Below are 57671 nucleotides of genomic sequence, written 5' to 3'. Positions count from 1 at the left end.
CTCCAGCTCTAAAGTTGCAAATAATCTTTGCAAGATGTCTGCAAAGTTTGCTTATTATGGCATATGTTTCTACAAGTTTTTTATAATTTCTTTTAATTGTCGCAGAAAGGGTACACCAAATTCGGCTTATATATTGTAAATTTTGCGACGAATTAGCAATGTTAAAAAATGACAAAATTTCTAGTAATTTAACGGAGCTTATTTTAAACCGAATTGACAAAAACAGTTCATGTATTTTGTGTAACGGGGGTATAAGCATCTTCAATCGTTAACATTTCATTCCAGCGTGTTAGGTAATTTTTTGAGCGATGACATTGTTTCATTTGCCAAGATGGATTACGTGAGTGATATCCAACTTGTAAATAGTGGCTACCAAAGCGCTTACGGACTGTACCTAAAGTTTCCATCAATTGTTGTCTTTGATGAATAAGTTCCAGAGGCTGCCATAAATCATCAATATGTTGCTGACGTGCGTGTAGAGCACAAAATAATACTCCAATTTTTATGTAACTTTTATTTTCTTTATATAAAACATCAATTTGCTGCATAGCTGCTTTAGTAAGTATGCATAAATCATCTGTTGCATAATGAAGACCAATTGCCTGAGATGTGGCTTTTTTATAGGGTGGTTTGTCGGTTTTTTCATAAAGCATAACTTGAACACAGGCACAAAGTTGTTCTTGTTTCATTAAACGGCGATGTGCCCGATTAAGGTGAAAGATAAGTGCTTGTTTAATAATCTCAATACTGGATAAAGCTTGAGCAAAACTTCGTGATGCTAAAATCCGTTTCGTTGGAATAGCTGGATCATCAAGTTGAATACAGGATTGGCCTTTTAGCTCACGAATAGTGCGTGCCATGACCACAGAAAATGCCTTTGCCATATGATGTTCATTGGCAAAAGTTAAGTCTAGGCATGTGTACACCTCATAACTTTGTAGCTGTTTGACTAATTGATAGCCGATTCCCCATACCTCTTTGACTGATGTCTGTTGCATGAGGTCTTCCATAATTAATGGATCTAAGGTGATGAAATTACATACTCCTTTAAAACTTTTAATTTTCTTAGCATAGTGATTGGCAAGTTTTGCTTGTGTCTTTGAATATCCAATTCCAATGCAACAAGGTAAGCCTAACCATTTTAGGAGAGTGCTTCTCACTTTGTTGCAGTAGTCAGAGATATCGATAGATTGGAGGTAAGGGGTGAGATGAATAAAGCATTCATCTATAGAGTAGGCTTCTAAATCATCTGGAGAGAAAAACTCACCGAGAACAGCAAAAAAACGGCGGGACATCTCGGCATATAAAGTGTAGTTGCTTGAATAGACTTGAACGCCTGCTTGTAAAGCATCTTTTTCAATTTGGAACCAAGGTACTCCCATTTTTATTCCTAAAAGTTTTGCCTCTTCACTACGTGAGACCACACATCCATCGTTATTAGATAAAACAACTACAGGTTTATCATTGAGTTTAGGGTTGAAAAGACGCTCACAGCTGACATAGCAATTATTAATATCAACCAGTGCATAAACTTCACGGTGTGAGATATCTTTCATGATTTCATTCCCTTACTCATTAACTGAAATCTGTATTTTGAATTTGTAACATAATCAAGTTAACAAAATTACGGGCTGATATCTAGGGGAGTTTCAGTTGTTCGTCGAAATTATAGATAGGAGATAAAATCTATGAAATGTCAGTTATTGATATGGAAATGTCTGAAAATGATAAGTTTTAATTGGTTATGATCGGAAACATAAGAGCTATATTTAATGGATGAGTTGAGTCTTTTAAATGTAGTAATGCGTATAACGCATTTGTCTTATGGGTCTTTCAAGCTGTCTTTTTTAATAAAGACAGCTTTTTTTTATAATGTGCTTAAGTATTTTTTAGAGTTTGGCTTGATTGTAGCAATCGAGATTAATGCATTGTGCACTCAGTTCTATGATTTGATCAGGGGCTAATTGGAGTTTTTCCCATTTTTGCATTTGCTGAAATAACCAATGGAAATCTTCAGGTTGGGGAGCCGCATTTTCTTTAACCAAGTGCTTTACAATATTTTGAATCATATAATATTTATCGACATGCACTTCTTCAGAACAGTGAAATCGGACAATCCCGAACTCGACCAATAACTTTAAGACAGGTGCAAAATCTTTTAAATTACTCAATTCTTTTTGAGCTTTCATAATTGCCGTTGTAAGGGCAACTAAGGTTTGAGGATGTTGTTCAGCCCATTCTTGAGTTACTACGAGAACTTTATCTGCCACATTGGGAATAATGTCTTGACTTGAGCAGACGATTTTACTTAAGCCTAAAAGTTCTCCTTGAGTATTCCAAGGCTCTCCCACACAAAAACCATCAATCACATGGTTATCTAAAGCTTCGACCATATACGGTGGCGGAAGTGCTTTGAGTTTGAGCGTTTGAGCTATTCTAGAGTCTGCCAAAGCAAGCCATTCTCTTAAACAATAATGATGGATTGAATGTTTAAATACATGGGCTAATGACAAAGCATTATCTTCTTTAATGTAGCTCGTCACTTTTTGGGCGGTAGTTTGTGCATTATCGTTTTCTTTAATAGCCAATTGATGAATTAATTTTTGGCTTAAGCTGATAAAAGCACGGTTTTTACTTAAAACGAGCGGGGTTTGCAGTGCAATACCAATTTGGTCTGCACCCATTGCTGCTGCAGGGAGCATCGCAGATAAACAATGTGCAGCATCTAATAAACCAAAAGCTAAACGGTCGCGTAGACTTGCCCATGATGCTTCTTTGACTAAAGTAACTTCTAAATCGACTTCTTCGAAGAAACCTTGCTGCTTTGCCCAAAGTAAAGCGATGCAATCAAGTAAAGGAATATAGCCGAGTTGCAATTGAGTCTTTTCTAATTTGCTCATTTATTCATCCTTTAGTTGATCATTTAGTAATTTTTGAGCGTCAAGTAAACGCCGTGCCATTTCTCCAATCGTTATACGGTGACTCATGGCATTTTTTCTGAGTAATTGAAAAGCTGTGTCTTCAGGTAAACCATGCAGTTGCATGAGTAGCACTTTGGCCTTTTCAACATCTTTACGGTCTGCCAGTTTGGTTTGAGCTTCTTTTAAGTCACCTTCGAGCTTTTTATGTTTTTTATATTGCTCAATTGAAATCTCTAAAATGGTATGTAAGCGGGCGGGGTCTATGCCATCTACAATATAAGCCGTTACGCCTGCATCTATAGCTTGTTTGATGGTGTCTTTATCTGAATTTTTAGTGAATAGAACAGTTGGTAGGTCATAGCTACTCACACAACTTTCAATAATGTCACGATGGGGATGATCCATATCGAGCAAGATGACATCGGCTTGTAAATCTTCAAGACGAAAAATATTTAAGTGGTCCAAAGTAAGGCAGGCAACCACTTCAAAGTCATTTTCAAGCAGACTATTTTTTATATAGTCGGCCCGCGCATGATCATCATCGATAAGAGCTATTTTGAGTTTTGGCATAAGTTCAGAAAATCAGGCTAAGAAAATGCGCCAATTCGACGCGTTTTTTGTTATCAATTTTTAAGCAAGATTAGTGCCATCCAAAATTAAACAAAAAATCAGGCATGAGTGGTCCTTTACTATGCTAATGCATTGTTTTGATCAATATTGGTGCAAAAAAGCGATTCATTTTGTGGCAAGACTTATTTTTGTTTAAACCATATAGACGAGCAGCAATAGTGCAGGGAAAATTAAATATTCTTTTTGGATAAAAATGGGTTTTGTATTAAGTATTTGAAAATAAAAATAAAAAATTATTAATATTAATTTTAAAAAGAATTGGCATGCAAAATGCTTAGTTAATTACAGGTCGAAGACGACCATAAGTTTTAAAGACGGCCAACGATGTCCGTTCTGATCGAATTTGTGAGTGCAACTGTACACACAGAAAATTTACGTTCAGTCGGAGTGAAGGTTATGTCTTTATTTTTATTGCATAAAAAAGTTACATCTGAATTAACTAATTTTTCAGTTTCAGCGATGCGAGCCTTCCGTATGAGGGGGCTCGCTTTTTTTATTTGTTTTTATGACTTTGCTATGCATAGGGTGTCGTCAACGAGTGGAAAAAATGGGTTCCAAGCAGCTATACGCTTTGTGATGTTGATACGTTTCTCGGTAGAGCACAAGGCAAAACAACAATGTCTATTTGAGAACGCAAGAACGCAGCTTAAAAGCAACGTGATTTGAGGAGAAACACTATGAAATTGGTAATGATTGGTCATGGTATGGTGGGCCACAAATTCATCGAAGCCATTTTAGAAAAAGCAGATGATGAATTGGAAATCACGATTCTTGCAGAAGAACCTCGTATCGCATATGACCGCGTACATTTGACTGAATACTTCTCAGGGAAATCGGCAAAAGATTTATCTTTAGCACGTTTTGATTTTGCTGATGCGTATGGCATTGACCTGCGTTTAAATACTAAAGCAGTGGCGATTGATACGACTGCACAAACCGTAACAACCAATCATGGTGATGTGATTAGCTATGACAAGTTGGTGCTGGCGACTGGTTCATATGCATTTGTTCCGCCAATTCCGGGTAATGACCGCGAGAACTGCTTTGTTTACCGTACCATTGAAGACCTAGATGCCATTCGTGCAGCAAGTTTAAAGGCTAAAACAGGCGTAGTAATTGGCGGGGGGTTACTTGGACTTGAGGCAGCCAAAGCATTACGTGATTTAGATTTAGAAACACACGTTGTTGAGTTTGCACCACGTTTAATGGCAGTTCAAATTGATGACTTAGGGGGCAAGGTTTTACGCCGTAAAATTGAAGATTTAGGTGTAAAAGTCCATACACAAAAAGCGACTCAGTCTATTGAGTCTGGGGTAAATACCACTCATGTGATGAAGTTTGCCGACGGTAGTGAACTCGAAACTGATGTGATCTTATTCTCTGCGGGGATCCGCCCACGGGATGAATTAGCGCGTAATAGCGGACTTGCGATTGGTGAGCGTGGCGGTATTGTAATTAATGATTATTGCCAAACATCGGATCAAAACATTTATGCCATTGGTGAATGTGCGCTTTGGCAAAATAAAATTTATGGCTTGGTTGCACCGGGCTATGACATGGCGCGTATTGCAGCAAAACACATTTTAGATGAAGAGTGCCACTGCTTCGCTGGCGCAGACATGAGCACCAAGTTGAAGTTGATGGGCGTTGATGTTGCTTCTGTTGGTGATGCACATGCTATGACCCCAGGTGCATTAAGCTATTTCTATGCAGATGAACATGCGCTGGTTTATAAAAAGATTGTTGTAAATGCCGACAAAACCAAATTGCTTGGCGCGGTTTTAGTGGGTGATGCCAAAGAATACAACGACCTTTTACAAATGATGTTGAATGGTCTGGCTTTACCGAAAGTGCCTGAAAGTTTAATCATGCCGGGTTTTGAGCAATCAGCAGCAAAATCTGGTGGTAGCGGAGTCGATTTGCTGCCAGACAGCGCGACTATTTGTTCATGTAACAACGTATCAAAAGCAGACATCTGCCAAGCAATTAGCGATGGTTCGACCTCTTTAGGTGCATTAAAGAAATGCACCAAAGCAGCAACAGCATGTGGTGGTTGTGCACCATTAGTGACTCAAGTATTGAAGTCAGAGTTACAACGTCAAGGTGTGACTGTTAACAATCACATTTGCGAACACTTTCCGTACTCGCGTCAAGAGTTGTATCACTTGGTTCGTGTCAATGAAATCAAGACATTTGATGATTTAATTCATCAACATGGTCATGGTTTAGGTTGTGATATTTGTAAACCGGCAGCAGCAAATATTTTGGCATCTTGCTGGAATGATTTCGTACTTAAGCCAAGTCATGCAGGTCTGCAAGACAGTAACGACTACTACCTAGGTAACATTCAAAAAGATGGCTCTTACTCAATTGTACCGCGTATGGCAGGCGGGGAAGTCACTCCGGATGGCTTAATTGCGATTGGCCAAATTGCGAAGAAATATAACTTATACACCAAAATTACTGGTGGTCAACGTGTTGATATGTTTGGCGCGCAAGTTCATGAACTTCCATTTATTTGGGAAGAGTTAAATGCTGCGGGCTTTGAGTCTGGTCATGCCTATGGTAAGTCGTTGCGTACAGTGAAATCTTGTGTAGGTAGCACTTGGTGCCGTTACGGGGTAGATAACTCGGTTGGTTTGGCGATTGAACTTGAAAACCGCTACAAAGGTTTGCGTTCACCACATAAATTGAAAATGGCAGTGTCTGGCTGTACACGTGAGTGTGCGGAAGCGCAAGGTAAAGATGTAGGCGTGATTGCCACTGAAAAGGGTTGGAACCTTTATGTATGTGGTAACGGTGGTATGAAACCGCGTCATGCAGAATTACTCGCATCTGACCTCGATAAAGAAACACTTATTCGTTATATCGACCGTTTCTTTATGTTCTACATTCAAACTGCAGACCGTTTACAACGTACCAGTGTATGGCGTGACAACATGGAAGGCGGTCTAGACTACCTTAAATCTGTGATCGTTGATGACTCTCTTGGTTTAGCTGCCGAGCTTGAGCGCCGTATGGAACACATTATTGGTACATATCAAGACGAATGGCGTACAGCTGTCGAAAACCCAGAAGTTCGTAAACGCTTCCAGACTTATATCAATGCAGGAGCAAATGAACAAGCTGATCCGCACATTCAATTTACAACTGAACGTGGTCAAATCCGCCCATTAACTGAAGCTGAACGTTCAGAAGACCGCATTCCAATGGTTGAAGCATAAAGGAGAACTTATATGAATATTGTACAAGACAAAAATATGCTTCCTGATGATCAATGGATTGACGTTTGTGCCCTCGATGATTTAACCCCAAACACGGGTGCAGGAGCGCTAGTGGGCGGCCAAACTGTAGCAATCTTCCGTGTGGGGCATGAAAAACGTGTTTATGTACTGAGCAATAAAGATCCGTTTAGCCAAGCGAATGTGATGAGTCGCGGGATTATTGGTGATTTACAAGGCGAACGCGTAGTTGCATCACCAATTTATAAACAACATTTCAGTTTAGCTACAGGCCGTTGTTTAGAAGATAAAGACCAAAAATTAGCGGTTTATCCGAGCAAAATTGTTGATGGCCGTGTTTGGGTCAACGCGGTGCCGCAAAAAACTTATATTACTAATACAGGTGTATCACAAGACAAACTTAGACTGGTGCTGATCGGAAATGGTTTGGCAGGGATGCGTTGTCTGGAAGATTTACTTGATATGGCACCAGACCGTTATGAAGTTACGGTGATTGGTGAAGAACCATGGGGTAACTATAACCGTATTATGTTGTCTCCGGTTTTATCGGGTGAAAAAACCATTGAAGACATTATGTTGCATCCACTGAAGTGGTACGACGATAAAGGCATTAAATTTATTGCTGGTGATAAAGCCGTAAAAATTGATCGTCCGCGTAAAGTGGTTTACACCGAAAAAGGCCAGACAGTTGATTATGACCGTTTGATTCTGGCAACAGGCTCGGCACCATTTATTCCACCAGTTCAAGGTGTTGACCTAAAAGGGGTGTTAACTTTCCGCGATATTTATGACGTTAACACCATGATTGAATACTGTGGTTCAAAAACTAATGCAGTCGTGATTGGTGGCGGTTTGCTGGGTTTAGAAGCTGCCTATGGTTTAAAGCAACGTGGTATGAATGTCACAGTTCTACATTTGATGGACCGTATTATGGAACGTCAACTTGATGGGCGTGCGAGTCAATTACTTCGTCATAGCATTGAGCAAAAAGGCATTCAAATCATTACCGAAGCCAATACAGAAGCGTTAATTGGTGATGAAAACGGTCATGTCAAACAAATCCGTTTGAAAGATGGCACAGTGTTAGATGCGGACCTTGTGGTGTTTGCTGTAGGTATCCGTCCGAATATTGCTTTGGCGCAAAGTGCAGGATTACGTTGTAACCGTGGTGTATTGGTGAATGACACCATGCAAACATTTGACCCAAGTATTTATGCCGTGGGTGAGTGTATCGAACACCGTGGTCAAACTTTCGGTTTGGTTGAACCACTGTGGGGCCAAGCTTTTATTTGCGCGACCCATTTAGCAGAGCACGGCAGCTTAACTTTTAAAGCACCAACCGTACCGACTCAGTTAAAGGTGAGTGGAGTCGATGTATTCTCTGCGGGCAATTTTGAACCGAAAGATGATTATGAAGACATTATTCTGAATGATGAAAAACGCCAGATTTATAAACGCATTATCATTCAAAACGATCGGGTAATCGGTGCAGTACTGTTCGGTGATACTGAAGATGGCATGTGGTATGCAGAGTTAATTGCAGATCAAACTCCTGTTTCTTCATTTAGAAATAAGCTGCTATTTGGTCGAGATTTTGCATTAAAAAATGCAGGCTAAATAGGGAAAGGAGCAGTTATGAATAGTATTCCAAGCGTTGAAATCGATAGCTCCGACCATGTTGCAAAAACAACTAAAACAACATGTCCATATTGCGGTGTAGGTTGTGGTGTTAGTGTAAACGTTCAACAAAAACCTCAAGGACCTGTGGTGCAAGTTGAGGGGGATGCTGAGCATCCTTCCAACTTTGGGCGCTTATGCATTAAAGGTAGCCGACTTGCGGATACTTTGGGGTTAGAAACACGTTTACTTCAACCGATGTTTGGTCGTAAGCCACATCGGACTGTAACGACATGGGATGCAGCAATCAATAAAATTGCCGATAAATTCCAGTCTTGTATCGATCAATATGGTCGTGACAGCATTGCATTTTATGTTTCAGGTCAGCTTTTGACTGAAGACTATTATGTGGTGAACAAGTTTGTAAAAGGCTATTTGGGCACTGCAAATATCGATACCAACTCACGGCTTTGTATGTCATCTGCGGTGGCAGGTCATAAACGTAGCTTTGGTGAAGACCTTGTGCCAGCAAGTTATGAAGATTTTGAACATGCAGATATGGTGGTTTTGGTTGGTTCCAATACCGCATGGTGCCATCCTGTGCTGTATCAGCGGATTATGCAGGCTAAAAGCCACAATCCAGATATGTTTGTTGTGGTGATTGACCCACGTTTTACCAGTACTTGTGAGCAAGCGGATTTACATTTACCGATTTTACCGGGCCAAGATGTCGCATTGTTTAACGGACTATTCCAATATTTATATCAAAATGGTCATGCCGATCAGGCTTTTGTAGATGCCTATACTGAAGGTTTGCAAGAGGTTTTGGCAAGCAGCGAGCCAGAAGCTAATGTGGAATATGTGGTAAAGCGTACAGGAATTGCACTCGATAAGATGCAACAGTTCTTTAAGAAATTTGCGCAGACTGAAAAGGTAATCACGCTATTTTCAATGGGTGTGAATCAATCAAGTCAGGGTGTGAATAAGGCCAACAGCATTATTAATTGCCACTTACTAACAGGTAAAATTGGAAAGCTCGGTGCTGCACCATTTTCAATGACAGGCCAGCCCAATGCTATGGGCGGTCGAGAAGTGGGTGGCTTAGCTAATATGTTGGCTGCCCATATGGATTTAGATAATCCCTTGCACCAAAAAGTAGTGCAAACCTTTTGGGACAGCCCATTTATTGCAACTCAAGCTGGCTTAAAAGCTGTTGATTTGTTCCGTGCTGTTGAAGCTGGAAAAATTAAAGCCATCTGGATTATGGCAACCAATCCGGTGGTAAGTTTACCAGATGCCGATCAGGTGAAACGTGCTTTAGAGAAATGCGAATTGGTTGTGGTGTCAGATATCTGTGCGGATACCGATACTACGGCTTACGCCGATATTTTGCTTCCAGCTTTAGGTTGGGGTGAAAAGGGCGGTACAGTAACCAACTCCGAGCGTCGTATTTCACGTCAACGTGCTTTTTTATCTGCGCCGGGTGAAGCCAAAGCGGATTGGTGGTCAGTGAGTCAAGTTGCGAAAAGATTAGGCTTTAAAGGTTTTGACTTTAATAGTGCTGTTGATATTTTTAATGAACATGCTGCTTTGTCAGCACAAGATAATGCGGACATTGAAGCACGTGAGCAAACTGATACGTTCCGTTATTTCAACTTAAAAGGTTTAATGAGCCTAAGTACTGCTGAGTACGACGCTCTACAACCAGTGCAATGGCCAGTATGGGATAAAAACCAAGACGCTAAAGCTGTTCAACAACTGTTTGGCAAGGGCCAGTTTAGTCACAAAAACACCAAGGCAAAACTAATTCCGACTGTTGCAACTAATCCGGTACATGCAATTTCAGAAGATTATCCGCTCATTTTGAACACGGGGCGTATTCGTGATCAATGGCATACCATGACCCGTACTGGTTTGTCGCCAAATTTAACTAGTCATCGTGCTGAACCATTCTGTGAGATTCATCCAAGTGATGCATTGAAGTTTGGTGTGCGTGATCAAGGCTTGGTAGAAGTTCGTTCGAAATGGGGCAGTTGTGTACTGCGCGTGACATTCTCATCAGGTGTCCGTCGTGGGCAAATTTTTGCACCGATTCACTGGACTGAACAGGTCGCATCCGACGCGCGTATTGGTAAAGTCGTGAATCCAGAAGTTGATGCAATTTCAGGTGAGCCCGAGTTCAAACATACGCCTGTAACCATTCAGCCGTTCTATACCACTTGGCAAGGCGTGCTCTATATTCGTGAAGGATACGATTCGCACATTCAAGAATCGCTACATCACTGTGCATGGTGGACTAAAGTCAAAATGGTGAAAACCAATCGCTATGAACTTGCAGACCGCCAAACTTTTCATGATACTCAAAAGAATCTGAAAAGCTTTTTGCCATTTGCTGATGAAACCTTTGAATGGTTAAGCATAGAAGATATTTCTTCACAACTGAGCCATAGTATTATTTTGAAAGATGGCATTGTAATTGCAAGTCTATATATTGCACCGCCAGATTTATTGCCAGACCGTGACTGGGTAGCAAGTCTGTTTAAACGAGAACGTTTGAGCGCCTTGCACCGTAAAGCTTTACTAGCAGGTATGCCAATGTCGGCTACCAATAATGATGGGCCTTTGGTGTGTAGTTGTTTTAAAGTAGGTAAGAATAAAATTATCGAAGCAATAAAAACACAAAACATTACCCATGAAAAACAGGTCACTGCTTGTTTAAAAGCTGGTGGCAATTGTGGATCATGTTTACCTGAAATCCGTGGCTTAATTAAAGCTTGCCAGCAAGAGGTAGAAGTGTGAATAAGGGATATCCCATAACTGATCTGGTCATTCTGGCGGGTGGACAAGCCCGCCGTATGAATGGTTTAAATAAGCTGTTGCAGCAATTCGATGGCGATACGCAACTTCTTAAGATTCATCAAAAGCTAAAATCTTCAGTATCTGAAATTTGGGTGAATAGTCATCGAGACTATTCAATCTATCAAAGTATTGTGCCTGATATTAAATGTTTTCAAGATGATGCTTCCGGTTTTTTCGGCCCGCTTATGGGGATGAAAAGTGCATGGTCACATGTAAAGGCAGATTATGTTTTGTTTATTCCTTGTGATGTGACCTACATACCCACGCAAGTCGTTGCGAAATTACACAGTGCACTTCGCAAAAATAAACAGGCTCAGGCAGCTTACGTTTCAATTAACGGAGATGCTTTATACCCATTTTGTTTGTTAAAACGTGAAAGTCTAGAGGTTTTAGAGCAGCAAATTGATAAGCAACAATTGAGTTTAAAAAATTGCTTTAAACTTTTACATGCACAAGTAGCCATTTTTCAAAAGCAGAACTTATTTTTCCATAGCATTAATTCTTTAGATGAACTTCAACAATACAAACAAATTAAAGCATTTAAAGAGATTTTTTCGATAAATTAGAACTTCAATCATATCGATTTAAAAATTACATTGATAATCTGAAATCATTTTTTAAATTTTGAGTTATTGACTGTTTAGAATTTAAGTTCTATTTTGGAACTTGTTGTTTTCATTCTAGCCAGATGTATAAAAATAAACGGAGCCAGAAAAATGATGGACGCAGCTGCAGCTCAGCAAAGTAAAACAGATGTGACCGCATGTATTTTATGTTCAAGAAACTGCGGTTTGAGCGTAGAAATTAAAGATAACCAATTTGTCAAAATTAAAGGTAATCCTGAGCATCCATTTTCTCAAGGTTACATTTGCCAAAAAGCCGCAAGATTACAGCATTATCAGAAACATGCAGACCGTTTGACCGCACCTTTAAAACGCCAACCAGATGGCTCGTTTCAAGAAATTAGTTGGGATGTGGCGATACAAGAAATTGCCAATCAATTGGTTCAGATTAGAGATAAATTTGGCGGCACTGCTTTTGCTTCGGTTGGGGGCGGTGGACAGGGTAACCACCTCGGTGCAGCTTATGGCCGACAACTTTTATTGGCTATGAAAAGTTATTATGCATATAACTCACTTGCCCAAGAAAAAACAGGTGATTTCTGGCTCAATGGCCGCCTGTTCGGTAGTCAGGCTTGCCATACTACAGAAGATGTTGAACATGCAGATTACGTACTTTTTATTGGAACGAACCCGTTTCAGGCACATGGTATTCCCAACGCACGAGACACGCTAAAACATATTAAGAAAGATCCGAATCGAACCATGGTGGTGTTCGACCCGCGTGTTACTGAAACGGCAAAACAAGCAGACATTCACGTGCAGCTAAAACCAGGAACAGATGCTTTTTTAATGTCGGCCATGATTGCAATCATTATTAAAGAAAAGCTTTATGATGCAGCGTTTATTGAGCAGCATACACATGGGTTTGAAGAAGTAAAAGCTGCATTTAACCATGTCCCGATTGAAGACTATATTGCTAAAGCTGATGTACCTGTCGATTTGATTTATCAGGTTGTTCGAGATTTTTCAAAGGCAAAAAGAGGCTGTGTACGTATCGATTTAGGTATTCAACATACTTTGAATACAACATTAAATGGTTATTTGGAAAAGCTTTTATACTTACTGACAGGGAACTTTGGAAAACAGGGTACCAATAATTTGCATACCATGTTTATTCCAATTTTGACCGATACGGATGAAAGAAAACCAAAATATCGACGTAGTGTTTATCATAAAATGTTCCCGATTTCCGGGTTTTTCCCGCCTAATATTTTACCCGATGAAATCCTAAAAGCAGGGGAAAAGCGAATTCGTGCTGTGTTTGTAGATAGTTGTAATCCACTATTAACTTACCCTGACACACCAGCTTTTGAGGAAGCCTTTAAAGCATTAGATTTGTTGGTGGTAGTTGATGTTGCCATGACGGAAACCGCGAGACTCGCCGACTATATTTTGCCTGCTCATACTCAGTTTGAAAAATGGGAATTTACTGGTTTTAACTTGGAATTTCCTAAGAATGGTTTTCACCTGCGTCATCCCGTATTGGCTGCTCAAGCAAACACTTTACCGGAAGCCGAAATTTATACTCGATTACTGGAAGCTATGAATGCTATTCCGAAGAATTTTCCAATTCTAGAAAAAATAGCTGCGGTCGACTCGAAAAAAACCGCCTACTTACCCTACTTGTCGGCGCTAGGACTTACCTTGGCACGCCATAAAAAATATATCCCTTTTGCTGCCTCTATCATTTATCGCACTCTTGGCAAACGACTTGGCAATTCTGCAGATTCAGTTGCTTTTTTATTGCCGCTATCTATTCAATATGCTGTATTACATACCAAAGCAGTACGCCGTGCAGGTTATAAAGGTAATCCGTTAACACAAGGTGTCAAACTATTTGAGCAGATATTAAAGCAACGTTCAGGTATGGTTTTATCGCAACATGAATATGACGAAGTCTGGAAACTGGTAGCTTATAAAGATAAGAAAATACGTCTTGTAATTCCCGAGATGTTAAGTGAACTCGCAAGATTGAAAAGCCATAACGTTAATGTTGAAGAGTTTCCTTTCATCCTTTTGTCAGGTGAACGCCGTAGTTACAATGCCAACCAAATTTACCGTGACCCTGCTTGGCGAAAAGTAGATGCAGAAGGTGCACTGCGTATTCATCCTGAAGATGCAAGACACTTAAATGTAGATGCAGGAGGGCAGCTTAAATGTATCTCAGCGCATGGAGAAATTCAGGTAGCTATTGAGTTGGATGATGGGATGAGAAGAGGTGTTGTATCACTTCCACATGGCTATGGTATGCGATTTCAAAATGGAGAACCGATTGGGCCACAATTAAACTTACTTATTTCTGCTGAACATTGTGATCCATTGTCGAAAACGCCATACCATAAATATGTACCCATCCGTTTAGAAAAGTGTTAGAAATAGAATCAAGTAAAACATAGATTTTACCGTGCTAACTCGAGATTTATTTTTAAATTATTCTTGAGACGGTGCGGTGAAAAACCTATAAAAAGTTAAATATTATGGAAGATAAGTAGAGCTGGAACAAATTTTGCATAAAAAGCAAAGCACTATTTAGGCGCAATTTTTTGTATTTGATTGTTCATAATCGGTGCTCGCAATATTTGAACTGTTCTCGATATGAGTGCAAATGATGAAACAATATCACTCTGAAACTGCGCCAAGCCTTCTGCAAGATCAATATGGGCGTATCAAGCGTAAGTTACGAATTTCTGTAACTGATCGCTGTAATTTTAAGTGTGTATATTGCATGCCTGAGCATCCAGAATGGTTAAATAAACAAGATTTGCTTAGTTTTGAAGCGCTCTTTCAATTTTGTCATTTTATGGTGCAGCAAGGTATCGAAAGTATTCGCATTACGGGTGGTGAACCATTAATGCGTCAAGGTATTGTTCATTTCATTCGAGATCTACAATCTTTAAAAAGTTTAGGTTTAAAACGTATATCGATGACTACCAATGGTCATTACCTTGCTAAACATGCCAAGCAGCTAAAAGATGCTGGATTAGATGATTTAAATATTAGTTTAGATAGTTTGGATCCTGTTCAGTTTAAAGAGTTGACCAAGAAAAAATTGGAGCCTGTTTTAGAGGGGATACAAGCTGCAAAAGAAGTAGGATTACCTTTTAAAATTAACTGCGTGTTAATGAAAGATAGAAATGATGATCAAATTTTACCTATGGTGAAATGGTCAATTGCTCATCATATTCCTTTGCGTTTTATCGAGTTTATGCCGCTTGATGGTGATGCACTTTGGTCAAATAAAGATGTGGTAAGTGAGGCTGAAATTTTACAGGTATTGCAACAGTATTATTCGGTACAAGTCATCGAGCAGCAACATGAGCCAGCGCGTCAATATCTAATTAACGGTAGCTACCATTTAGGAATTATTTCCACAATTACGCATTCATTTTGCCGCCAATGTGACCGTATACGGCTTACCGCAAAAGGCGAACTATATAACTGTTTATTTGCGCCGCAAGGCTTAAATATTAAGCCTCAGCTTCAAACGCTGGTAAGCAAACAACATACTCCAGAATATGGTGTGTATATCCAAAATTTAAAGAATTTGGTTCATCCTTATATCTGGCATAAAGCCAAAGGTTTCCATGCCTTACAACATCAACAAACCCGTAAAATCAGCATGCATATGCTTGGGGGATAAATGCAACAATCTATCCAAATTAAAGTCGAAGCATTTGGTGCAATTGAAAAATTGCTTCCTGAAAATCTTTTGCTAGTTTGTCCTAGCCATAGTCTGGTTAAAGATGTATTAGATGAAATTGTTTTATTGCATCCGGAATCTACAAAAGCCATGGAAAAATGTGCATGTGCGATTGGTGATAATGTTATAACCAGACAAACTGTCTTAAGTGAGCCATGCACTTTGGTTTTATTATCACCCGTTGCCGGAGGATGAGTCATGAAAGAGTTCGCAAGAATACAAGAGCAGGCTTTAAGCTTGGATACTTTTGATCCGATTCAATCTTTTCCGGAATGTGGCGGTATCGATATTTTTATGGGTACGGTTCGTAATCACCACGAAGGTAAAGCGGTAAAGGCGCTGAAATATACATCGTATAAACCGCTTGCAGAAAAAATGATACGTGAAATTGAACTAGAAATTGAGAAAAAGTATCAGGTATCTTATGTGCGAGTGGTTCATCGGATTGGATATTTAGATGTGGGCGAAACAGCAATCATTGCGATTGCGTATGCAGCCCATCGCCGTGAAGCTTTTCAGGCATGTGAGGAAGCGGTCGAACGGGTAAAGCATGAAGTACCTGTCTTTAAAGAAGAGTTTTTTACAGATGGCACAAGTCATTATGTAGAGGGCTGTTGTATTCGTAAGGATGCACCGCACGACCACAAACACCATCATCATGCCGGCCATGAGCACTCACACTGAAATATGTAATACTAGGATAAATAATGAAAAACGTAGGAATGAAGCCGGAAAGTTATCGTGTTGCCGAAGCACAAGCGATTTTATATGCACCACCGCACTGTATTGAATTATTAAGACAAGGAAACACGGAAAAAGGTGATGCATTAAAAACAGCACGTGTTGCAGGAATTTTGGCAGCAAAACGAACTGATGAGCTGATTCCACTATGTCATCCGCTACCGATTTATCGGGCAGATGTAGAATATGAATTGGAACATGACTTTGTAAAAATTATTGCTGTCGTTGAGACCATTGGACCAACTGGTGTAGAAATGGAAGCTTTAACGGCGGCAAGCCTTGCAGGTTTAACTATTTACGATATGTTAAAGCCTCATTGTGAACCAGAAGAACTCTGGATGGATCAATGTAAACTACTTAAGAAAAAAGGCGGAAAATCCCATTTTAAACGGGTATTGCGTCAGCCTGTTTCGGCTGCGGTTATTGTATTGTCAGATACTGTAGCATCGGGTAGAAAGCCAGATACGGCCGGAAAATCTGTAGTTGAAACTTTAACTGAAGCTGGATTTGATCCGATCCATTACCAAATTTTGCCTGATGAAGCAGATGATCTCAAAGAATTGGTCCTAGAACTCACCAAATCGTATGCTTGTATTATGACGGTGGGTGGAACAGGAATTGGTAAGCGTGATATTACGGTTGATACGCTAGAGCCTCTTTTAGAACGTAAATTAGATGGCTTAATGGAAGCTGCTCGCTCATTTGGACAAAAACGCACGCCATACGCTGCTATGTCACGCGGAGTAGCCGGGTTTATTGACCGTTCGTTAGTAGTGACGTTACCGGGAAGCCGTGGTGGAGCAAGCGAATCAATGGCCGCTATTTTACCCGCATTAGTCCATATTTTTGATGTTTGCCGTGATTTACCACATCCAGGAGGCTATGAATAATGTCCGGTTGTGGTGCTGAGCGTGGATTAATCAGTATAGATGAAGCGCTAGATTTAGTTATTAATAAGCCTAAAAACTTAAGCTCTATTCAAAAGACTCTAATAAATAGCCTAAGTAGTTATCTTGCCAAAGATATTTACTCTGAAATTAATTTACCAAGTTTTTCTCAAAGTGCGGTAGACGGTTATGCACTTTGTAGCCATGCAGAAGATTTAAATAATCAAAAGTTTCAAGTCACAGGTGAGATTCGTGCCGGAAGCGAGAGTCATGACATACTTGGTGAAGGTCAGGCGATTCGTATATTTACGGGCGGCAAAATTCCTGAAGGGACAACGCATGTAGCACGGCAAGAAATCGTATCGGTTATTTCGGCTCAAGAAATTTGTTTAACGGAGCATATACGCCCTCAAGCCGATATCCGCTTTACTGGTGAAGAAATCCAGCAAGGGCAGTTACTTGCTCAAGTAGGACAGTTTCTAAATATTGGAAGCTTGGCTGCTTTAAGTATGGCAGGTGTACAAGAACTTACTGTTTATCGTAGACCAAAAGTTGCAGTTTTAGTCACAGGTGATGAAGTTGCTCAAACGGCAAAAGATTTAATCGATGGAAAAGTCTTTGATGCAAATGGTCCATTACTAAAAGCTTGGTTTGAAGATTATGGTTTAGATGTTGAACTCATTCATGTGGCAGATGAAGCAGATCAGGTCACCCATTACTTTAACCAACTAAAAGACAGCTATGATGTTGTTATAACGACTGGCGGAGTTTCGGTAGGAGACTACGACTTTGTTCGGCCCTGTGCTTTCGAAGTTGGATTTGAACAAATCTTTTGGAAAGTTAAACAAAAACCGGGTAAACCTTTATTCTTTGCCGAATACCATAATTCACAAACCCACCATTCCTGTTATTTGTTAGGCTTACCGGGCAATCCGGCTGCGGTATATGTCGCAATGCAAGTTTATGGTAAATCTTTGCTTGATGCATTGCAGGGCAATAGACATGGACCAGAATGGTTTACTGCAATTTTAGAGCATGATTTAAAAGAAGATGCACGTGAGCGTTTTTTACGAATGTATGCTTACTTTGATGCAGGGCAACTTAAAGTAAAAAGTTTGGCCAAGCAGCAGTCCCATATGCTGAGTAACCTTATGCAAGCCAATAGTTTAGTCCGTATTCCTGCAAGTACAAAACTAGCATCAGGAACGGTGCTAAAGGGGATCTTTATTTCAAATTAACTTATAAATAAGCTGTATATAATTAATCCATACTGATGGATTAATTATATTTTATAACTATTTTTAGTGACTGTTATTTTAAAAAATAAGCTTTATAAATATACTAAAAACTTATTTCTAAGCTGAATATTGCATATAACATATTAAGTGGTTTAGGGTATAAATAATAAGGCAAGTAGGCTAGTTTTATATTGAGGAAAGCATAAAGATGAAATGGGATGACATCGGTGATCAGCCTTGTTCTGTTGCCCGTATGCTATCAGTGATTGGTGATCGATGGACGATGCTAATATTACGTAATGCTTTTATGGGAATTCGTCGTTTTGATGACTTTCAAAAATCATTAGGTGTCACTCGTCATGTCCTTTCTGATCGCTTAAAACGGTTGGTTGAATACGAAATTTTAGTGAAAGCGCCTTATTTTGACCGTCAGGAACGCTTTGAATATCGTCTCACAGATAAAGGCTTTGAGCTTTATCCAATTATCTTATCTATGGCGAACTGGGCAGATAAATGGATGGACCAAGGTTTAGGTAAACCTTTGGAATATCGACACAAAGCATGTGGACATAAGTTTGAACCTGTTATGGTGTGTTCAGTATGTCGTGAACCATTACATGCAAAACAAGTTCAGGTTTCGGCTGGGCCGGGCTATTTTGCTTATATGGAACAAAAGCAAAAACAGGCTTAAACTTGTTTCTCTAACGACTCTTGTAGAAGCGCTTCTGCAAGAGTCTTATAAATATAATCATGATTTGATTGTGTAATATTAAAACGGATAAATTGACCTGCCGATTGTGCTTGGCTAAAGGCATTACCCGGGGCGAGAATCACTTGCCGATTCAGGCAAAACTGAGCAATCTTCGCTGCATCTACACCTTCCGGTAGACGACACCACACAAAAATTCCGGCCTTGGGCTCAATCCACGGTTCTATCCTAATCGATTTAAGCTTCGCGATTGTCTCTTGCATGGCTTGAGCTAAACGAACTTTTAATAAATCTAGATGCTTACGGTATGAACCATCGGTTAAAGCTGTGTGTAAAATCTTGGCTGAGAGTCCATTGTGAGAAAAACTGGTGGCTATTTTTAAATCGGCAATCTGATCAATCCATTCTGGTTTCGCAATTATATAGCCGCAGCGAATAGAAGCAGAGAGCGTTTTAGAAAAACTTCCAATAAAAATCACGCGTGAAAGGTTGTCTAGGGCTGCAAGTCGTGGAGCGGGAGTATATTCAAAATCTGAGAAGATATCGTCTTCAATCACAATTAAATTAGACTGATCAATCAACTTTAATAATTGATGAGCTGTCGAGAGTGAGAGTGTTGCACCAGTTGGGTTGTGTATTCCGGAATTTGTAATATAAAGCCGAGGGTTATAGCTCTCGATAGCTTCTTTAAATGCCTCTAAGTCTGGGCCATTTGGAGTGTAGGGAATACCAACAACTTTAACTTGATGAACTTTAAGTAGAGCATGAAAGTTAAAGTAGCAAGGGTCATCAATTAGAACTACATCATCTGGTTTAAGTAAAAAACGACAAACCAGATCAATAGCTTGAGTTCCTGAATCGGTTAGAAGGACTTGATTAAAGTTTGCCTCTATACCTTTACTTTGTGCCCGTCTAGCCAGTAGATCTCTTAATGCGGGCAGCCCCAACGGTGAAGAATAACCCAATAAACTATCGTCTTCGCTACGTGTGGCTGATCTTAATGCTTTGCGGATACTTTCAAGTGGCATCCAATCATTTGGTAACCAACCACAACCGGGTTTAAACGCATTAGGTTCTGCTTCTAAAGACTGGCGTGAAATCCATAACGGATCTATAGAGCGATCTAATTTGGGTCCTAATTCACTTAAGGCTAAAGGTGCAAGTGGTGCCACGACATAAAAGCCGGAACCACTACGTGATTCAATTTTACCTAGGGCAATTAATCGCTCATAAGCTTCGACAATAGTAGAAACAGAAAAACCTAAATCTTTGGCTAGTTTACGTACAGAGGGAAGTCGGGTTCCTGGAGTTAAAGAGCGATTCTTAATTTGTTGTTCAATCTGTGAAATAACAAGTTCGATTTTTGTTTTGGTCTGGTTCACATTATTTATCTCTAACTGTACTGTTTGCTTATACATAACAGTTTTTTAAAATTGTACTGCTTTGTATCTGGTTTTGACACCATATCACAGCTTAAATTCTTCGTATAGTTGCGGAGAATAATATGCAAAAGTTTATGAACGGTTGGGTGAATGGTTTTATTGGGGTTGCAATTTTTGCCGGTTCATTACCGGCTACCCGTATTGCGGTAACAGGTTTTGAGCCTGGTTTTCTAACAGCAGCAAGAGCTGTCATTGCAGGAGTTTTGGGTTTAATTCTTATCTTTTTGCTTAAGGAAAAAAAGCCTGCTAAACAAGATTGGTGGCCACTCGCTATTGTGGCTTTAGGCGTTGTAGTTGGTTTTCCCTTATTTACTGCGCTTGCTCTACAGTATATGAACGCAGCCCACTCGATTGTCTTTGTTAGCCTTCTACCGCTCGCTACTGCCATATTTGCAGTAGTGAGAGGTGGAGAAAAACCAAATTTATTTTTTTGGATATTTGCAATTTTAGGCAGTTTGGTTGTTTTTACCTATATGTTTTTCTTATCGGGTGAAGCTTCTTTTGGCATCGGCGATTTATACATGCTTATTGCAATTATTTTGTGTGGATTTGGCTATGCAGAAGGCGGAGTACTTTCGAAAAAAATAGGTGGATGGCAGGTGATTTGTTGGGCGCTTATTTTAGCTTTGCCGATTATGCTGCTTGCTACTCTTTTTTATATGCCCGTTTCCTTTCAAGATGTATCTACATCAGCGGTAGCAGGGCTGGTTTACGTATCTTTATTTAGTATGCTCATCGGGTTCTTTTTTTGGTACAAAGGACTTGCACAAGGCGGTATTGCTGCAATTAGCCAGCTACAGCTTTTACAGCCTTTAATGGGACTTGCGATTGCCGCACTTTTATTACATGAACACGTCAGTTGGTCGATGTTAATGGTAACGGCAGTAACAATTTTATGTGTCGCTGCCGCTAAAAAATTCGCATAAAAATTTATAAACAATTTGCCGGTTTAGGAATACCTGCCAAGCGACTGAGATGGCGAGCAACTAAACCGGTATTAAATTTTTGCTGTAAAACAGCATTATTAATACCTGGGCTTACGGTTTTCATTAAAAACTTAATCAAAGGACGTGTTGCAGGAGAATGCCCAAATTGCTGATAAAATTGGCGAACCGCAGCTAAAACTTCAAAATGCCAATCTGTTAATTCAAGATCGAGAGATTTGGCGAGTTCCTGTGCTACTTCGGGATTCCAAATCGTATAGTCGACTAAATGACCATCTTGATCTAATTCTAAATTCATAAAAATGAGCCTAACTATATTATTTCAAAGAAATGCATCGATTAAATTGTAAAACCAGATCCGCAAACTGATCATAGTTCAATACCTTAACCTGAGCCAAGGTTTCTGCATCAATTAAATCTTTTTCATGAGACAAACAAGAAACTGAGCCAAACTGCTGACAAATATTTACCGAAAGTTGAGCAGTTGAGTCACCCATAAAAACAATTTGATCATCTTTATGAAATAGCTTTGCAAGTTCTTCAATAATGCGAGGAGTATGGTGATAAGAAGCTTGCACAAGATAAAGAGTTGATTGCGTCATTAAAATTACACCTTTATCTACCAATATAAGACATGATCGAAAGACTGGATGAGTTCAGTATCTAACTGAACAAATTCTAGTTCCTGCTCGCTGTTTTGAACAAATGGATGCTGTTTGTTTTTTGCTTCAATAAGGATTGGACTTAAGTCATAAAACTCAAAGCTATCCACCATGTTTGAAGCAATTTTAAAAGCATGCTGCAATTGGTCGAAGTTACCTTCATTTTGTAAAAGACTAAGAGCCGCATCTTTTAATAATACTTTGACTGGTGAGCCAAAGGTTGCTAAAACCATAGTAGCGGCGAGGCTTTCATTGACTTGTAGGCTGGTTAAATTGGCTTGGGTCAAAATAACGAGTACAGTTTTCACACAATATACCTTTTAAAAGCAACAATCTAAGTTAACAAAGTAACTTAAAATTGAAGAAGACGAGAGGCTGACTGTACTGCATCAGCAAGTTCACCTAGACCAACCAACTCAAAGTTGTTCGCTAGGTTGTGATGACTAAGTTGATGGCGACTCGCATTTTCTGCATCGGTAATCCCGCGTGCAAGAGCAGCGCTAACGCAAACAGGAAGTCTGATCGAGAGCTTTTGCCATTCATGCGTTAAATTACGCTGGTCGTCAGGAACCCACTGAAAATCATTCGCAACTTGAACGCCATCTTGGTAAAAGAATACACGAAAGTCTTCATTTTTACTTTTGAGTGCCTGAGCTAGGCCCAGCGCATGCCAAGCATGGATCGAAGTAGGAGCAGAGGTTATTAGTAGTAATGTACTCATTGAGAATTCACTATGGTCATACGTCTAAATGGGCGTAGATACATTAAGAGAAAGGTAAGTATACAATGATTTTAGTGACAGGTGGTTTAGGCTTTATCGGTTCACATATTGCATTGAGTCTCATGGCTCAAGGCCAAGAAGTGGTTCTTGTCGATAATTTGGCTAACTCGACCTTGCAAACGCTTGAGCGGTTAGAATACATCTCTGGTATGTACGTTCCGTTTGTTAAACTTGATGTACGTAACACGCCTGCATTGAACAAAGTATTTGAACAGTACTCAATTGATGCAGTCATTCATACGGCTGGTTTTAAATCTATTGAAGAGTCTAATTTAAAACCGCTTGAATATTATAATGATAATGTCAGTTGTATCATGAGCCTATTGCGTGCAATGCAACGTACAGGCGTCCGTCATTTTATTCATTTATCTAGTTTGGCAGTCTATGGAAAATCTGGTTCACAGTTAAGCGAAACAGATGATTTCAACTATGCTTATCCTAACCCTTATATTAAGTCGCAACAGATGATTGAAGAAATCATCCGTGATACTTACAAAATTGATCATGAATGGAAAATTGCAATTTTACGTCTATCAAATATTGTAGGTGCTTTTGAGCATGGTGTATTAGGCGAGTATGTAGCACAGCTCCCTAAAAATATTGTACCGCTTGCCATGCAAGTTGCAGCGATGCAACGTGATTTAATTGAGTTACAGGATCAGTCTTCTACCGAGGACCATACCGTAGAACGTAGCTTTTTACATATATTAGATGTATGTGAGGCAGTAAGCTCAACTTTACATTGGTTACGTGATCAAAGCCATTGCTGTGAAGCTTTTAATATTGCTCATGAGCAAGTACATTCGATTCGTCAATTATTAGATGAAATTTCACAGGTTACCCAAGCCGAAATTCCGACACAATCTGCGATTTATAAGCATGAAGAGTTAGCACAGATTGGTGCAAATATAGGAAAAGCAAAAACTTTATTACAATGGGCACCTAAGCGAACTTTAAAACAAATGATTGAAGATGAATGGAGATTTTATCAAAATACATTAAATGGAAGATAAGATAATGATTCTTATTTACAATAATGGAATGCTTGAGTACGATACTAAAATTAACTAGCCAAAGCATAAATTGCTTCAGCCCGTGAGTTCTTTAACCAGATAACCGAGGTTTCTATGCAAACACGAATTGAACATGACACAATGGGTGAGATTGAAGTTCCGAATGAAGCGCTGTGGGGTGCACAAACCCAACGTAGCTTACAGAACTTTAAAATCGGGCAGGAGCGTTTACCCCGTGCCATGATTCGAGCGATGGGCTTGGTAAAAAAAGCAGCGGCAATAACCAATGCAGAGTTAGGCCAGTTACCACAAGATTTGAGCCAATATATTGTGGGGGCAGCTGAGGAAGTGATTGCAGGGAAATGGGACTCTCAGTTTCCACTTGTGGTTTGGCAAACAGGTTCTGGTACGCAAAGTAACATGAACTGTAATGAGGTGATTGCAAATATTGCAAATCAAAAGCTAGGCCAAGCGCTTGGAGCACAAAAGCCGGTACATCCGAACGATCATGTTAACCGCGCACAATCTACTAATGACTCATTCCCAACGGCTATTCATGTTGCGGCAAGTTTGCAAATTAATGAATTACTGATCCCTGCTGTAGAACAGCTTAAAGCGACTTTGCAAAAAAAGTCAGACGAATTCCAAGATATTGTTAAAATTGGCCGTACCCATTTACAAGACGCAACGCCACTGACACTTGGTCAAGAGTTTAGCGGTTATGTTTCTCAGCTCGAGCATGGTTTAGTGCGTTTACAACAAGCTTTAAGTGGTCTGTATGAGTTGCCATTAGGTGGCACAGCGGTAGGAACTGGGTTAAATGCACATCCTGACTATGCTGTTAAGGCAGCAGCTCAGCTTGCAGCTTTAACGGGTTTGCCATTTGTTACCGCTCCTAATAAATTTGAAGCACTTGCAGGACGTGATGCTGCTGTGTTTGCATCAGGTGCATTAAAAACACTAGCGGTAAGCTTAAACAAGATTGCCAATGATATTCGTTGGTTAGCAAGTGGTCCACGTTGCGGCTTCGGCGAAATCCGTATTCCTGAAAATGAACCTGGTTCTAGCATTATGCCAGGTAAAGTGAACCCGACTCAAAGTGAAGCAATGACCATGGTTGTTGCTCAAGTGCTTGGCAACGATACTACTATTAATGTCGCTGGTGCTTCGGGTAATTTTGAGCTCAATGTATTTATGCCAGTAATTGCTTATAACTTACTGCAATCTATTCAGTTGCTTGGTGATGCATGTAATAGTTTTAATGATCACTGTGCAGTAGGGATTGAGCCAAATCGTGAGAAAATTGATCATTTCTTGCATAATTCTCTCATGTTAGTTACGGCATTAAATCCGGTTATTGGTTATGAAAACTCTGCAAAAGTGGCGAAAACTGCTTATAAAGAGAATAAAACTTTAAAACAAGTTGCTGTAGAGTTAGGACTTGTTACAGCAGAGCAATTTGATGAAGTGGTTAAACCTGAAAAAATGGTTTCGCCAAATAGTAAATAAGCGATTTAACAATAGCCATCAGCAGTATATTTTGTAGCGATTTTACAAACTCTTAACTACTGATGGCTATTATGCTTAAGATGTTAAAGTTAGGGCCATTCATTTGCCCTAAGTTATTTATTAAAAATAAGAGCTATACCAATAGATCTTCTATATATTCCCAGCCATTAGCTTTCATCTCTTCAAACTTTCTTTTTAATTCTTCTTTTGTATATTCATGTGAGTCTTTAGCTAAAAGAATATGATAAGAATTAGATGCTGGATCTATAGTGACCTCATTAATTTCTACTGGCTGAATTACACCATTTTCGGTCAAACCAAGATCAGTAAAGCACATTCCTTTTACCGGAATAACACTGCATTCATACTCTTTAGAAATAAAATAATTATTTGAATAAGTTGAATAGGTACGTGAAGCGCGAATCTTCATTGCTATCTCCTTTATTTGTAGAGAAGATTTGAGTAGTGTGGCGCGTTTTAAAAGCTAAAACTGTTTACTTTTTATTGTTTGTTTACTATGAATCTTTGTTATTTAAAATATTTTTAACAATCTATATCAAAATTAACTGTAGAAGCCTCCTTTTTAAAAGAAGGCTTCAATATAGATAAGCTTATCTTGAGATTTTGTAAACTTTATTTTTATATTCATCACGAGAAATGACACCTTTATCATATTGTTGTTTTAATGATCTATATTGTTGATAACGAACATCTCTTTGAATGCCCATATTGTCATGATTTCTAATGTAATAGAGACTTCGTTCATGATCACTCATATTTACAGTATGGTCGGGAGAGTGAGAATAAGTGTTTTGTGGTTGCTCTTCTTGGTAGTGTTTTGCAATCTCAAAAAAATCTACGTTTTGTTTGTTTGAATCAGAGCGGAAAGGATTGTGTTGTGATTCGTTAATTTTATGATCTGAACTATTATTTACCTCAAGCATACTCTTATGGCGTTTTGACTCTTGTCCATAAAATTCATATTTGGTTGGGGAGATAGTTGTTTCAGAAAATACAAAAGGAGAAAAAGTAGCAGTACTTAAAACTAATAAAATTAATTGTAATCTATTCATTTCTATGGAAGCCCAGATGAAAGTGAGTAAATCACTGTATTATAACACTAAATTTAACATTGGACTAAAAAATAATATATCTAAAATATACATATTTTTAATTTTCAAAGTTGTATAAGGTTTATTTTGCATGTTTCTAGGTTGTAATTATTCCTTATTAAGCTTTATCAAACCAACTTGGTGTTGAATAAGCTGCCATAATTGTTAAAATGCCCACCTTATCCTGTTTTTATATTATTTTTTTAATTGCTTTTGTTCTTGCAGTTTTTAAATTAATTATGAAAAACAGTTGCTTAGTTAAGGATTTTTTGAATGCTCTCTATTTATTTAACAGATACTCAACAACATGTGCAATTTAATGATTACCCAAGTGATCAGCCTGTTAAATTTCTGTTAAATCTTAAAAAGATTTTTCCAAGTACTGGTGATTTATTATTACCTGTTTTACCTGAAGATAATGATCTGGAAAATGTAACTTGGGAATCAACCTCAAAAGACTTTGAAATCTTCAAAAAGTTATTGGCAGGTTGGGGTGTGATTGAGCTTCGTTTAAATGCCATTACTGCTTATAAAGATAAAAACTTTGCAAATGAGCTAATTAAACAAGCTCAAGCGAAACGTAAAAAAGTAGCACAAAAAAATCATCAACTTTCTCTAGTTGCATTGGATTATATTTTTATGCACGAAATTCATGCACTCATTGATGCTGAACTGTTCACAATAGGCGAGAAATTTTATTTGCCAACCTTGCGGGAGCAATGGAAAGGTACCGTTTCGGACCAAGTGCTTAATGGAAAGCTCTAATGAATACCAAAAGGTGAATTCTTATAATTCACCTTTTTTATAATTAAATCAAAAATTTGCGTGTTTTTTTTGGTGGGTTGTACAAAAGTTTACAAGAAAAGAATGCGTTTTTTTAAAAGTGGCAGATACATTGCTTATATAAATACAAAATTATTGCGGGAGAGAGGTTCTTAAGAACCCGCCGAAGGAGCAACAGGCCCGGAAACTCTCAGGCAAAAGGACTGTAATAATTAAAAAATCTGGAGAGCAGCTTAAGATTTATAAGCATGGAAAATAAAAACTTATAAGTCATAAACTCACCGAAGGGGAAGATCGAAATACTAAAAGGTAGTATTTAGGTCGAAACTCTCAGGTACAAATGACAGATGGGCTGTACTGATGAAATGTTTTTGCATTTCAGAGGAGTCTGTTATGCCACATGTTATTGTGATTGGTGCAGGAATCACAGGGGTTACTTCAGCCTATGAATTATCTCAATTAGGTTACCAAGTCACAGTGATTGATCGCCATCTTTATCCAGCCATGGAAACATCATTTGCAAATGGAGGGCAATTATCTGCTTGTAATGCAGAAGTCTGGAACCAGAAAGCGACCGTTATAAAAGGTTTTAAATGGATGAGGCAAAAAGATGCTCCTTTATTATTGAATCCTTCCTTTAGCCTACATAAATATAGTTGGTTGGTTGAGTTTTTGTCTCATATTAAAAATTATGAAGCCAATACAATAGAAACCGTTCGCTTGGCATTGCTTGCCCGTAAGCGCTTGTTTGACGTAGCTGAAAAAGAGCAGCTTCAATTTGATTTGGAGAAACGCGGTATTCTTCATATGTATCATACTAAGGATGATTATGACATCGCTAAGCGAGTTAATGATGTTTTAAATAAAGGGACTTTAGAACGTTACTCGGTTTCACCTGAGGAAATGAAATCAATCGAACCTTCTTTAACGGGTGAGTACTTTGGTGGCTATTACACACCAAGCGATGCAACCGGTGATATCCATAAATATTCAACCTCTTTAGCTGAAAAGACTAAACAATATGGCGTTCAGTACAAATTCGGTTTGGAAGTTACTGATATTAAGTGTCATGCAGATAAAGTGGTACTGAATTGTCAGCCAAGTGCTGAGCATCCGCATCTTTCCCAAACAGACAGCTTTCAATTAGAAGGTGATGTTTTGGTGGTATGTGGGGGTGTAGGGAGTTATCAGTTGGCTGATATGATTGGTGAACGTGTAAATGTTTATCCGGTCAAAGGTTATTCAATTACCGTCCAATTAAAAGATGAAAAAAGTATAAAAAATGCACCGTGGGTGAGTTTATTGGATGAGAGCGCTAAAATTGTAACGTCTCGTTTAGGACCAGATCGTTTACGTGTAGCAGGTACGGCCGAGTTTAATGGTTATAATCGAGATATTCGAGCCGACCGTATTCAACCTTTGGTAAATTGGGTAAACCGCAATTTTGACATTTCAACTGAGCATGTTGTGCCTTGGGCGGGTTTAAGACCAATGATGCCTAATATGTTGCCAGTTGTGAAACAGTCTAAACAGTCTCGAGTTTTCTATAATACGGGACATGGTCATCTAGGCTGGACTTTGTCAGCAGCTACAGCTGTTTTGGTGAGTCAAGATATTCAACAAAAGTATCCAGCATAAAAAGAAAAGCCAGTGTCTATGCACTGGCTTTTTTATTTTATATTCACTAGTCGTACAGACGATAAATTCCTGTGAAGCGCTCACAACCTTTTTGCTGGGTTTTTACGATGAGCAGTGCTTTCTGAAAGTCAAATTTATATTTACAGTTATGTTCATTATCTAAAATTTCACTTTTCTGTTCAGGAGAGCTGTAAGCCATAAGTGAAACCGTTTGGGTTTCTTTTCGGTTATTCGGATTACGGTAAGCTAAACCTTCAATTTTGATTTTATCTTTAGCAAGTTGATGTATTTGTAAATGAACGGGCTGAGATGCAATATGTCCATTTTCAAATTTAAGATAATGCTGAGTTAGGGTTTGTTTAAGTGAAGCATAAAAATTTAAATCATCACCACGTACATCAAACTGTTGTTGAACACATGAATTGGTTTTGCATTGTTGTGTTTGTCTAAGCCACAATGTTTGAGTATCTTGTAGAAGCTGCAGTGGGGCATCTGTGACCAAGTATGCAGAAAGATATTTATTGTTGAGCTGCTTTCGTGCTTCGCTAAAGGTTTTTGAACAGATTTTTAGCTCTGCTTTTGAGTTGGAGCAGTCGATAGATTCTGCAAAAACAAGCGATGAGCATAAACAACTCAATATCACGACAAAACTTAATCTTTTCAATTGATTCATATCAGTATTCGACGGCATGATCGCTTATACTTTCAGTCTACTTTGCTAAGTGTACTATAGCGAAACACGACGGTTGAATACAAGATTTCTTAAGCTTTTATAATAGATGGGAAGAGTTTATATGGTTGCTCAAATACGTATTGGACAAGGAATGGATGTGCATGCCTTTGAAGAGGGTAACTTCGTAACCTTAGCTGGCGTTCAAATTCCGCATACGCATGGCTTGAAAGCACATTCTGATGGCGATGTCGTGCTACATGCATTATGTGATGCCTTACTAGGTGCTCTAGCACTTGGTGATATTGGTCAGCATTTTCCGGATACAGATCCAGAATTTAAAGGAGCGGATAGCCGTGTTCTACTTAAACATGTTTATCAATTAATATTAGACCGAGGTTATCATTTAAATAATGCTGATATTACGGTAGCTTGTGAGCGTCCTAAATTAGCCAAATACAATTTGGAAATGCGTCAAAGCATTGCAGATGTTTTAAATGTAGATTTAAATCAAATTAGTATCAAAGCGACCACAACCGAAAAACTTGGATTTACTGGTCGCCAAGAAGGAATTTTAGCAACAGCGATGGTGTTAATATCTCATTAAACTAAATCATTGGTTTGTTGCAAAGATTGTTGAAGTTCTAAGGTAGCCTTACGGCCTTGAAGCTGTAAGGTAATACTATGAATGAGTCCTGTCCATGTTTCATTTGGTTCCCAAATCTCATGAAGCAAATCCTGACAGGTTGGCATATCCATATTCATATAAAATTGTCTGTAGACATACATAAGACAACTTACGCGTTTATTTTTGGCACAATGTATCCAAACAATTTCATTCTGCACTAAATGATCAATCAAATCTAAAACTAATAAGCATTGGTCAGAAGAGGGTGTTTCCCAGTCAATTGGAATATGAATATAATTTAAACCATATTCTAGACAGACCTGATCCTCATTTTTAATACTATCTGGTGAATTCGATAAAGCTAAATTTACAACAGTACTACAACCATACTCTTTAATGAGCTTAAGTTGTTCAATAGAAGGTTGTGCTGAACTAAATAAATGTTCATGAATGATCGAAAATGCAGGGATTTCAAATAATGATTGTTCAAGGGTTGTCATAATCGCACTCTACACGAGTAGGCTTGGCTTATTGTGTAGAATGTTATACACGATTATGTATGACAGTTGAAATATAGACTGTTTATATATTGGGCAACATCATAAAAATTTTTAAAATAATAAATGAGGATAATAGGGATCTTATAAAAATAAAAAAACAGCACCTTAATGATGCTGTTTTTTGAATTAGAAATTAAGCTTTTTTCAAATTTTCGTTGAGTAAAAATTCCATTAAAGCTTTTTGTGCATGCAGACGGTTTTCTGCTTCGTCCCATACTACGGCATTTTTATGGTCGAGCATGGTTTCAGAAATTTCTTCACCACGATGAGCAGGTAAGCAGTGCATGAATAAACAGTCCGGGTGTGCAAGTCCCATTAATTTCTCGTTAACCTGAAAATCAGCAAAGGCTTTTTCACGAAGCTTCTGTTCTTCTTCTTGTCCCATGCTTGCCCATACATCTGTAACGATAAGATCAGCATTTACAGCCGCATCTTCCGCATTATCAAAAAGTTCAACACAATGCCCAAACTCTGCTAAAAATTCAGGTTTAGGTTCATAACCTTTTGGTGATGCAATCTTGAGTTTGAAACCCATCATGTGTGCAGCTTCAATGTATGAATTACACATATTATTGCCATCACCAATCCAAGCTACGGTTTTGCCTTCAATGCTGCCGCGATGTTCAATATAAGTTTGTAAATCTGCAAGTAACTGACAAGGATGGTGATCGTCAGTTAAGCCATTGATAACGGGAACTTTTGAATAAGATGCAAAACGTTCAACGATATCGTGACCAAAAGTACGAATCATTACGATATCAAGCATGCTTGAAATAACACGTGCTGAATCTTCAATCGGTTCACCACGGCCTAATTGCGTATCACGTGGTGATAAGAAAATGGCACTACCACCAAATTGATTAATACCAGCTTCAAAAGAAATACGAGTGCGTGTGCTCGATTTTTCAAAAATCATTCCCAATACTTTACCAACAAAAGGTTGATATACCTTATTGCTTTGCTGCATTTTCTTAAGTTCGCTTGCGCGTTCCAAAATGCGATTAAGTTCTAGAGTGGATAGATCACGTAAAGTCAGGAAATGTCTTAGAGCCATGTAGCTACTCCATAATAATTGTTTTGAATTACAACAATTATCTGTTGTTGGCTGGGTGGAAGTGGGAAAAAAGAAGTCTACTATACTATAAGCATTTCAAAATGCAAAAGAATTAGACTTTATGATGCCCCTTTAAGAAAATATCAACACAATAATTAATATAATCAATAACTTCTGTCTCATTGGGTGGAAGAGGCATTCCCATAATCATTCGCCATTCAATATCACGTAAAATTCCAAAATACATAAGAGAGGAATGATCAGGAGATGTACAGGTAATTTCACCTGATTGATGAGATATGAGTAAGGCTTGAGCAATTGTATTTTGGACATCCAGAGCACATTTTTCATATAAGTATTGGCTCAAAGTTGCATTACATTGAGTTTGTTCAATAACCAAACGTAAAAAGGCAATGTGTTCAGGTTGAATAATGTGCTTATAAAAACGGATGAGAGTTTGGATTAAATAATCTTTTAAAGAAGTTTGCTCTGGTTGAAATGCAATGCAGATATCTTTAAAAAACATTTCACGGCGATAATCGCAGATTGCAGTAAATAAGCCATCTTTATTACCGAAGTATTTATAAATAGAGGTTTTTGAACCACCAGCATGATTAACGATGTCGTCAAGAGAGACAGCATCATATCCTTTTTCCAAAAACAGCTCGGTTGCGCTTAGCAATAGAGCTAAACGACGTTCTATACCGCGGCGTGTTTGGGGTTTTTCACATACGAGATGATGTGACTCAAGGACTGGATCATGCATAAAATTTAATAACGACGGCTAACACTGCTTATCTAGTATAGCAAATCTATCTTTAACGATGGTCATTGGTATGTTTTTAGGTCATCTGGTAAACAATAAGTAGAGCATAGTTTTGGGGAAAATATAGAAAATATAATGATTTATGTAGAAATTTAGAATTTTTTGATCATGTAACTGTATGTTCACATTTTAGTTTGGCAGTTAATTCCGTTTTAAATAGTCATAAAGAAAAGCGGCTAAATTAAATTAGCCGCTTTTTGATTTTTACTTCGGTGTTAAGCTTCTGACAATGTTGCTTTATGTTCGTCCTCATCATCGTCATCAGCAGAATCCATGCCCAGCTCTTTTAACTTTCTGGTTAGGGTGTTACGACCCCAACCTAATAGCTCGGCTGCATGACGTTTGCGCCCACGAGTTTGCTGTAGTGCCGCATTAATCAAGGTGCGCTCAAACATTGGAGTAGCAATGTCTAAAATCTTCATTTCACCATTTTTAAGTTTTTGAATTGCCCATTGGCTTAGTAGCTCATCCCAATGGTGCAAAGAAATACGTTCAAAAGATGGTGCTGGCTGACTAGTCTCACTACTTTTTTGGAGTGGAACCTGTTTAAGCTCAGAAGGTAAATCTTCCGGATAAACCTCACGGCCAGTAATCATGACGGTTAACCAACGGCAGGTATTCTCAAGCTGACGAACATTACCAGGCCAAGGTAATTGTTGCATATAGTCCGTTGTTTCAGTGCGTAAAATCTTTGGACTTACACCTAGCTCTTTACCCGCGCGAGCCAAGAAATGTTGAGCCAGCATCGGGATGTCTTCACTGCGATGCGCAAGCTTCGGAATATGAATTCGAATAACATTTAGACGGTGGTATAAGTCTTCACGGAAACGACCTTCATTCACCAGTTTTTCTAAGTCTTGATGGGTTGCCGCGACAATTCTGACATCTACTTTAACCGGTATATGACCACCAACCCGGTAAAACTCACCATCTGCGAGCACACGTAACAATCTAGTCTGGGTTTCAAATGGCATGTCACCAATTTCATCAAGGAAGAGAGTTCCACCATTGGCTTGTTCAAATCGACCTTGATGTTGAGTATTGGCACCAGTGAATGCACCTTTTTCATGACCAAATAATTCCGTTTCGATTAAATCTTTAGGAATTGCTGCCATATTTAATGCAATAAAAGGCTTAGCGCGTCGTGGAGAATGTTTATGTAAAGCATGCGCAACCAGTTCTTTACCTGTGCCTGATTCACCATTAATTAAAACGGTAATATGCGACTGAGATAAACGACCAATCGCTCGGAAAACCTCTTGCATAGCAGGAGATTCGCCAATAATTTCTGTTGATTGTAGTGGTGAAGCTGTTTTTGTCGCTTCTTGCTGCTGCAATTTATTGATATGCAAAATCGCTCGATTGACTAGAGCTAAAGCTTCATCAATATCGAATGGTTTTGGTAAATACTCAAATGCACCAGTCTGATAGCTTGATACAGCAGACTCTAAGTCCGAATGCGCTGTCATAATGATAACAGGCAAGTCGGGGTGAGAGTTTTTCACTTTAGATAAGAAAGTTAACCCATCAATACCTGGCATACGAATGTCAGTTAAGATGACATCGGGCGCATCATGATGTAAACGTTCAAGTGCTGTTTGAGCTTCTTCAAAATTGGTGACGTCAAATCCTTCTTCTTTAAAGGTCTTTTCAAGTACCCATCGCATGGCGCGATCGTCATCAATAACCCATATTTTATTTCGCGACACGGTCTGACTCCCAAGGTAAATATAAGCTAAACATTGTTTTTCCAGGAACTGATTGGCATTCAATCATTCCGTTATGTTGATGCATGATGTTCTGTGCAATACTCAGGCCAAGCCCTGTGCCTTTTGCTCGTCCTGTAACCAAAGGGTAAAACACAGACTCTAAAATGCTTTCGGGAATACCCGGTCCATTGTCTTCAATATCGACTCGTACAGCAGAGCGGTTGAGTACTCCATTAATGGTGACTAGACGTTGAATACGGGTACGTAAAATTAATTCAGGCTCTTGATCTGTAAAAAATGATTTATTTTCTGTAATAGCTTGAATGGCATTAACGCTAATATTGAGCATGACTTGAATGAGCTGATCTCGATCGGCTTTTACATCTGGTAGAGACAAATCATAATCACGCGTAATTTTGATTTTTTTCTTGGTCTGATTTGCGATTAAAGAGCGTACCCGTTCTAGAGGTTCATGCACATTTACATTTTCATAACTTGGCAATTGTCTTGAGCCCAACATGGTGTCGGCCAAATTGGTGAGACGATCTACCTCGTTAATAATAATATCTGTAAATTCAGCATAGCTCTCGTCATTTAAACTACGAGCAAGTAACTGAGTTGCCCCCCGAATACCAGCCAGAGGGTTTTTAATTTCGTGAGCAACGCCTCGAACCAGTTGTCTAGCCACTTGATGTTGTTGAATTAGGTTTTCTTCCTTAGAAATTTTCAACATACGATCAATAGGGTTTAACTCAATAAGTAAGAGCGGGTGGTAGCTTTTACCTGCATTTAATTGCGAGACCGTATAATCCACATGTAAATCTTTAAAATTGACATTAATGATGGCTTCACGACGTGTATAAGGTTGTCCCGTTTTTAATGTGTTCAATAAGGCTTCATGCGTATTAAAGGTATCATCAGGTGCATGAAGTAAATTTAAAACCGGTTGTCCAGAAGCGCGAAGCAAACTAATGTCAAAAAGTGCTTCACAAGCGGAATTTAAATAAAAAATATTAAAGTTACTATCGATTAATAAAATCGCAGTAGTTAAATTGTCTACCAATAGGCGATAGTCGATAGGTGTGTGTTGATCCATTAGCGAATCGTTCCTGTCTTAAAATGGCGCAATGGCATCTTCATTGGTTATCGGTTTTCACCGTTATAGAACATGATTGATGCAAAATGTACGCCAACTTTGTTTATGGTTTATTTTAAGGTTTTAAGCATAATTAAAGCGCTCTAAAATCGTTCTTAATATCTTTTGGTCAAAAATACGGATGTATACATCAATAATATCATGATCCAACTTGGTGCAATATTGAGTTTTGGTGCAAATATTGGTTGTATTTTGGTGCATTACACAAAGAGTGGGGTTTCCACCTATGCTTGAGACGAGAAAAGACATACAATACGCGCATTCAAGTGGAGCGCAGATTCATGAAGACCCCCAAAGTCGGTTTTGTTTCTTTAGGTTGTCCTAAGGCATTGGTAGATTCTGAACGAATTTTAACTCAGTTAAAGACTGAAGGTTATCAAGTTGCATCAGATTATGATGGTGCTGATTTAGTTGTTGTTAATACCTGTGGTTTTATTGAATCTGCAGTACAAGAATCTTTAGATGCAATTGGCGAAGCCATGAGTGAAAATGGCCGAGTTATTGTGACAGGCTGTTTAGGTAAAGACGAAGATAAAATTCGTCAAATGCACCCTAATGTTCTAAAAGTTACTGGTGCAGCAGCTTATCAAGACGTTATGGAAGCTGTACATGAATATGTCCCAGCACCGCCTAAACATAATCCGTTTATTGACCTTGTTCCTGAGCAAGGTATCCGTTTAACACCGAAACATTATGCTTATTTAAAAATATCTGAAGGCTGTAACCACCGTTGTACCTTCTGTATTATCCCGAGCATGCGCGGTGATTTAGTATCACGTCCGGTTGGAAGCGTATTAGAAGAAGCTGCTGCGTTAAAACGTTCAGGTGTAAAAGAAATCTTGGTCATTTCCCAAGATACCTCAGCTTATGGCGTAGATACCAAATATAAGCTCGATTTCTGGAACGGACAGCCCGTAAAAACCAAATTCTTTGACATGTGTGAAGCACTTGGTCAGCTTGGAATTTGGGTTCGCTTACATTATGTATATCCATATCCACATGTTGATGCAGTAATCGATTTGATGGCTCAAGGTAAAATCTTGCCATACCTCGATATTCCATTCCAGCATGCAAGCCCACGCGTTCTTAAATTAATGAAACGTCCGGCTCATAGTGAGAATACATTAGAAAAAATTAAATTATGGCGCGAAAAATGCCCGGATCTTGTGATCCGTTCTACTTTCGTGGTTGGCTTTCCAGGCGAAACTGAAGAAGACTTCCAGATTTTGCTCGATTGGTTGGTTGAAGCTCAACTTGATCGTGTAGGCTGCTTTACCTATTCACCAGTAGAAGGCGCTACGGCAAATGATTTACCAGATCATGTGCCAGAAGAAATTAAGCAAGAGCGTTACGAGCGCTTTATGCAAGTGCAGCAACAAATCTCTGCTGCCAAATTACAAAAACGTATTGGTCAAACGATGACTGTATTGGTCGATAGTTTGGAAGATGAATATCCTGTTGCTGTTGCACGTTCTTATGCCGATGCTCCGGAAATTGACGGTAATGTCTTTGTAGAAGATATCGATAAGAGCACTATTCAACCAGGCGATATGTTGGAAGTCGAAATTACCGATGCGGATGAATACGACTTATTTGCAAAGTTAATTAAAATTAAATCGGTCTAATCGAATCGCGATTCAAAAAGCATTCAGTTTAAGAGGTCTTGGAGCAAAATCATGGCGGAAACAATCAGCCCCCGTTATTCACGAATTTTATTAAAATTATCTGGTGAAGCTTTATCAGGTAATAAAGATATGGGTATTGATGCTCAAGTTTTAGATCAGATGTCACTTTCTATTGCACATTTGGTTGGCTTGGGTGTGCAAGTAGGTATCGTTGTGGGTGGCGGTAACTTATATCGTGGTAGCCAGTTACAAAAAGACGGTTTGGTTGGCCGTGTAACAGGTGATCAGATGGGGATGCTTGCAACTGTTATGAATGGTTTGGCAATGCGTGATGCATTGGTGCGCCGTAATATCAGAACTCGTCTTATGTCAGCGCTACCAATCGGTACTGTTGTAGAGTCTTACTCAAGTCGTGATGCGATTCGTCATTTAAGTCAAGGCGAAGTGTGCGTTTTCGTAGCAGGAACAGGAAATCCATTCTTTACAACTGATACAGCAGCATGTTTACGTGGTATTGAAATTGAAGCGAATTTAATTTTGAAAGCGACCAAAGTAGACGGTGTTTATAATAAAGATCCAAGCAAATACGAAGATGCAGTGAAATATGATCATTTAACATTTGACCAAGTGTTAGATGAAAAACTGGGTGTTATGGATTTAACGGCAATTTGCTTATGCCGTGACCATAATGTTCCATTACAAGTATTTGATATGAATAAATCTGGTGCGCTATTGTCAGTGGTAATGGGTGAAAAAGAGGGTACACGCGTTACTAAATAATGTACGTGTGCCGTAAAGCTCTTTATACTAGCGCTAAATTAAATTTGTTATATACATCCTTGAATAAATAAGTAAGGAAGATCATATGATTAACGATCTGAAAAAAGACAGCGAACAGCGTATGTTAAAAACTCTTGAGTCTTTGGAACAAGGGTTTGCTAAAGTTCGTACCGGCCGTGCACACCCATCAATTTTAAATGGGGTAATGGTTCCTTACTATGGTTCTGATGTGCCTTTAAACCAAGTAGCGAACGTTGGTGTTGAAGATTCTCGTACGCTTATCGTTCAACCATTTGAACGTACGATGGTTGCTGCAATTGATAAAGCAATTCGTGAAAGTGATTTAGGTTTAAATCCTATTACTGCTGATTCAATCCGTGTACCTTTGCCAGCTTTAACTGAAGAAACACGTCGTGATATGCAGAAAATCGCTCGTAGTGAAGCTGAAAACGCGAAAGTTGCTATCCGTAATATTCGTCGTGATGTATTAGGTGATATCAAGGCATTGTTAAAAGAGAAAGAAATTTCTGAAGATGATGAGCGTCGTGCAGGCGATGATATCCAAAAAATCACTGATAAATATGTTGCAGAAGTAGACAAGCGTCTAGCAGCGAAAGAAGCAGAATTGATGAAGGTCTAATTTTTATGACCGATTCAGAAGAGTATCATCTTCCTCAGCATGTTGCCATCATCATGGATGGCAACAATCGCTTTGCAAAGAAAAATCAAATGCAAAAAGGCGATGGGCACAGAGAGGGTAAAAATGTTCTTGACCCTATTGTTGAACATTGTGTTAAAACTGGCGTTCGTGCTTTAACTGTTTTTGCATTTTCGAGTGAAAATTGGAATCGACCACAATATGAAGTCGATCTGCTTATGAAACTTCTTGAAGAAACGATTCATGAGCAAATACCTCGCATGAAGAAATTCAATATTGCTTTGCGCTTTATAGGGGATCGTTCCCGATTACCTTCACATTTAGTTGCCTTAATGGAAGATGCAGAGCAACAAACAGCACATCATGACGCCATGACATTAACTATTGCAGTAAGCTATGGTGGTATGTGGGATATTGCAAATGCAGCTAAGCAGGTTGCTCAAGCAGTTTCCCGTGGCGAAATTGACGCTGATCAAATAAATGTTGATTTGTTCGAAAAATATGTCAGTCTAAACGATCTGCCAGCTGTGGACTTGTTGATCCGTACAGGTGGCGATTTCCGTATATCTAACTTCTTGTTATGGCAAGCGGCTTATGCGGAGCTGTATTTTACGGATACTTTGTGGCCGGAATTTACAGTGGAAGAATTCGACCATGCATTGAATGTTTTTTCAGGGCGTGAACGTCGTTTCGGTAAAACATCTGAACAAATTCAGCAAGAGAAAATCGAGAAATTATAATGTTAGAGCGGATTGTTACCGCATTGGTACTTGTTGCAGTTGTTTTGGGCTGTATGTTTGCTACGCAATCACATTATCCAATGTTGGTACTTATGATTGTAGCAGCAGGAGTTGCGGGGTATGAATGGTATAAGTTAATGCCTAGGGAAGTTGGTGCAGTAGTAAAACCTAAAGCTTGGGGTTATGGTCTACTTGTTGCCTTTGTTTCTGGCGTTGCCTTGTTCTTTCATGACATTGCTTTACTGTTATGGTCTGCTTCAATTTTAACTTGGCTCGTTAGTGTTTATTGGGTTAAGTCTTTTCCTGAATTCGATGGGTGGTATAACGCGACCCTATATGTCATTGGTTTGATTCTTATCTGTGCAGCAGTGACTGCAATCTTTGTAGTATGGCAAAGCTCACCATGGTGGTTGATGTATTTGTTCTTGCTTGTGTGGGGTGCAGATAGTGGAGCTTACTTTGTAGGCCGTAAATTCGGTAAAAGAAAATTGGCGCCTACAGTAAGTCCTAATAAATCAGTAGAAGGTTTATATGGCGGTATTCTCACTACAATTATTGTAATGCTTGTGGTGCAATATCAATATTTAAACCTAACTTGGGTTCAACAACTTCTATTCTTGATTTTGTCTTTAATTACAGTGTTCGGTTCAGTATTAGGTGATTTATTTGAATCAATGATCAAACGCCGTGCTGGTATTAAAGACTCTGGCCGTGTTTTGCCAGGTCATGGTGGTGTATTGGACCGTATTGATTCTTTACTCGCAGCAGCCCCGATTTTTGCAACGGGAATGTATATATTAAAGCTTATTGGTGTAGATTTATAGATGACACAATCTGTTTGCATATTGGGTGTAACCGGTTCTATTGGACGAAGTACCTTAAAAATTTTAGGTCAACATCCAGATAAGTATTCAGTCTTTGCAGTTTCGGCGCATAGTCGAATTTCTGAACTTGTTGAAATCTGCAAACAGTTTCGACCTAAAGTTGTTGTTGTTCCTGAACAGAAAATAGCTGAACTAAAAACACTATTTGCTCAGCAAAATATATCGGCTATTGATGTTTTAGCTGGGCAAGAGGGTTTAGTCGATATCGCATCTCATACAGATGTGGATATTGTTATGGCTGCAATTGTAGGGGCAGCTGGGCTGTTGCCAACTTTAGCGGCTGTTAAGGCAGGTAAAAGAGTACTACTTGCCAACAAAGAAGCATTAGTTATGTCTGGTGAAATCATGATGCAAGCTGCTCGTGATCATCAGGCATTGTTATTGCCAGTTGATTCGGAACATAATGCAATTTTCCAATCATTGCCTCATAATTATTTACAAGCAGATAGAACAGGGCAACCACAGCTAGGTGTATCTAAAATATTGCTTACAGCATCTGGTGGTCCTTTTTTAAATCATTCCCTAGAACAATTGGTTCATGTAACACCGCAACAAGCATGTAAACATCCAAACTGGTCAATGGGACAAAAAATTTCGGTTGACTCGGCTACTCTTATGAATAAAGGGTTAGAGTTAATTGAGGCTTGTCATTTATTTTCAATATCTGAACATTTTGTTACAGTTGTTGTTCATCCACAAAGTATCATTCACTCTATGGTGCAGTATGTTGATGGTTCAACATTAGCACAAATGGGTAACCCGGATATGTGTACTCCGATTGCACATGCATTGGCATGGCCTGAGCGTTTACAAACTAATGTTCCTGCTTTAGATTTATTTGAGTATTCTCAACTTAATTTTCAGGCACCGGATACCCAAAAATTTCCTGCATTAAATTTGGCTAGACAAGCAATGCGTGCGGGAGGTTTGGCACCAACCATTTTGAATGCAGCTAATGAAATTGCAGTTGAAGCATTCTTAATGGAAAGGATTGGATTTACAAGTATTCCGCAAGTGGTAGAGCATACTTTGGAAAAATTAGAGAATGCAGCGGCTGAAAGCATCGAGTGCATTTTAGATAAAGATAAAGTGGCCCGATCTGTAGCTCAGCAATATATATCAAGTATTGGAGGCTGAAATGAATGCACTGTTTATGATTGCAGCGGCAGCTCTTTTACTTGGGCCTCTAATTGCAATCCATGAGTTTGGCCATTACTGGGTTGCGCGAAAACTTGGTGTTAAAGTTTTAGTTTACTCAATTGGGTTTGGACCAACTTTACTGAAATGGACGTCTAAGAAGTCTGGTATTAAATATCAGCTTTCTGCCTTACCTTTAGGTGGCTATGTCAAAATGTTGGACGAGCGAGAAGGTAATGTGGCAGAACAAGATCTACCATATGCTTTTAACCGTCAAAAACCGTGGAAACGTATAGCGATTGTTGCTGCTGGACCATTAATTAACTTGATTTTTGCCGTACTTCTTTTTTGGATTTTGTTTTTACCAGCCCAAGAACAATTAAATACTAAAATTGGTAAAATTATTCCAAACTCTCCAGCTGCAGCAGCCCAGTTACATGTAGGTGACAAAATTATTGCTGTTGATGGGAAAGAGACAACAACATGGGAAAAGCTAAACTTTGCTTTGATTGATCGAGTTGGGGAAACAGGTACTGTAAATATTGATGTGGACCGTGCTGGTTCCGAACAAAATTTTGTATTACCAATTAAAGATTTTTTAAAAAATCAAAATGAATCTGCACTGGACGTATTAGGTTTCTTGCCTTATCGACCTGTGATTCCTGCTGTTGTAACAGAGTTAACGGAAGATGGTGCGGCGATTCGTCAAGGAATGAAAGTGGGCGATCGTATTGTTGCGATTGATGGCCAGCCTATGAAAGATTGGTTCGACGTGGTAGAAGTTGTCCAGCGTTCCCCAGAAAAGTTACTTAAGATTGATGTCTTACGTCATGAACAACTAGTACATTTACAAGTTATGCCACAAGGTAAGCGTGATAGCATGGGGCAGGTAAATGGAGTACTTGGTGTAAAAAGTGATGCTGGGAAAATTACAATTCCTGACGAATATAAGCAAACAATTCAATATACTCCAATACAAGCTTTTGAAATGGCACTTGATAAAACTGGCCAAATCTCTAGCATGATTTTGAATTCAATAGTAAAAATGGTTAAGGGACTAATTGGATTAGAAAATCTTTCTGGACCAATTACCATTGCAAAAGTAGCTGGCCAAAGTGCAGAAATGGGTTGGGAAACCTTTATCTCTTTTATGGCTTTAATGAGTGTAAGCCTTGGAATTTTAAATTTATTACCAATTCCAATGCTAGATGGTGGCCATCTAGTGTATTACATTATAGAAGCTATTCGTGGGAAGCCTGTTTCTGAACAAATACAAATGTTTGGTCTAAAAATTGGTATGGTACTGCTCGGTAGTATGATGCTTTTAGCTTTATTTAATGACTTTATGCGTTTGTAAACGTATATGGATTTATAACTTACTGGAAAAAACTGGCATGCGGCACACACATTTTTTAATGCCTTTGGCACTTGTTAGCGCTATGGCAGCGGTACAACAAGCATATGCAGCTGATGATTTCGTTGTTAGAGATATTCGTGTAAACGGGTTGGTCCGTCTTACCCCTGCAAATGTTTATACCATGTTGCCAATCAACAGTGGCGATCGCGTTAATGAACCGATGATCGCCGAAGCAATTCGAACATTGTATGCCACTGGACTTTTTGATGATATTAAAGCATCAAAAGAAAATGATACTTTGGTTTTTAATGTTATTGAGCGCCCAATTATTTCAAAGCTTGAATTTAAGGGTAATAAACTTATTCCTAAAGAGGCTCTAGAACAAGGCCTCAAAAAAATGGGTATTGCTGAGGGTGAGGTTTTTAAGAAATCTGCTTTGCAAACCATTGAGACAGAATTAGAGCAACAATATACTCAACAAGGCCGTTACGATGCTGATGTTACAGTTGATACAGTTGCTCGCCCAAATAACCGCGTTGAATTAAAAATTAATTTTAATGAAGGAACGCCGGCAAAAGTCTTTGATATTAATGTAATTGGTAATACTGTTTTTAAAGACAGTGAAATTAAACAAGCATTTGCTGTTAAAGAAAGTGGTTGGGCTTCTGTAGTCACACGTAATGACCGCTATGCACGTGAAAAAATGGCTGCAAGCCTTGAAGCTTTACGTGCCATGTACCTTAACAAAGGCTATATTAATTTTAATATTAATAACTCCCAACTCAATATTAGCGAAGATAAAAAGCATATCTTTATTGAGGTTGCTGTTGATGAAGGAAGCCAGTTTAAATTCGGTCAAACTAAATTCTTAGGTGATGCGCTTTATAAGCCAGAAGAATTACAAGCATTAAAAATTTATAAAGATGGTGATACCTATTCACAAGAAAAAGTAAATGCAGTTAAGCAATTACTTTTACGTAAGTATGGTAATGCAGGTTATTACTTTGCAGATGTAAATATTGTGCCGCAGATTAATAATGAGACTGGCGTTGTTGACTTAAATTATTATGTGAATCCAGGTCAACAAGTTACCGTACGTCGTATTAATTTTACTGGTAATAGTAAAACTTCTGATGAAGTATTACGTCGTGAAATGCGTCAGATGGAAGGTGCATTAGCGAGCAATGAAAAAATTGACTTATCTAAAGTTCGTTTAGAGCGTACAGGTTTCTTTAAAACCGTTGATATTAAACCTGCTCGTATTCCAAACTCTCCAGACCAAGTTGACTTAAACGTAAATGTTGAAGAACAACATTCAGGTACTACTACATTAGCGGTTGGTTATTCGCAAAGTGGTGGTATTACGTTCCAAGCAGGACTTAGTCAAACTAACTTTATGGGTACAGGTAACCGAGTTGCAATTGACTTATCTCGTTCTGAAACTCAAGACTATTACAACCTAAGTGTTACTGACCCTTACTTTACCATTGATGGAGTAAGCCGCGGTTATAATGTCTATTATCGTAAAACGAAGCTGAATGATGACTATAACGTTAATAACTATGTAACGGATAGTTTTGGTGGTAGTTTAAGTTTTGGTTATCCAATTGACGAAAATCAAAGTTTAAGTGCTTCGGTGGGCGTTGATAACACTAAAGTAACCACAGGCCCTTATGTTTCTACATATGTACGTGACTATTTATTGGCAAATGGCGGTAAAGCAACAAGTAAGGGTTCATATTGCCCAACCTTAAATGGTGAGTCACAATATGATACCGAGAAGGGGGAATGTAAAGTCCCTGAAGAAACTTATGATAATGCATTTGATGGTGAATTCTTTACTTATAACTTGAACTTGGGTTGGTCTTATAACACCTTAAATAGACCAATTTTCCCTACTTCTGGCATGTCTCATCGTGTAGGTCTTGAAATTGGTTTACCAGGTAGTGATGTTGATTATCAAAAAGTAACTTATGATACTCAAGCATTTTTCCCTATTGGTAGTACCGGCTTTGTACTTCGTGGTTATGGTAAGTTAGGTTATGGTAATGACTTACCATTCTATAAAAACTTCTATGCAGGCGGTTACGGTTCTGTTCGAGGCTATGACAACAGTACCTTGGGACCTAAATATCCAAGTGTAAATCTACAAGAAACTAAGCAAAATGATAGTTCTCCTGAAGAAGTAGGGGGTAATGCTCTTCTCCAATTTGGTACAGAGTTAGTTTTACCAATGCCATTTAAAGGTGACTGGACTCGCCAAGTACGCCCTGTTCTTTTTGCTGAAGGTGGTCAGGTTTTTGATACGAAATGTGATATCAACAATTCAGCTTATGGTAATAAAGGCATGATCATTAATGGCCAGACTATTACGGATGTCAGAAAATATTGTGAAGATAATTATGGATTTGATTTAGGTAACTTACGTTATAGTGTTGGTGTTGGTGTAACTTGGATTACGATGATTGGTCCATTGTCAATTAGTTATGCATTCCCGTTAAATGATAAACCGGGTGATGAAACTAAAGAAATTCAGTTTGAAATTGGTCGTACTTTCTAAGTACGATCTTTTTGTATAACGAAATAAGGAAAGAGATTTACATGAATAAATTAATGTTAGGGTTAGGCCTGACGGTGGCTTCTGTAGCAGCTAATGCAGCTGGTTATGGGGTAATTGATCTAGCTAAAGTTGTTGAAAGTAGTTCTTATTTGAAACAGCAAAATGCAAGCTTAAACCAGTCAGTGAAACCAACTACAACTAAGCTTGAGCAATTAGGTAAAGAGTTAGAAGGGCTTCAACGTCAAGCGCAGACTCAAGGCCAAAAAATGAAAGAAGATGAGATTAAAAAATTACAATCTCAGTATCAATCGAAATTAAATGAATTTAATTCAACACAGCAAGGCTTACAGTCAAGAGTTCAAACAAGCTTACAAAGTATGAATACAACTTTTGAGACTAGAGTTAAGCAAGCTGCTGAGCAATTACGAAAAGAAAATAATCTTGACTTTATTTTGAATAAAAATTCGACTGTTGCCTATGACGCTAAGTATGATTTAACTGATAAAATGATACAAAAGGTTAATTCAATGAAATAAATTAATGAAAGTGCAACAATATCGTTTAGATGAATTAGCTCACCTTGTTAAAGGTGAGCTAATTGGTGAAGGTAGTCTTCAATTTTCAAACTTGGCGAGTTTGGAAAATGCAGAGGTTAACCATCTTACTTTTGTGAATGGTGAGAAACATCTCGATCAAGCTAAAGTAAGCCGTGCGGGTGCTTACATTATTACTGCAGCTTTAAAAGAGCATCTTCCTGAAAAAGATAATTTTATTATTGTTGATAATCCCTATCTTGCGTTTGCAATCCTTACCCATGTATTTGATAAAAAGATTAGCTCAACAGGCATAGAAAGCACTGCCCAAATTCATCCATCTGCTGTTATTTCCGAAACTGCTTATATTGGTCACTATGTGGTTATTGGTGAGAATTGTGTAGTTGGCGATAATACCGTCATTCAGTCACATACCAAACTTGATGATAATGTAGAAGTTGGAAAAGACTGTTTTATTGATTCTCATGTCACTATTACAGGTGGTTCTAAATTACGAGATCGCGTCCGTATTCATTCAAGTACTGTCATTGGTGGAGAAGGTTTTGGTTTTGCTCCATATCAAGGAAAGTGGCATCGTATTGCTCAATTAGGTTCAGTTTTAATTGGAAATGATGTCCGAATTGGATCGAATTGTAGTATTGATAGAGGCGCACTTGATAATACAATTTTGGAAGATGGGGTTATTATTGATAACCTTGTGCAAATTGCACATAACGTCCATATTGGTTCAAATACTGCTATTGCAGCGAAGTGCGGTATTGCCGGAAGTACAAAAATTGGCAAAAACTGTATTCTAGCTGGGGCGTGTGGAGTGGCAGGACACCTTTCAATTGCTGATAATGTGACTTTGACTGGAATGTCAATGGTCACAAAAAATATTTCTGAAGCTGGAACTTACTCTTCGGGAACCGGATTATTTGAAAATAATCATTGGAAAAAAACGATTGTACGCTTGCGACAATTAGCAGATGTGCCATTGACCCAAATCACTAAACGACTTGATCATATACAAGCTCAAATAGAGTCTCTTGAATCAACTTTTAATTTGCGTAAATAGAATATTATGACCGAGTCTACTACACCTAAATTTGCCATCCCTGAATTACCAATGCAGATTCAAACGATTCGTCAATATTTGCCGCATCGTTACCCATTCTTATTGGTTGATCGTGTGACTGAAGTTACTGACAATAGTATTGTTGGTTATAAAAATGTTTCTATCAATGAAGAGTTCCTACAAGGGCATTTCCCAGAATATCCAATTATGCCTGGTGTTCTCATTGTTGAAGCATTAGCTCAAGTTTCAGGCGTTCTTGGTTTTATTATGAACAATGAAACGCCAAAACCAGGTTCATTATTCCTGTTTGCTGGTGCAGAAAGAGTTAGATTTAAAAAACAAGTAGTTGCAGGTGATCAACTTGTATTAAAATCTGAGTTGGTAATGCAGAAGCGCGGTATCTACAAATACAATTGTACAGCTAGCGTTGACGGCATTGTAGCAGCAACCGCTGAGATTATGATTTCACACCAAAAAACAGAGCAGGCATGAGCAATCACGATTTAATCCATTCTACCGCCATTATTGATCCATCTGCAGTGATTGCTTCAGATGTTCAAATAGGACCTTATTGTATTATCGGTCCTCAAGTGACTATTGGTGCTGGTACTAAATTACATTCTCATGTGGTTGTAGGTGGTTTTACCAGAATTGGCCAAAATAACGAAATCTTTCAATTTGCAAGTGTTGGCGAAGTTTGCCAAGACCTCAAATATAAAGGTGAAGAAACGTGGCTTGAAATTGGTAACAATAATCTAATTCGCGAACATTGCAGCTTACATAGAGGTACGGTGCAAGATAATGCATTAACCAAGATAGGTAGTCATAACCTATTAATGGTAAATACACATATTGCACATGATTGTATCGTAGGTGACCATAATATCTTTGCTAATAATGTAGGTGTCGCTGGACATGTACATATTGGTGATCACGTTATTGTGGGTGGTAATTCTGGAATTCATCAATTCTGTAAGATCGATTCTTATAGCATGATTGGTGGAGCTTCTTTGATCCTTAAAGATGTTCCAGCCTATGTGATGGCGTCTGGTAACCCTGCACATGCGTTTGGTATAAATATTGAAGGTATGCGAAGAAAAGGTTGGTCTAAAAATACAATTCAAGGCTTAAGAGAAGCTTATAAATTGATATTTAAATCTGGATTAACTTCTGTTCAAGCTATTGACCAAATTAAAAGTGAAATTTTACCTTCAGTTCCAGAAGCTCAACTCTTGATTGATTCTCTTGAACAATCAGAGCGTGGAATTGTGCGCTAATCAAGAAGACATAAAAAAAGACACTGTTTTAACAGTGTCTTTTTTATAACTAAATTATTTGTTAAAGAATTTTGCTTCTTCAGACTTTGGATATTGGCTAAGTAACTTGTTCTTGTATTGATTTGCTGACACAGTATTCTTATCAACATCTTTAGCGATACTATAAAGTTGGTACAATGCTCGAGGTGCCTTACTTGAATTTGGATATTGGTTCGCTACGACATTATAGTTTTTCTTTGCTTCATTATAATTTACTGGATCTGTGGCTAAGTGAAACTCGGCTAACCAAAAATAAGCATTACCTGTATAGATACTATTAGGATGGTTTTTTATAAAGTTTTGCATTGGAGCAATTGCTTTTTTAGCACCACCTTGTTTATATGCATCTAAAGCTACAGTATAAGCAGCTTTTTCTAATTCGAGGGAATTTGACTGGTTTTGCGCAGCAGCTGGTGCTGGTTGAGTAGTGGTTGTTGGTGCGCTAGGCTGCTGCTCAGAAGTTTGTGTGGCTGGTACTGCAGCTACTTTATTACTCTCTGTGGTTTGAGGGGCTGGTGCACTAGCAGGAGTAGTGTTATCGGATGTTGCATTCGAACTATCATCTTGTGTAGCACTGTCAGGGTCAACTTTTTGGTGTAATAATTCTAAACGTTGATCTAAGTCGGTATATCGGTTTGCTAGATCTTTCTTTAATTGCTCAATATCATTAGCTTGTTCTTCAAGCTGACCTCTTAATGTACGAATATCATTTTCTAATTGTTGGTTTTTTTGCATGAGTTCCCAGTTTAAATTTGTAGGAACTGAAATATTGCTTGAAGAAGTATTAGATGCACTACCATCATTTTGACTTAAACCACGAGACTCGATAGGGATATTTGCGTATAGAGAAGTGGTGCTCATTAAGGCAATAAATAATAAAGAATGCTTCTTCATTTGCATGTGTATAAATCCATAATTTTATATAAAAGCCACCTTGACACAGGAATATAAAAAACAATTCTCTAAATATCTAAGGTTTTTCATTGATCAATGCAATTAAAGCAGTTAACAGTTTAAATGCAAGGATAGTTTACAATCTTCAAGCATATTTTATGCAAAATAAGAAAAGAGCATAAGCTCAAGAAATTATATTTTTGGGGTTTAAAGCTATTTTTGCTGAGGAATTAATCAATCGAAACAAAAACTTGCCGAAAAAGGCAGAGAAGGGTTGCAACTCTTTTAAAAATCTCTATACTTTGTTTTGCAATGGTAGCCCCGCTGGTGGCTTCGCAATTGTACTCTGTGAACCCCGCCAGGACCGGAAGGTAGCAACGGTAGCAGATCTATGATGTGCCGAAGTTTTGCTAGTGGGGTTGCCACCATTCTTTTAATCCAATTTTCTTTGGATTGCTTTTAAAATTACATCTAAATCAAATCCTCTATATTGTAAGAATCTGACCTGTTTTGCTTTAAGTTTTGGATCTTTCTCTACAGCTTCTCCAAATTTTTTAACTTTAAGTTGATAAGCTTGTTCTACCCAATCAATTTCTTGAATTTCATCTGCAATTAAATCATTTTCAATTTGTTTAGTTTTTAAAGCTTGTTGAATCCGTTTCGGTCCCTTACCTTTACGAATTTGGCTTGCTAGCATTTGCTCAGCAACACGCTGATCACTCTGGTAATTTTGTTCAGATAACTCCTCAACCAGTTGTTTTACTTCTTCTATATTTTGTGCATAACGAGCTAATTTCTCGATAAGCTCTGCTTTAGAGTAATCTCGGCGAGTGAGTAAAGCAAAAGCATATGAGCGTAAACGTTGGCCAGTAAGAGGAGGGCGCTGCTGAGATTGCTCATCGTTTCTTTTGAACATATAAAATTCCTTGTAAAAAACGCCCCGAAGGGCGTTTTATGACTCATGTATAATTACGATTCTAATAAAAGATCTGGCTCTTCTTCATCTTCAATTTGAACTGCACCATTTGTGCCTGTAGTCAGCAATTGTTCACGGATATTACGTTCAATTTCTTCAGCTATTTGAGTATTTTCTTCAAAATAGCGAATTACATTGTTTTTACCTTGGCCAATTTTATTGCCTTGATATGAATACCATGCACCAGCTTTTTGTACGATATCCTGTTGTACAGCTAAATCTACAAGTTCACCTAGTTGGTTAGTACCTTTACCGTATAGAATTTGGAAAATAGCTTCTTTAAACGGAGGAGCCATTTTGTTCTTAACGACTTTAACTTTAGTTTCTGAACCAACAATTTCATCGCCTTCTTTTACTTGACCGATACGACGAATATCTAAACGAACTGAAGCGTAGAATTTAAGAGCGTTACCACCAGTGGTAGTTTCTGGGCTACCAAACATAACACCAATTTTCATACGAATCTGGTTAATGAAGATAACCATACAGTTTGAACGTTTAGCATTACCCGTAATTTTACGAAGTGCCTGGCTCATAAGACGTGCTTGTAGACCCATATGAGAGTCACCCATCTCACCTTCGATTTCTGCTTTAGGGGTAAGTGCAGCTACCGAGTCCACAACGATTAAATCAATTGCGCCTGAACGGACAAGCATGTCAGCAATTTCAAGTGCTTGCTCACCATTGTCGGGTTGTGAAACAAGTAGGTTATCAATATCTACACCAAGCTTGCGTGCATATTGAGGGTCTAGGGCGTGCTCAGCATCAATGAAGGCACATGTACCACCAGATTTTTGACATTGAGCAATTGCTTGCAATGTCATTGTGGTTTTACCAGAAGATTCAGGACCATAAATTTCGATAATACGGCCTTTTGGTAAACCACCAATCCCCAATGCGATGTCTAAAGTTAAAGAACCTGTAGATACGGCTTCAACTGCTTGAACAGTGTTATCACCAAGACGCATAACCGTATTTTTACCAAATTGCTTCTCAATTTGGCTCAAAGCGGCTTGTAATGCTTTGCTTTTATTCTCATCCATCTCAAAAACCTCAATACTCTATGTTCATCACGTTTAACCCAAGTGGATGCATTGAATCTCAACTTGTTTCACAGGGCTAATAGTGACAGATTTTTTCTCTAGCTTCTATATATTGTATATGTGAGTGCGACACAACTCGACGTTTTTATTCATCATTATAAGACCAGTGATCTTCATAATGTTGATCATTATCCTGTTTAAACCGATTGATTTGTCGCCGATCTTTCTTGCTTGGTCTATGGTCAGGTCGTGCTAGATTATGCAATTTTCGTTGGGAAGCAATCAACTCCCGTCTTGCAATACTTACTTCTGTTTCTTCATAAAGTTGTTGTGCAACAGGGGCCGGTCCTCGGGTATTGGAGAGCGCTTTAACAACAACTGTTTTTTTATCGAAACCTTGTTGAACAACGAGCTCCATACCGACACGAATTTCTTTAGAAACTTTTACACGTTCATTATTGTGATGTACTTTACCCCCTTCAATTGCAGCTTTAGCAATAGAACGGGTTTTAAAAAAACGTGCTGCCCACAACCATTTGTCGACACGCATGGTTTCTACAGCATCGTCTTCACGCAATTTTGACATCATTATCCTTTCTATCAATTTGATTCAAAATAGACAGTAGCTCTGTAAGCTGACCTAGAGCTTTATACTCTAAATCTTGTGGCTGTCTTATACTCTTAAGACTTGAGGGCTGTAAGATAGTAAACAAGTGTCTTATACCAAATTTTTCTGCAGTTTTTAAAACAGGAAGAGTGTCATCTAAAAAAATAGTGCTTTCTGGCGCAAAATGATGCAAGCGTTGCAACTCTTTCCAGAATTGGATGTCTTCTTTTGCGTAACCAATTTGTTCGCTAGATACGATGACTTCAAAAAAATCTTGGATAGGAACGTTATCAAGCTTTAATTTTAGGCTTGCACAGTCAGCATTGGTGACTAGCCAACATTGATAATCTTGTGCTTTTAAAGCGCTGAGCAGCTCCATGCATCCTAGTCTCGCTTTAATTTTATGCTGAAATTCTTGCTGGAGCTTTAAAACATCCACGCCAGTTGTTTGTGTCCAGTAATTTGATGAGTACCAAGCAAGGGTATGTTTATGGCTGCGATAAAACTGGTTTAATATTTCTTGACTCTCAGTTAAAGATAGATGATGTGTTTCAGAATGTCTTTTAGGTAAGCATTCGTTCCAGATAAAGTCATCAAAAGCCAAATCTAGTAAAGTTCCATCCATGTCAAACAGCACTACCTTATTCATGTTGCGAACGCTCCAGCTTTAAATATACATGGAAGAAATTAGCTTAAGATTATAAACATTAAAGCCTCAAAAACAGATTGATTTGTTGTTATCTCATCATTTTAAAGTTCTAAAGATATTTTACTTTTGATATATTATTTCAATAATTAATGATAACGAGTGAATTAAAAAATGAAAAATTCTAATTTCTTTGTTGTTTTTATTGGCTCTATTTGTTTTACATTTAGTGCAAATACATTGGCACAAAATACAACTGCAGTTTTTTCACCTAAAAGAGGTGTAGTCTGTGATAAATATATTTGTGCGGATAAAAAGGGTGTTTCCAAAACCTTAACTAATCAATATTTAGGTGCGAAAAAAGCAAAACAAGCTTTTTCACAAGGTGACTTTGATACATCTGCTTTTACTTTTTCTAATGGTGTATTTTGTGATACCACTACTAAATTGTGCCATGTGAATAAATTTTTTGAAAATGGTCATAGAAGTAGAGTAGATAAAAAAATGACTGATAAAATTTTTAAAAATAGGTAGTTGTATGAGTTGTAAATTAGTTTTTTGATACTTTTTTGCGTTTCTATACTTTATATGAAATTATCATTATTTAAATATTATTAAAAGTTGGAATAAAAGTGGGATTATATACAATTAGATATGGTTATCGTAACAACAGTTTTTTTATTGCTTCAAACACGGCTGGGCAGTTTATTGTGATTGATGCATTAGGAGCAGATTTCCAAATTGGTCATCAAATTTCTTATGAAGGGAGCAAAATAATAAACGAAACATTAAATGATGAAACGGATGCAAAAGTTCATCTTGAGAGCAACGAAAAAGAAGCTTATGAGTATTTACGGACAATGAAATAATCATCTCGTTATTTTGATTTACATAGGATACGTATTGGCAAACATTTTATAAATTGAACTCTACTTATTTAAAGTTATATTAAAAATCATTTGAATAACAATTTAGAGTAGGCGATGAAAATTGGATTTATTGGAGGAGCCAATGATGGCATAGTGATCAATGCTGCCAATGGTATTGATACTTATAAACTTGAATGGCATTACAAGGCTGAGAAGCATTGTGAAGAACAGCCATCATTAGGGCTAAATGGCCCTGAATATGACTATTACAATTTATTAATTTTGAGAAAAAATAAAGAGGCAAAACTTTTCTACGTTTTAACTACCATGGACAAAGAAGATATTGCGGATAAGATTAATGAGTATTGGGAGTATTCCACCTCTGTAGGTTATGACTTTGATGAGTAGTAACCATTTTAACTCATTGAAATATTTTATTTATATCACTATTTAACTGAATTATAACTCAAGCTTAGGATGATATATTTCATAAAGAACATGCTTTTGTAAGGCATGTTCATCTGGAAGCTTGGGATGATTAAAGTATTTAATTTTGCGCATTCCTAGTCTTTCCATCACGGCTTGAGATGGCTTATTCACTGTTGCTGTGAAAGAAACCACTTTATCTTTATTGAGAATATTAAAGGCATAGTCCAATGCTGCTTTTGCTCCTTCAGTGGTATAACCTTTTTTCCAGTGTTCTGTAGCAATTCTCCATCCAATTTCAATGCAGGGAGAAAAATCAAATTGTTCTGGTTGGTTGTGTAAGCCAATAAAGCCTATAAATTCTTGAGTTTCTTTTAATTCTACCGCCCAAAATCCCCAGCCATTTTCATCAATAAGAGCTGATATTCTTTGAATTAAACTTATACTTTCAGTAGCAGATAAAAGCTTTGGGAAAAAACGCATAACATCTTCGTCTAAACCCATTTTGATAAATGGCTCTGAATCAGACTCTTTCCATTGTCTTAAGATTAAACGTTCAGTTTCGATCATAGTAAAAATTTTTTAACGAGAGTTTTTTTAATTTTAGCTAAATATTCTACAGCGGCTTTTGTATAATTTTCTGTAAGATAATTTTTGAGTTAATGCTTACCACACCTTTAATTTTATTGAGTGTATTAATAACAAAATGAGAAAAAGAGTTTAGATCTTTAGTGGCAACGTGCAGTACATAATTAGATTCACCTGTAATGATATAAGCATTGATGACTTCATCAAAATTCTTGATTTGGCTTAAAAAAAAGTTGTGGTCATTTTCGGTGAGTTGAGCAAGTTTTATTTCAACTATTGCCTCAATTTTTATACCTAATTTTTCATAATTAACTTTTGCTTGATATTTTTCAATGATTCCGTTGGTTTCTAAAATTTTAACGCGTCTGTGACAAGCAGATGCTGAAAGATTAACAAGATCAGCAAGTTCTTGGTTACTTAAACGGGCATTGTCTTGTAAATACTTCAAAATTTTTAGATCGATCGCATCTACATTCATTTTCGAATTTCATCCATATTTTTTAATTTTAATTAGAATTTTATACGAAAATAGCTATTTTTGATCAAATATTATCGAATAAATCGTACAAATTGACGTGATAAAATTCAAATACAAAGGAAATGTAGAAATAGGTGCAATATCAAATGATTACTCGTGAACAGTGTTTGTATTGGGATCAGGAAGATGAACTCAAAAAATTTAAAGATGAATTTGCATTGCCAGAAGGCGTCATTTATTTAGATGGTAACTCTTTAGGTGCTAGACCAAAGAAATCTTTGGCTGTCGCTCAGCATATTATTTCCCAAGAATGGGGAGAAGATCTGATCAATAGCTGGAATAAGGCAGACTGGTGGGGGCTACCAACACGGCTGGGTGACAAAGTCGCTAAACTGATTGGTGCGGAAAAAGGTGAAGTTGTTATTTCAGATTCAACTACACTGAACTTATTTAAAGTTTTATCTGCAGCGGTAAAAATTCAGGCTGATAAATTCCCTGAACACAAAATTATTGTGGCAGAAAAAGATGCTTTTCCAACAGATATTTACATTATTGAAGGTTTCATTGACTTAATTCAAAAGGGCTATCAGGTTGAATTAATTGATGGCGTAGAAGACTTATCTCGTGCTTTAGAGAAAGATGTTGCTGTAGTGGTACTTTCCCACGTGAATTACCGCACTGGTTATTTTTATGATATGGCATCTATTAATGAACAAATTCATTCTAAAGATGCTTTGGTGATTTGGGATTTATGCCACTCAGTCGGTGCGGTTCCTATGCACCTTAATCAAACTGATAGTGATTTTGCGATTGGTTGTACCTATAAATATTTAAATGGTGGCCCTGGTTCTCCTGCATTGCTCTGGGTCAATGAAAAGCACCGTGATCAGTTCTGGCAGCCTTTATCTGGTTGGTGGAGTCATAAAAAACCATTTGATATGGCACAGCATTATGAGCCAGCGAATAGTATCCGCCGATATTTATGTGGGACTCAGCCGGTTATTTCTATGAGTCTGATTGAATGCGGAGTGGATATTTTCCTGCATGCTGATATGCAAAAAATCCGTGAGAAATCGTTGAAATTAACAGATTTATTTATTCAATTGGTACATCAAGAATGTTCTGAATTCGGATTTGAGTTAATTACGCCTTTAGATCATAACCATCGTGGTAGTCATGTTAGTTATCGTCATGAATTCGGTTATGAAATTATTCAGGCACTTATTGCACGCGGTGTGATTGGTGATTATCGGGAACCTGCAGTCTTGAGATTTGGTATTACACCTTTGTATCTGGGCTTTGAAGATATTTGGAATGCAGTACAGCACTTAAAAGAAACCATGCTGAATAGTGAATGGAAAAACAAACAGTATTTAGTTCGTGGTGAAGTGACCTGATTTTAAGGAATCAAAATAAAACAAATGGCTAGGAGGGCCTATGAGTAGTTTTGATGAAATACAAAATAGAGAAGCTGGGCTGCATAAAAAGTTATCTGCAAAACAGATGGGGATGATTGCCATTGGTGGAGCAATTGGAACCGGATTGTTTATGGGAAGCAAATTTGCAATTAGCTTTGCAGGTCCCGCAGTCATAGTCAGCTATGCGATTGGTGGTTTAATTGCTTTTGCGCTTATGGCTTGTTTGGCTGAAATGACAGTTCAGCATCCTACTTCGGGCTCATTTGGTGCATATGCAGAACATTATATAAGTCCACTTGCTGGCTTCTTGGTTCGCTACTGTTACTGGGCTTGTATTGTGCTGGCTGTAGGTACAGAGATTACCGCCGTTGCTGATTATATGAAGCTCTGGTTCCCGAATGTAGGCTCTTGGGTCTGGATTGGATTTTTTTCACTGACCTTACTTGTTGTAAATGCCTATAGTGTTAAAGCTTTTGGACTAGTGGAATACTGGTTTTCCACAATTAAAGTTTTTGCCATTATTGTGTTTATTCTTTTGTCTATTGGTATCTTGACGCAAAGCAATCAGGGAATGACGCAAGTTATAACTCATTTATCAGGACATGGGGGCTTTTTTCCAAATGGTTTTAGTGGGGTATGGATTGGTGTCATTATTTCAATATTTAGTTATTTAAGTATAGAAATGATTGCTGTCGCGGCTGGCGAAGCTAAAGACCCGGAAAAGGCAGTTAAAAAAGCATTCAAAAGCACAGCACTTCGACTCATTTTGTTTTATTTATTGTCCTTATTCTTAATCGTTACTTTGGTGCCGTGGACTGTTTTGATTGGAGCAGATGCAACAAGCCCTTTTATTATGGTCATGAAGATTGTCGGTATCCCGTATGCGGATAGCATTTTAAACTTTATTGTAATTGTAGCTGCCTTATCAGCCATGAATAGCATGCTTTATATTTCAACTCGTATGCTGTTTAGCTTGTCACGTGCAGGTGATGCCCCAAAAGTCTTTGGTCGAATTAGTAGTAAGGGTGTACCGGTAAATGCGCTGTTGTTATCTGCGGTAGGGATTGGTATTGCTAGTATTGTTTATACGATTAATCCAGCTTCCGCATTTCCAATTATGATTGCGCTATCCATGTTTGGTGCGTTGTTCACGTGGGGAAGTATATTTGTGACTCATATGTTTTTTAGAAGACATATGGTTCAGCAAAATATACAACTAAAATTTAAAATTCCTGCTAGTCGATTTATCTCTTTGTTTGGGTTTATTGCGATTTTAAGCATTACAGTGACTACTTGGTTTACCAGTGAATTTAAGTCTACTTTACAATTTGGCGTACCTTTAGTTCTGGTTCTTATATTTTTCTATTATTTGAAACGTTCTACCGTAAAGTTAAATCTCAACTC

58 protein-coding genes, 1 other RNA gene and 1 riboswitch (1 of these 60 cut by a window edge) are annotated in these 57671 nt (G+C 38.2%); of the genes, 36 read left to right on the top strand and 23 right to left on the bottom strand.

The window, feature by feature from the left end:
* Window positions 1-227: 227 nt before the first annotated feature.
* The 3 genes from KNQ97_RS08965 to KNQ97_RS08955 all read right to left on the bottom strand — a co-directional run bounded on the left by KNQ97_RS08965 (window position 228) and on the right by KNQ97_RS08955 (window position 3491).
* Window positions 228-1556: a Y-family DNA polymerase gene (locus KNQ97_RS08965; protein ID WP_000652023.1), complete on the bottom strand. Its 1329-nt coding sequence runs from the start codon at window positions 1554-1556 to the stop codon at window positions 228-230.
* 333 nt (window positions 1557-1889) lie between these two features.
* Window positions 1890-2900, bottom strand: coding sequence for an ABC transporter substrate-binding protein (locus KNQ97_RS08960; protein ID WP_253612115.1), 1011 nt, complete (start codon window positions 2898-2900; stop codon window positions 1890-1892).
* Window positions 2901-3491 (bottom strand): ANTAR domain-containing response regulator, encoded by a 591-nt coding sequence (locus KNQ97_RS08955; protein WP_001125253.1) that lies wholly within the window; start codon window positions 3489-3491, stop codon window positions 2901-2903. It lies immediately after the preceding gene.
* A gap of 384 nt (window positions 3492-3875) precedes the next feature.
* Between KNQ97_RS08955 and KNQ97_RS08950 the strand changes: the two genes are divergently transcribed.
* The 12 genes from KNQ97_RS08950 to KNQ97_RS08895 all read left to right on the top strand — a co-directional run bounded on the left by KNQ97_RS08950 (window position 3876) and on the right by KNQ97_RS08895 (window position 19149).
* Window positions 3876-4217 carry a hypothetical protein gene (locus KNQ97_RS08950; protein ID WP_000114557.1) on the top strand — a complete coding sequence of 114 codons (342 nt, stop codon included), beginning with the start codon at window positions 3876-3878 and terminating at the stop codon, window positions 4215-4217.
* A gap of 11 nt (window positions 4218-4228) precedes the next feature.
* A complete protein-coding gene (gene nirB / locus KNQ97_RS08945) occupies window positions 4229-6775 on the top strand; it encodes a nitrite reductase large subunit NirB (RefSeq protein ID WP_000780184.1) in 2547 nt (848 codons plus the stop codon).
* 12 nt (window positions 6776-6787) lie between these two features.
* Complete coding sequence (gene nirD / locus KNQ97_RS08940; protein ID WP_253612114.1) at window positions 6788-8410, top strand: nitrite reductase small subunit NirD; 1623 nt, start codon at window positions 6788-6790, stop codon at window positions 8408-8410.
* A gap of 18 nt (window positions 8411-8428) precedes the next feature.
* A complete protein-coding gene (locus KNQ97_RS08935; RefSeq protein WP_253612113.1) occupies window positions 8429-11209 on the top strand; it encodes a nitrate reductase in 2781 nt (926 codons plus the stop codon).
* A complete protein-coding gene (locus KNQ97_RS08930) occupies window positions 11206-11835 on the top strand; it encodes a molybdenum cofactor guanylyltransferase (protein ID WP_031998308.1) in 630 nt (209 codons plus the stop codon). The genes KNQ97_RS08935 and KNQ97_RS08930 overlap by 4 nt, the downstream gene beginning before the upstream one ends.
* A 150-nt stretch (window positions 11836-11985) precedes the next feature.
* Window positions 11986-14265, top strand: a complete 2280-nt coding sequence (locus KNQ97_RS08925) for a molybdopterin-dependent oxidoreductase (protein ID WP_249482305.1) — start codon at window positions 11986-11988, stop codon at window positions 14263-14265.
* A 226-nt stretch (window positions 14266-14491) separates the two neighbouring features.
* Complete coding sequence (moaA, locus tag KNQ97_RS08920) at window positions 14492-15532, top strand: GTP 3',8-cyclase MoaA (protein ID WP_086377705.1); 1041 nt, start codon at window positions 14492-14494, stop codon at window positions 15530-15532.
* The gene (locus KNQ97_RS08915) at window positions 15533-15787 is read left to right on the top strand and encodes a MoaD/ThiS family protein (protein ID WP_001187658.1); all 255 of its coding nucleotides are present in this window, start codon (window positions 15533-15535) and stop codon (window positions 15785-15787) included.
* Between the two features lie 3 nt (window positions 15788-15790).
* Window positions 15791-16276 carry a molybdenum cofactor biosynthesis protein MoaE gene (locus KNQ97_RS08910; protein ID WP_000657200.1) on the top strand — a complete coding sequence of 162 codons (486 nt, stop codon included), beginning with the start codon at window positions 15791-15793 and terminating at the stop codon, window positions 16274-16276.
* Between the two features lie 23 nt (window positions 16277-16299).
* Entirely contained in the window at window positions 16300-17223 is a 924-nt protein-coding gene (gene moaCB / locus KNQ97_RS08905; RefSeq protein ID WP_000799985.1) for a bifunctional molybdenum cofactor biosynthesis protein MoaC/MoaB, read from the top strand.
* On the top strand, window positions 17223-18458 hold the full coding sequence (locus KNQ97_RS08900; RefSeq protein ID WP_216173197.1) for a molybdopterin molybdotransferase MoeA: 1236 nt from the start codon (window positions 17223-17225) through the stop codon (window positions 18456-18458). Before moaCB ends, KNQ97_RS08900 begins: the two co-directional genes overlap by 1 nt.
* A 208-nt stretch (window positions 18459-18666) precedes the next feature.
* Entirely contained in the window at window positions 18667-19149 is a 483-nt protein-coding gene (locus KNQ97_RS08895) for a helix-turn-helix domain-containing protein (protein WP_000870671.1), read from the top strand.
* Here the strand turns inward: KNQ97_RS08895 and KNQ97_RS08890 are convergent.
* On the bottom strand, window positions 19146-20549 hold the full coding sequence (locus tag KNQ97_RS08890; RefSeq protein WP_253612138.1) for a PLP-dependent aminotransferase family protein: 1404 nt from the start codon (window positions 20547-20549) through the stop codon (window positions 19146-19148). The genes KNQ97_RS08895 and KNQ97_RS08890 overlap by 4 nt on opposite strands.
* A 122-nt stretch (window positions 20550-20671) precedes the next feature.
* Between KNQ97_RS08890 and KNQ97_RS08885 the strand changes: the two genes are divergently transcribed.
* Window positions 20672-21535 carry a DMT family transporter gene (locus tag KNQ97_RS08885; RefSeq protein WP_001168985.1) on the top strand — a complete coding sequence of 288 codons (864 nt, stop codon included), beginning with the start codon at window positions 20672-20674 and terminating at the stop codon, window positions 21533-21535.
* Window positions 21536-21539: 4 nt separating this feature from the next.
* Here the strand turns inward: KNQ97_RS08885 and KNQ97_RS08880 are convergent, their stop codons facing one another.
* The 4 genes from KNQ97_RS08880 to tusD are packed head-to-tail and all read right to left on the bottom strand — an operon-like array spanning window position 21540 to window position 22936.
* Window positions 21540-21851 carry a TusE/DsrC/DsvC family sulfur relay protein gene (locus KNQ97_RS08880; RefSeq protein WP_253612112.1) on the bottom strand — a complete coding sequence of 104 codons (312 nt, stop codon included), beginning with the start codon at window positions 21849-21851 and terminating at the stop codon, window positions 21540-21542.
* A 19-nt stretch (window positions 21852-21870) separates the two neighbouring features.
* On the bottom strand, window positions 21871-22155 hold the full coding sequence (locus tag KNQ97_RS08875) for a hypothetical protein (protein WP_000194629.1): 285 nt from the start codon (window positions 22153-22155) through the stop codon (window positions 21871-21873).
* Window positions 22156-22172: 17 nt separating this feature from the next.
* On the bottom strand, window positions 22173-22523 hold the full coding sequence (locus KNQ97_RS08870; RefSeq protein ID WP_000859773.1) for a hypothetical protein: 351 nt from the start codon (window positions 22521-22523) through the stop codon (window positions 22173-22175).
* A gap of 44 nt (window positions 22524-22567) precedes the next feature.
* Complete coding sequence (tusD, locus tag KNQ97_RS08865) at window positions 22568-22936, bottom strand: sulfurtransferase complex subunit TusD (RefSeq protein WP_000105719.1); 369 nt, start codon at window positions 22934-22936, stop codon at window positions 22568-22570.
* A gap of 65 nt (window positions 22937-23001) precedes the next feature.
* Between tusD and KNQ97_RS08860 the strand changes: the two genes are divergently transcribed.
* Window positions 23002-24009, top strand: coding sequence for a UDP-glucose 4-epimerase (locus KNQ97_RS08860; protein WP_000604787.1), 1008 nt, complete (start codon window positions 23002-23004; stop codon window positions 24007-24009).
* A 114-nt stretch (window positions 24010-24123) separates the two neighbouring features.
* Window positions 24124-25518 (top strand): class II fumarate hydratase, encoded by a 1395-nt coding sequence (gene fumC, locus KNQ97_RS08855; RefSeq protein WP_001194768.1) that lies wholly within the window; start codon window positions 24124-24126, stop codon window positions 25516-25518.
* Between the two features lie 133 nt (window positions 25519-25651).
* Here fumC and KNQ97_RS08850 read toward each other — a convergent pair whose 3' ends face one another.
* Both KNQ97_RS08850 and KNQ97_RS08845 read right to left on the bottom strand, forming a co-directional pair.
* On the bottom strand, window positions 25652-25948 hold the full coding sequence (locus tag KNQ97_RS08850) for a hypothetical protein (RefSeq protein ID WP_000701849.1): 297 nt from the start codon (window positions 25946-25948) through the stop codon (window positions 25652-25654).
* 181 nt (window positions 25949-26129) lie between these two features.
* On the bottom strand, window positions 26130-26591 hold the full coding sequence (locus tag KNQ97_RS08845) for a hypothetical protein (protein WP_001081037.1): 462 nt from the start codon (window positions 26589-26591) through the stop codon (window positions 26130-26132).
* A gap of 312 nt (window positions 26592-26903) precedes the next feature.
* Between KNQ97_RS08845 and KNQ97_RS08840 the strand changes: the two genes are divergently transcribed.
* Both KNQ97_RS08840 and KNQ97_RS08835 read left to right on the top strand, forming a co-directional pair.
* Entirely contained in the window at window positions 26904-27395 is a 492-nt protein-coding gene (locus KNQ97_RS08840; protein ID WP_000949167.1) for a hypothetical protein, read from the top strand.
* Window positions 27396-27541: 146 nt separating this feature from the next.
* Window positions 27542-27629: riboswitch (glycine riboswitch) on the top strand.
* Between the two features lie 177 nt (window positions 27630-27806).
* The gene (locus KNQ97_RS08835) at window positions 27807-29051 is read left to right on the top strand and encodes a D-amino acid dehydrogenase (RefSeq protein WP_001120919.1); all 1245 of its coding nucleotides are present in this window, start codon (window positions 27807-27809) and stop codon (window positions 29049-29051) included.
* Between the two features lie 46 nt (window positions 29052-29097).
* Here KNQ97_RS08835 and KNQ97_RS08830 read toward each other — a convergent pair whose 3' ends face one another.
* Complete coding sequence (locus KNQ97_RS08830) at window positions 29098-29742, bottom strand: hypothetical protein (RefSeq protein ID WP_253612110.1); 645 nt, start codon at window positions 29740-29742, stop codon at window positions 29098-29100.
* Window positions 29743-29845: 103 nt separating this feature from the next.
* Between KNQ97_RS08830 and ispF the strand changes: the two genes are divergently transcribed.
* Window positions 29846-30328: a 2-C-methyl-D-erythritol 2,4-cyclodiphosphate synthase gene (gene ispF / locus KNQ97_RS08825; protein WP_000226511.1), complete on the top strand. Its 483-nt coding sequence runs from the start codon at window positions 29846-29848 to the stop codon at window positions 30326-30328.
* On the opposite strand, the gene KNQ97_RS08820 is transcribed toward ispF, so the two are convergent.
* The 5 genes from KNQ97_RS08820 to glnL form a co-directional block, all read right to left on the bottom strand.
* The gene (locus KNQ97_RS08820) at window positions 30325-30849 is read right to left on the bottom strand and encodes a protein tyrosine phosphatase family protein (RefSeq protein ID WP_253612108.1); all 525 of its coding nucleotides are present in this window, start codon (window positions 30847-30849) and stop codon (window positions 30325-30327) included. The genes ispF and KNQ97_RS08820 overlap by 4 nt on opposite strands.
* Before the next feature lie 193 nt (window positions 30850-31042).
* Window positions 31043-31963: an ornithine carbamoyltransferase gene (argF, locus tag KNQ97_RS08815; protein ID WP_001207983.1), complete on the bottom strand. Its 921-nt coding sequence runs from the start codon at window positions 31961-31963 to the stop codon at window positions 31043-31045.
* A gap of 112 nt (window positions 31964-32075) precedes the next feature.
* Window positions 32076-32729, bottom strand: a complete 654-nt coding sequence (adeN, locus tag KNQ97_RS08810; RefSeq protein WP_000543879.1) for a multidrug efflux transcriptional repressor AdeN — start codon at window positions 32727-32729, stop codon at window positions 32076-32078.
* 275 nt (window positions 32730-33004) lie between these two features.
* A complete protein-coding gene (gene glnG, locus KNQ97_RS08805; RefSeq protein WP_000089273.1) occupies window positions 33005-34498 on the bottom strand; it encodes a nitrogen regulation protein NR(I) in 1494 nt (497 codons plus the stop codon).
* Complete coding sequence (gene glnL / locus KNQ97_RS08800) at window positions 34485-35594, bottom strand: nitrogen regulation protein NR(II) (protein ID WP_000371970.1); 1110 nt, start codon at window positions 35592-35594, stop codon at window positions 34485-34487. Before glnL ends, glnG begins: the two co-directional genes overlap by 14 nt.
* Window positions 35595-35935: 341 nt before the next feature.
* On the opposite strand from glnL, the gene rimO reads away from it, so the two are divergent.
* The 12 genes from rimO to lpxA all read left to right on the top strand — a co-directional run bounded on the left by rimO (window position 35936) and on the right by lpxA (window position 48283).
* Window positions 35936-37279, top strand: coding sequence for a 30S ribosomal protein S12 methylthiotransferase RimO (rimO, locus tag KNQ97_RS08795; RefSeq protein ID WP_000856684.1), 1344 nt, complete (start codon window positions 35936-35938; stop codon window positions 37277-37279).
* Between the two features lie 51 nt (window positions 37280-37330).
* Window positions 37331-38059 carry a UMP kinase gene (gene pyrH, locus KNQ97_RS08790; RefSeq protein WP_000852257.1) on the top strand — a complete coding sequence of 243 codons (729 nt, stop codon included), beginning with the start codon at window positions 37331-37333 and terminating at the stop codon, window positions 38057-38059.
* Window positions 38060-38144: 85 nt separating this feature from the next.
* Entirely contained in the window at window positions 38145-38699 is a 555-nt protein-coding gene (frr, locus tag KNQ97_RS08785) for a ribosome recycling factor (protein WP_000606428.1), read from the top strand.
* A 5-nt stretch (window positions 38700-38704) separates the two neighbouring features.
* Complete coding sequence (uppS, locus tag KNQ97_RS08780; RefSeq protein WP_000132219.1) at window positions 38705-39457, top strand: polyprenyl diphosphate synthase; 753 nt, start codon at window positions 38705-38707, stop codon at window positions 39455-39457.
* Window positions 39457-40281, top strand: a complete 825-nt coding sequence (locus KNQ97_RS08775) for a phosphatidate cytidylyltransferase (RefSeq protein WP_000893489.1) — start codon at window positions 39457-39459, stop codon at window positions 40279-40281. Before uppS ends, KNQ97_RS08775 begins: the two co-directional genes overlap by 1 nt.
* Window positions 40282-41478 carry a 1-deoxy-D-xylulose-5-phosphate reductoisomerase gene (gene ispC / locus KNQ97_RS08770; RefSeq protein WP_195707428.1) on the top strand — a complete coding sequence of 399 codons (1197 nt, stop codon included), beginning with the start codon at window positions 40282-40284 and terminating at the stop codon, window positions 41476-41478. It begins immediately after the preceding gene.
* 1 nt (window position 41479) lies between these two features.
* Window positions 41480-42835, top strand: coding sequence for an RIP metalloprotease RseP (gene rseP, locus KNQ97_RS08765; protein ID WP_000992590.1), 1356 nt, complete (start codon window positions 41480-41482; stop codon window positions 42833-42835).
* 37 nt (window positions 42836-42872) lie between these two features.
* On the top strand, window positions 42873-45395 hold the full coding sequence (gene bamA, locus KNQ97_RS08760; protein ID WP_367398844.1) for an outer membrane protein assembly factor BamA: 2523 nt from the start codon (window positions 42873-42875) through the stop codon (window positions 45393-45395).
* A gap of 23 nt (window positions 45396-45418) precedes the next feature.
* Window positions 45419-45931, top strand: a complete 513-nt coding sequence (locus tag KNQ97_RS08755; protein WP_253612137.1) for an OmpH family outer membrane protein — start codon at window positions 45419-45421, stop codon at window positions 45929-45931.
* A 4-nt stretch (window positions 45932-45935) separates the two neighbouring features.
* Window positions 45936-47006 (top strand): UDP-3-O-(3-hydroxymyristoyl)glucosamine N-acyltransferase, encoded by a 1071-nt coding sequence (lpxD, locus tag KNQ97_RS08750; protein WP_000868099.1) that lies wholly within the window; start codon window positions 45936-45938, stop codon window positions 47004-47006.
* A gap of 6 nt (window positions 47007-47012) precedes the next feature.
* Complete coding sequence (gene fabZ, locus KNQ97_RS08745) at window positions 47013-47498, top strand: 3-hydroxyacyl-ACP dehydratase FabZ (protein ID WP_000140523.1); 486 nt, start codon at window positions 47013-47015, stop codon at window positions 47496-47498.
* Window positions 47495-48283, top strand: a complete 789-nt coding sequence (lpxA, locus tag KNQ97_RS08740; protein WP_000064875.1) for an acyl-ACP--UDP-N-acetylglucosamine O-acyltransferase — start codon at window positions 47495-47497, stop codon at window positions 48281-48283. The genes fabZ and lpxA overlap by 4 nt, the downstream gene beginning before the upstream one ends.
* Before the next feature lie 54 nt (window positions 48284-48337).
* Here lpxA and KNQ97_RS08735 read toward each other — a convergent pair whose 3' ends face one another.
* Window positions 48338-49222, bottom strand: coding sequence for a YbgF trimerization domain-containing protein (locus KNQ97_RS08735; protein ID WP_001178068.1), 885 nt, complete (start codon window positions 49220-49222; stop codon window positions 48338-48340).
* Between the two features lie 316 nt (window positions 49223-49538).
* On the opposite strand from KNQ97_RS08735, the gene ffs reads away from it, so the two are divergent.
* An RNA gene (gene ffs / locus KNQ97_RS08730) (signal recognition particle sRNA small type) lies at window positions 49539-49635 on the top strand.
* A gap of 14 nt (window positions 49636-49649) precedes the next feature.
* Here the strand turns inward: ffs and KNQ97_RS08725 are convergent.
* From KNQ97_RS08725 to KNQ97_RS08710, 4 genes are all read right to left on the bottom strand, one after another.
* Window positions 49650-50132, bottom strand: coding sequence for a regulatory protein RecX (locus KNQ97_RS08725; protein ID WP_253612104.1), 483 nt, complete (start codon window positions 50130-50132; stop codon window positions 49650-49652).
* 53 nt (window positions 50133-50185) lie between these two features.
* Window positions 50186-51235, bottom strand: coding sequence for a recombinase RecA (gene recA / locus KNQ97_RS08720; RefSeq protein WP_000344169.1), 1050 nt, complete (start codon window positions 51233-51235; stop codon window positions 50186-50188).
* A 145-nt stretch (window positions 51236-51380) separates the two neighbouring features.
* Window positions 51381-51821 (bottom strand): RNA-binding S4 domain-containing protein, encoded by a 441-nt coding sequence (locus KNQ97_RS08715; RefSeq protein WP_000040959.1) that lies wholly within the window; start codon window positions 51819-51821, stop codon window positions 51381-51383.
* A complete protein-coding gene (locus tag KNQ97_RS08710) occupies window positions 51805-52491 on the bottom strand; it encodes an HAD-IA family hydrolase (protein WP_253612102.1) in 687 nt (228 codons plus the stop codon). The genes KNQ97_RS08715 and KNQ97_RS08710 overlap by 17 nt, the downstream gene beginning before the upstream one ends.
* 171 nt (window positions 52492-52662) lie before the next feature.
* On the opposite strand from KNQ97_RS08710, the gene KNQ97_RS08705 reads away from it, so the two are divergent.
* The 3 genes from KNQ97_RS08705 to KNQ97_RS08695 all read left to right on the top strand — a co-directional run bounded on the left by KNQ97_RS08705 (window position 52663) and on the right by KNQ97_RS08695 (window position 53765).
* Complete coding sequence (locus KNQ97_RS08705; RefSeq protein ID WP_000798366.1) at window positions 52663-53022, top strand: YcgJ family protein; 360 nt, start codon at window positions 52663-52665, stop codon at window positions 53020-53022.
* Window positions 53023-53120: 98 nt separating this feature from the next.
* Window positions 53121-53357 carry a hypothetical protein gene (locus KNQ97_RS08700; RefSeq protein WP_000525041.1) on the top strand — a complete coding sequence of 79 codons (237 nt, stop codon included), beginning with the start codon at window positions 53121-53123 and terminating at the stop codon, window positions 53355-53357.
* Between the two features lie 114 nt (window positions 53358-53471).
* Complete coding sequence (locus KNQ97_RS08695) at window positions 53472-53765, top strand: hypothetical protein (RefSeq protein WP_000689660.1); 294 nt, start codon at window positions 53472-53474, stop codon at window positions 53763-53765.
* A gap of 51 nt (window positions 53766-53816) precedes the next feature.
* Here the strand turns inward: KNQ97_RS08695 and KNQ97_RS08690 are convergent, their stop codons facing one another.
* Window positions 53817-54353 (bottom strand): GNAT family N-acetyltransferase, encoded by a 537-nt coding sequence (locus KNQ97_RS08690; protein ID WP_253612100.1) that lies wholly within the window; start codon window positions 54351-54353, stop codon window positions 53817-53819.
* A 46-nt stretch (window positions 54354-54399) separates the two neighbouring features.
* Window positions 54400-54849, bottom strand: a complete 450-nt coding sequence (gene gigD, locus KNQ97_RS08685; RefSeq protein WP_001099948.1) for an Lrp/AsnC family transcriptional regulator GigD — start codon at window positions 54847-54849, stop codon at window positions 54400-54402.
* 146 nt (window positions 54850-54995) lie between these two features.
* Between gigD and kynU the strand changes: the two genes are divergently transcribed.
* Both kynU and KNQ97_RS08675 read left to right on the top strand, forming a co-directional pair.
* Entirely contained in the window at window positions 54996-56246 is a 1251-nt protein-coding gene (kynU, locus tag KNQ97_RS08680; protein WP_253612098.1) for a kynureninase, read from the top strand.
* A gap of 40 nt (window positions 56247-56286) precedes the next feature.
* A protein-coding gene (locus KNQ97_RS08675; RefSeq protein ID WP_031977533.1) for an amino acid permease crosses the window boundary here: on the top strand, window positions 56287-57671 show its 5' portion. It continues 22 nt past the right edge of the window; 1385 of the gene's 1407 nt are visible here — the first part of the coding sequence; its start codon is at window positions 56287-56289; its stop codon lies beyond the right edge, outside the window.

This window comes from Acinetobacter sp. UC24323, assembly GCF_024151445.1.
GTDB lineage: Bacteria > Pseudomonadota > Gammaproteobacteria > Pseudomonadales > Moraxellaceae > Acinetobacter > Acinetobacter baumannii.
Note: the sequence above shows the minus strand (reverse complement) of the source record. Positions and strands in the feature narration are given on the sequence as shown.

Excerpts from the sequence above, each read along its gene's own strand:
- KNQ97_RS08965 (WP_000652023.1), bottom strand. The coding sequence starts at position 1,556 with ATGAAAGATATCTCACACCGTGAAGTTTATGCACTGGTTGATATTAAT.
- KNQ97_RS08960 (WP_253612115.1), bottom strand. The coding sequence starts at position 2,900 with ATGAGCAAATTAGAAAAGACTCAATTGCAACTCGGCTATATTCCTTTA.
- KNQ97_RS08955 (WP_001125253.1), bottom strand. The coding sequence starts at position 3,491 with ATGCCAAAACTCAAAATAGCTCTTATCGATGATGATCATGCGCGGGCC.
- KNQ97_RS08950 (WP_000114557.1), top strand. The coding sequence starts at position 3,876 with ATGTCCGTTCTGATCGAATTTGTGAGTGCAACTGTACACACAGAAAAT.
- nirB (WP_000780184.1), top strand. The coding sequence starts at position 4,229 with ATGAAATTGGTAATGATTGGTCATGGTATGGTGGGCCACAAATTCATC.
- nirD (WP_253612114.1), top strand. The coding sequence starts at position 6,788 with ATGAATATTGTACAAGACAAAAATATGCTTCCTGATGATCAATGGATT.
- KNQ97_RS08935 (WP_253612113.1), top strand. The coding sequence starts at position 8,429 with ATGAATAGTATTCCAAGCGTTGAAATCGATAGCTCCGACCATGTTGCA.
- KNQ97_RS08925 (WP_249482305.1), top strand. The coding sequence starts at position 11,986 with ATGATGGACGCAGCTGCAGCTCAGCAAAGTAAAACAGATGTGACCGCA.
- KNQ97_RS08915 (WP_001187658.1), top strand. The coding sequence starts at position 15,533 with ATGCAACAATCTATCCAAATTAAAGTCGAAGCATTTGGTGCAATTGAA.
- KNQ97_RS08910 (WP_000657200.1), top strand. The coding sequence starts at position 15,791 with ATGAAAGAGTTCGCAAGAATACAAGAGCAGGCTTTAAGCTTGGATACT.
- moaCB (WP_000799985.1), top strand. The coding sequence starts at position 16,300 with ATGAAAAACGTAGGAATGAAGCCGGAAAGTTATCGTGTTGCCGAAGCA.
- KNQ97_RS08900 (WP_216173197.1), top strand. The coding sequence starts at position 17,223 with ATGTCCGGTTGTGGTGCTGAGCGTGGATTAATCAGTATAGATGAAGCG.
- KNQ97_RS08895 (WP_000870671.1), top strand. The coding sequence starts at position 18,667 with ATGAAATGGGATGACATCGGTGATCAGCCTTGTTCTGTTGCCCGTATG.
- KNQ97_RS08885 (WP_001168985.1), top strand. The coding sequence starts at position 20,672 with ATGCAAAAGTTTATGAACGGTTGGGTGAATGGTTTTATTGGGGTTGCA.
- KNQ97_RS08880 (WP_253612112.1), bottom strand. The coding sequence starts at position 21,851 with ATGAATTTAGAATTAGATCAAGATGGTCATTTAGTCGACTATACGATT.
- KNQ97_RS08875 (WP_000194629.1), bottom strand. The coding sequence starts at position 22,155 with ATGACGCAATCAACTCTTTATCTTGTGCAAGCTTCTTATCACCATACT.
- tusD (WP_000105719.1), bottom strand. The coding sequence starts at position 22,936 with ATGAGTACATTACTACTAATAACCTCTGCTCCTACTTCGATCCATGCT.
- KNQ97_RS08860 (WP_000604787.1), top strand. The coding sequence starts at position 23,002 with ATGATTTTAGTGACAGGTGGTTTAGGCTTTATCGGTTCACATATTGCA.
- fumC (WP_001194768.1), top strand. The coding sequence starts at position 24,124 with ATGCAAACACGAATTGAACATGACACAATGGGTGAGATTGAAGTTCCG.
- KNQ97_RS08850 (WP_000701849.1), bottom strand. The coding sequence starts at position 25,948 with ATGAAGATTCGCGCTTCACGTACCTATTCAACTTATTCAAATAATTAT.
- KNQ97_RS08845 (WP_001081037.1), bottom strand. The coding sequence starts at position 26,591 with ATGAATAGATTACAATTAATTTTATTAGTTTTAAGTACTGCTACTTTT.
- KNQ97_RS08840 (WP_000949167.1), top strand. The coding sequence starts at position 26,904 with ATGCTCTCTATTTATTTAACAGATACTCAACAACATGTGCAATTTAAT.
- KNQ97_RS08835 (WP_001120919.1), top strand. The coding sequence starts at position 27,807 with ATGCCACATGTTATTGTGATTGGTGCAGGAATCACAGGGGTTACTTCA.
- KNQ97_RS08830 (WP_253612110.1), bottom strand. The coding sequence starts at position 29,742 with ATGCCGTCGAATACTGATATGAATCAATTGAAAAGATTAAGTTTTGTC.
- ispF (WP_000226511.1), top strand. The coding sequence starts at position 29,846 with ATGGTTGCTCAAATACGTATTGGACAAGGAATGGATGTGCATGCCTTT.
- KNQ97_RS08820 (WP_253612108.1), bottom strand. The coding sequence starts at position 30,849 with ATGACAACCCTTGAACAATCATTATTTGAAATCCCTGCATTTTCGATC.
- argF (WP_001207983.1), bottom strand. The coding sequence starts at position 31,963 with ATGGCTCTAAGACATTTCCTGACTTTACGTGATCTATCCACTCTAGAA.
- adeN (WP_000543879.1), bottom strand. The coding sequence starts at position 32,729 with ATGCATGATCCAGTCCTTGAGTCACATCATCTCGTATGTGAAAAACCC.
- glnL (WP_000371970.1), bottom strand. The coding sequence starts at position 35,594 with ATGGATCAACACACACCTATCGACTATCGCCTATTGGTAGACAATTTA.
- rimO (WP_000856684.1), top strand. The coding sequence starts at position 35,936 with ATGAAGACCCCCAAAGTCGGTTTTGTTTCTTTAGGTTGTCCTAAGGCA.
- pyrH (WP_000852257.1), top strand. The coding sequence starts at position 37,331 with ATGGCGGAAACAATCAGCCCCCGTTATTCACGAATTTTATTAAAATTA.
- frr (WP_000606428.1), top strand. The coding sequence starts at position 38,145 with ATGATTAACGATCTGAAAAAAGACAGCGAACAGCGTATGTTAAAAACT.
- uppS (WP_000132219.1), top strand. The coding sequence starts at position 38,705 with ATGACCGATTCAGAAGAGTATCATCTTCCTCAGCATGTTGCCATCATC.
- KNQ97_RS08775 (WP_000893489.1), top strand. The coding sequence starts at position 39,457 with ATGTTAGAGCGGATTGTTACCGCATTGGTACTTGTTGCAGTTGTTTTG.
- ispC (WP_195707428.1), top strand. The coding sequence starts at position 40,282 with ATGACACAATCTGTTTGCATATTGGGTGTAACCGGTTCTATTGGACGA.
- rseP (WP_000992590.1), top strand. The coding sequence starts at position 41,480 with ATGAATGCACTGTTTATGATTGCAGCGGCAGCTCTTTTACTTGGGCCT.
- bamA (WP_367398844.1), top strand. The coding sequence starts at position 42,873 with ATGCGGCACACACATTTTTTAATGCCTTTGGCACTTGTTAGCGCTATG.
- lpxD (WP_000868099.1), top strand. The coding sequence starts at position 45,936 with ATGAAAGTGCAACAATATCGTTTAGATGAATTAGCTCACCTTGTTAAA.
- fabZ (WP_000140523.1), top strand. The coding sequence starts at position 47,013 with ATGACCGAGTCTACTACACCTAAATTTGCCATCCCTGAATTACCAATG.
- lpxA (WP_000064875.1), top strand. The coding sequence starts at position 47,495 with ATGAGCAATCACGATTTAATCCATTCTACCGCCATTATTGATCCATCT.
- KNQ97_RS08735 (WP_001178068.1), bottom strand. The coding sequence starts at position 49,222 with ATGCAAATGAAGAAGCATTCTTTATTATTTATTGCCTTAATGAGCACC.
- KNQ97_RS08725 (WP_253612104.1), bottom strand. The coding sequence starts at position 50,132 with ATGTTCAAAAGAAACGATGAGCAATCTCAGCAGCGCCCTCCTCTTACT.
- recA (WP_000344169.1), bottom strand. The coding sequence starts at position 51,235 with ATGGATGAGAATAAAAGCAAAGCATTACAAGCCGCTTTGAGCCAAATT.
- KNQ97_RS08715 (WP_000040959.1), bottom strand. The coding sequence starts at position 51,821 with ATGTCAAAATTGCGTGAAGACGATGCTGTAGAAACCATGCGTGTCGAC.
- KNQ97_RS08710 (WP_253612102.1), bottom strand. The coding sequence starts at position 52,491 with ATGAATAAGGTAGTGCTGTTTGACATGGATGGAACTTTACTAGATTTG.
- KNQ97_RS08705 (WP_000798366.1), top strand. The coding sequence starts at position 52,663 with ATGAAAAATTCTAATTTCTTTGTTGTTTTTATTGGCTCTATTTGTTTT.
- KNQ97_RS08695 (WP_000689660.1), top strand. The coding sequence starts at position 53,472 with ATGAAAATTGGATTTATTGGAGGAGCCAATGATGGCATAGTGATCAAT.
- KNQ97_RS08690 (WP_253612100.1), bottom strand. The coding sequence starts at position 54,353 with ATGATCGAAACTGAACGTTTAATCTTAAGACAATGGAAAGAGTCTGAT.
- gigD (WP_001099948.1), bottom strand. The coding sequence starts at position 54,849 with ATGAATGTAGATGCGATCGATCTAAAAATTTTGAAGTATTTACAAGAC.
- kynU (WP_253612098.1), top strand. The coding sequence starts at position 54,996 with ATGATTACTCGTGAACAGTGTTTGTATTGGGATCAGGAAGATGAACTC.